Here is a 56,229-nt window from a genome sequence, read left to right as displayed (position 1 = left end):
GGGAGCAGCGGCACGTCGCGTTCAGCCGCCAGCGTCCTTGCGCGAGCTTTGTCGCCGAAGACCTCCAGATGCTCCGCCGACGGACCGACGAAGATAATCCCCGCCGCCGCGCAGGCTCGCGCCAGGGCGGGGTTCTCCGACAGGAAGCCGTAGCCCGGATGCAGGGCGTCGCAGCCCTCGGCCTTGGCCGCCGCCACGATCGCCGCGATGTCGAGATAGGCTTTTGCGCTCGCGCCGGACAGGGCGACCGCGCGGCCCGAGACGTGCGCCGTGTCGCCCTCGGCATGGACCATTACGCTCTCGATCCCGGCCTCCGCCGCCGCGCGGGCGATGCGGACGGCGATCTCGCCACGGTTGGCGATCAGGACGCGGGACAAGGTCATGCAGGGCTCTCTTCATACGGCCGTTTGACGCACCTTCGCCCGAGCCGCTTGACTCTCCAAGCGCGAAAGATCAGAACAAAAGTAGAACAAGGAGTGTGGAATGGCCGGATCGCGCGAGGCGCGTCTTGCGGCCCTCAGAGGCCGGATCGCCGCGATCGAAGCGGGGACTCGGACTCCGACTCCGGTCCTGCCGTTCGGGGATCCGGCCATCGACGGCTGCTTCCCGGGCGGCGGCCTGCCGCTGGGCGGCTGGCACGAGGTGACGGGCGCGGGGCTGGAGGCCGAGACCAGCGCGGCCCCCGCCGCCTTCGTCGGCCTGCTGCTGCGACCGCTGGTCAAGACCGGCGCGATCGTCTGGGTCGCCCGGCGCAGCGACCTGTTCGCGCCCGGCCTGTTCGGCCTCGGCTTCCCGGCCGACCGGCTGATCCAGGTCCGCACCCGCGACGAGGCCGAGACCCTGTCGGTGCTGGAGGACGCGCTCTCCACCCAAGGCGTCGCCGCCGCCGTCGGCGAGGCCGAGGCCCCGGACCTGACCGCCGGCCGGCGCCTGCAGCTGGCCTGCGAGAAGCGCGGCGGCTTCGGGGTGGTGCTGCACCGAAGACCGTACGGCGGCCGAGCGGGGGCGGGGCGGGCAGTGTCCGGCTCGGCCTCGTTCAGCCGCTGGCGGATCGGGCCCACGCCCACCCCGCCGCCGGCCGACGACATCGGCCTCGGCCCGCCGCGCTGGCGGGTCGAACTCGAACGCTGCCGGGGCGGACGCGCCGGCGCCTGGATCTTGGAACAACAGGAGGCCGGCCATGGCCCGCATCCTTTCCGTCTGGTGTCCCAACTGGCCGATCACGACGTGGCGCCGACGGAACCCGGGCTACGACTGGTCGGGTAAGCTCCCGTTCGCCCTGCTGGCCACGGAAGGCGGCACGCGCCGGCTCGTGGCCGTCGACGACACCGCCCGCGCCCAGGGCCTCAACGTCGACCAGAAGGCCGCCGACGCCATGGCCCTGGTCCCGACCCTGGTCACCTTCGACCACGATCCCGCCGCCGATCGCCTGGCGCTGGAGGCCCTGTGCGACTGGTGCGTCCGCTTCTCGCCGGCCGTGGCGATCGACGGCGCCGACGGCCTGTTCCTCGACATCAGCGGGACCGACCACCTATGGGGCGGCGAGGGCGAGATGCTGGTCGATCTCGTCGGCCGCCTGGCCCGCTGGGGCGTGCCGGCCCGCGCCGCGATCGCCGACACGCCCGGCGCGGCCTGGGCTTTAGCCCGCTACGGCGACGACCTGGCCATCGCCGCGCCGGGAGAGCAGCGCGCGGCGATCGAAGCCCTGCCGGTCGCGGCCCTGCGCTTGGAGGACGCCGCCGAGGCCCAGCTGCCGCGCCTCGGCCTGCACCGCGTCGGCCAGCTCTTCGCCCTGCCGCGCGCCCAGCTGGCCAAGCGCTTCGGCCTGGCCACCACCCTGCGCCTCGACCAGGCCTTGGGCATGGCCGCCGAGGCCCTGACCTTCCGCCGTCCGGCCAGTCCGTGGTTCGACCGCCTGGCCTTCTTCGAACCGATCAGCGCGCCCGACGACCTGGCCCGCGTGACCGGCGACGCCCTGGCCCTGATCTGCGCCCGCCTGGAGGCGGAAGGCCGCGGCGCCAAGCGTTTCGAGGTCGTGTTCCACCGCCTGGACGGCCAGGCCTATCCGGTCCGGGCCGGCCTGGCCCGCCTGGGCCGCGACGCCAAGCGGCTGACCAAGCTGATCGTCCCCAAGCTCGACAAGGTCGACCCCGGCTTCGGCATCGAGGTCGTCACTGTCCACGCCTGGGCGGTCGAACCCCTGGCCGCCGCCCAGGATCGCTTGGACGCGGAGGCCGGGACCAGCCTCGACGAGACCCTGGCCCCGCTGGTCGATCGCCTGGTCAACCGCCTGGGCGAGAACCGCGTCTGGCGCGCCGACCCCTATGAGAGCCACGTCCCCGAACGCTCGGTGATCCGCAACGCCCCGCTCGACCCGCCGGCCGCCGCGAAGTGGGACCCCGACCGCCCGCGCCCGGTGCGCCTGTTCAAGCGGCCCGAAGCCATCACCGCCATCGCCGCTGAAGTGCCGGACTATCCCCCTCGCATGTTCACTTGGCGCGGCCGATCCCACCGTGTCCGCCGGGCCGAAGGCCCCGAACGCATCGGCCAGGAATGGTGGCGCGCCGGCGTCGCCGAGGACGACACCGGCCCCGGCAAGATCCGCGACTACTACCGCGTCGAGGACGATGTCGGCGGCCGGTTCTGGATCTACCGCCAGGGCCTGTTCGGTGAAGCGGAAGCCCCGAAATGGTGGATCCATGGCCTGTTCAGCTAGCGCCATGACCCCCGCCTATGCCGAGCTGCAAACCACCACCAACTTCTCCTTCCTGCGCGGCGCCTCGCACGCGGAAGAGCTGGCGATCGCCGCCGAAGCCCTGGGTCTCTCCGCCATCGGCATCACCGATCGCAACAGCCTGGCCGGGATCGTGCGCGGCTGGACGGCGGCCAAGAAGCGCGATGTCCGGGTGCTGAGCGGCTGCCGGCTGGACTTCATGGACGGCACGCCCAGCCTGCTCTGCTATCCGACCGATCGCGAGGCCTTCGGTCGCCTGACGCGGTTGCTGACCGTCGGTCAGCGCCGGGCCGAGAAGGGAGAGTGCCATCTGTCCTGGCAGGATTTCCTGGACCATGCCGACGGCCAGATCGGGTTGATCATCCCGCCGAAGGACCTGGACGAAGCCTTCGAGCGCGACCTGACCCGCATGGCCGGCGACCTGCGCGGCCGGTCCTGGCTGGCGGCCAGCCGGGGCTACGCCGCCCAGGACCTCAAGCGCCTCTCGCGCCTGGACCACCTGGGCCGCGCCGCCGGCGCGCCGATCGTGGCCACGAACGACGTCCTCTATCATGGTCCCGAACGGCGGCCGTTGCAGGACGTCATCACCTGCGTCCGCGAGCACTGCACGATCCGGGAGGCGGGCTTTCACCTGGAGGCTAATGCCGAGCGCCACATCAAGGCCCCGGCCGAGATGGCGCGCCTGTTCGAGCGCTGGCCGCGCGCGGTGGAACGGACGGCCGAGATCGTCGAGCGGATCGGCTTCGATCTCGGCCAGCTCAACGAGGAATATCCGGACGAGCCCGTGCCGCCGGGCAAGACGGCGATGCAGCATCTGAGCGACCTGACTTGGTCCGGCGCGGCCTGGCGCTATCCGGCCGGGGTGCCGCAGAAGGTCGAGGCGCAGCTGAAGGAAGAGCTGCGGCTGATCGCCAAGATGGACTACCCCAACTACTTCATCACCGTGCACGACATCGTGCGCGAGGCCCGCAGCATGGGCATCCTGTGCCAGGGACGCGGGTCGGCGGCCAATTCCTCGGTGTGTTTCTGCCTGGGCGTGACGGCGATCGATCCGACCGAGCACCGGCTGCTGTTCACCCGCTTCATTTCCGAGAACCGCGGCGAGCCGCCGGACATCGATGTCGACTTCGAGCACGAGCGGCGCGAGGAGGTGATGCAATATGTCTATCGCCGCTACGGCCGCGAATACGCCGCCATCTGCGGGACGGTGATCCACTACCGCCCACGCAGCGCCATCCGCGATGTCGGCAAGGCCCTGGGCCTGACCGAGGACGTCACCAATCTGCTGGCCGGCACGGTCTGGGGCAGTTGGGGTGACGGCCTGCCCGAGGAGCACCTGCGCAATGCGGGTCTGGACCCCGAAGCGCCCGAGATCGCCCGCGCCGTGGCCCTGGCGACGGAGCTGATGGGCTTCCCGCGCCACCTGTCGCAGCACGTCGGCGGCTTCGTGCTGACCAAGCGGCGGCTGGACGAGACTGTGCCGATTGGCAATGCGGCGATGGAGGACCGCACCTTCATCGAGTGGGACAAGGACGACATCGACAGCCTCAAGCTGATGAAGGTCGATGTGCTGGCGCTGGGGATGCTGACCGCGATCCAGCGGGCCTTCGGCATGCTGCGGGCGGATCACGGCCAGAAGATCACGGACCTGGCCGACGTCCCCGTGGAGCTGTCCGGCGTCTACGACATGCTGTGCAAGGCCGACAGCGTGGGCGTGTTCCAGGTCGAGAGCCGGGCGCAGATGTCGATGCTGCCGAGGCTGCGGCCGCGTCGGTTCTACGACCTGGTCATCGAGGTGGCGATCGTTCGCCCCGGTCCGATCCAGGGCGACATGGTGCATCCGTATCTGAAGCGGCGGAACGGCATCGAGCCCGTCGAGTGGCCAAAGCCCTCACCGGAACACGGGCCACCGGACGAGCTGTTGGCGATCCTTGGCAACACCTACGGCGTGCCGCTCTTCCAGGAGCAGGCCATGAGCCTGGCCATCGAGGCGGCCAAGTTCACGCCCGACGAGGCCGACGGCCTGCGCAAGGCCATGGCCACCTTTCGCAACCTCGGCACGCCGGACGAATATCGTGACCGGTTCGTCGAGGGCATGACCTCACGCGGCTATCAGCGCGACTTCGCCGAGCGGTGCTTCAAGCAGATCGAGGGCTTCGGCCACTACGGTTTCCCTGAGAGCCACGCGGCCAGTTTCGCCAAGCTGGTCTACGTCTCGGCTTGGATCAAATGGGCGTGGCCGAACGTGTTCTGCGCGGCGCTGATCAATTCGCAGCCGATGGGTTTCTACCAGCCGGCCCAGCTGGTCCGCGACGCGCGCGAGCATGGGGTCGAGGTGCTGGCGCCGGACATCCTGGCCAGCGAGTGGGACTGCACGCTGGAGCCGATGACGGCGGGCTTCCGCGCGCCGCGCATCCGCGAGGACAAGGTCGCGGACTACGGGAACAGTCACCATTGGAAGGCCGTCCGTCTGGGTTTCCGGCAGATCAAAGGACTGAAGAAGGCGGAGATCGAAATCCTGACGATGGCCCGCACCGAAGGCGCTCGCACCCCCGCCGAGTTCGCCCAGGGCGGCGTGCCGCAACGCGCGCTGGAACTCCTCGCCGAGGCCGACGCCTTCGCCTCGGTGGGCCTCACCCGCCGCGAGGCCCTGTGGGCGGTGAAGGGCCTCAAAGGCGAGCACAAGGCCCCGGTGCAGGCGCCGCTGCTGGCCGGCTTGCCGCTGTTCGAGGACAAGGTCGCGCTGCCGGTCATGGGCGATCCGCAGGAGGTGGCCGAGGACTATCGCACCACCAGCCTGTCACTGAAGGCTCATCCCGTCGGCTTCTACCGCGATATGCTGACGCGGCGCGGGGTGATCACGGCCGAGCAGCTGCTGACCGTCCCGGACGGCCGCAAGGTGTCGGTGGCGGGGCTGGTGCTGATCCGCCAGCGGCCGGGCACGGCCAAGGGCGTGGTGTTCGTGACCCTGGAGGACGAGACGGGCGTCGCCAACGCCGTGGTCTGGAAGGACCGCTTCGAGGCCGACCGCAATGTGGTGATGACGGCCTCGTTCCTGGTCGTCCACGGCCGGGTGCAGCGGGCCGAGAACGTCATCCACGTGGTGGCCGAGGGCTTCACCGACCTGTCGGCGCACCTCTCCACCCTGCGCGACGAGCCGGGTGCGCCGGCCCCGCGCGTGCGCCAGAAGGTGTCGGGCCGGCTGCTACGAAGCCGCGACTTCCACTGACGGGCCGCGCCAGATCTGGCGCAGGCCCCAGTACGCCACCCCCGCCGCCACGAAGCTCGGCAGCGTCGCGCCGATCCCCGGGGCCAGGCGGCTCAGCGCCTGGTAGGCGGCGATGCCGATCGCCCAGGCCAGCAGGCCAGGGAGGTTCAGCCCGCCCTGGGCCGTGGCGGCCGCGCGCCGGCGCAGCACGAAGTGGTCGGTCAGCAGCACGCCGAACAGCGGCGCGAACACCGAGCCGATCAGCAGCAGGAAGCCCTCGTACTGGGTGATCGGCGCGAAGAGGGCGATGGTCGTGCACAGGGCGCCGAACAGCAAGGCGAGGTTGGCCGGCGTGGCGCGGACCAGGGTGGCGGTCGAGACGGCGGCCGAGTGGATGTCGGCGAAGGTGTTGTCGGTCTCGTCGATGACGATCAGCAGCAGGGCGATCCCGCCGCCGCTGGCAGCGAGCGCGGTGAGCAGCAGGTTGTCGCCGCCGCCGGCGACGAGGGCGTAGGCCGCGCCCAGAGCCATGAACCAGATGTTGGCCAGCACGTAGCCGGCCGCCGCGCCCTTGAACATGCCGCCGCTGGTGCGGCCGAAGCGCGTGTAGTCGGCGATCAGCGGCAGCCACGACAGCGGCATGGCCACCACCAGGTCGACGCCGGCGCCGAAGCTCATCTCGCCGGTGCCGGCCTTGGCCAGCAGGGCGCCGAGATCGTGCTCGGCCAGCAGTCGCCAGCTCAGCCAGCCCGCGCCGGCCAGCAGCAGCCACAGGCCCCAGGCGCGCAGGAAGCGGCGCACGAACGACACCGGCCCCTGGATGGCCAGGAAGGTGGCCAGTATGCCGAAGGCCAGGGTCCAGATCATCGGGTTGGAGAAGCCGAAGGTCTGTTTGGCCAGGGCGTCGGCGCTGTCGCGCATGGCGATGATCTCGAACGCGCCCCAGCCGGTCAGCTGGATGGCGTTGAGCACGGCGGGCACGGCCGCGCCGCGCGCGCCCAGCGCCAGCCGCAAGGTGCCGACGGCCGAGAGGCCGGTGTCGGCCCCGACCACCCCGGCGGCGGCCAGCAGCAGGGCCCCCAGCACCGAGCCGGTGACGATCGCCGCCAGGGCCATGCCGAGGCTGAGGCCCGGCACCAGGAACGCGCCGGCCTGCAGCACCAGGAGGCCGATGCCCAGGCTGAACCACAGCGAAAAGGCGTCCTGGGCGCGGAAGACCCGGCGCTCCTCGGGCACGGGGGTCAGCGGATCATAGGTGTCGTGGAGCTCGGCCATGGGCCCGGTTTAGCAGGTCGTCTTCCGGACGCGATACCGAAGTCGATCGTCCGTCGTCGGCTAGATCGTCGCAGTCGCCGCCGCGGGCGGCGCGTCCAGGGCCTCTCGCAGGGCGGGCTGGCGCGAGCGGCTGACGGGCAGGGGCGCGCCTTCTCGCAGGTGCAGACGCCAGCGGTCGCCGTCGCGCTCCAGCCGCTGGACCTGGGCCAGGTTGGCGATCACCGAGCGGTGGACGCGCAGGAAGCTCGGGGGCAGCTGGCTGGCCAGTCCGTCCAGGCGCGCGGCGTGCAGCAGGCTGCGGCCGCCGGCCAAGCGCAGCTCGACATAGTCGTCGGCCCCGACCACGGCCAGGATCTCGGCGATCGGGACCAGCTCGACGCCGCGCGCCGAGGCCACCGTCAGGCGGTCGGGCTGGCTGGCGGCGCGGGTCAGGGCGGCCTCGCGGCCCCGGTCGTCGCGACCCAGCCGCACCACCTCGACCATCAGCAGCGGCAGCACCAGCATGGCGGCGAGCAGGAAGTAGGAGAAGTCGGCCAGCCACTCGGGGAAGCCCAGCGCCAGGGCCAGGAACAGCGCCAGATAGGCCAGGGTCAGCCGCGCGCCGGGCAGACGCGCCCGCACCCCGGCCGCCGCCGGCAGGGCGGCCAGCCCAACCCCCAGGATCAGCGCCCAGACCGTCTTGATGTCGAAGCCGGGCAGCAGGACCGTGGCGCCGACCACGCCCAGGGCCAGGCCGATCATCAGGCCGCGCGCCCGGGGCAGGAACCGACTGGTGACATAGGTGACCAGGAGGATCGCGAAGGCGGCCGCCAGCACCCAGATGGCGCTCATCCGCCAGGCGTGCAACGGATAGGGATAGTCGAACAGCGTCCGCAGGCTCTCGACGATGGCCTGAAGGGCCGCGACCCCGGCCATGGCGGCCAGGATCAGGCTGGAGCCGGTGCGGCGCATGGCGTGGATGACGCCGAAGCCGAACGCCGCCGCCAGCAGGGTCCCGGCCGCCACGAAGGTCCCGGCCAGCAGGGCGGTGCGCTGCGGATAGGGATAGGGCAGGATCAGCATGGCGCTCATCGGGGCGTCGAACCGCAGGCCGCCGTGGAAGGACGACAGGCGCAGCACCACGGTGTTCGCGCCGGGACGCCAAAGCGTCTCGCGGATCGGGAAGACGGCCTGGTAGCGACCCGGCGCCTCGTCGCGCGCCGTGGGGCCAGGGCGGCCGTTGACGCCCAGGCGCTGGCCGTTGATCCAGGCCTCGGACGAGGCGACGCCGGCCACATAGAGCGCGCGCGGCCGGGTGTCGGTCGGGGCGGCGAGGGGCGCGCGGATCCACAGCTCTCGGCCCTGGGGATCGACGAACCCCGCGACCGGCCGGCAGTCGGTCAGCACGGGACCGGCCGGACCGATCGCGCCGTGGCAGGCCTCCCACGACAGGTCGGCGGCGCGGGCCAGGGTCGAGAGGCATGTCAGGAGCAGGCTGAGAAGCAGGGTTCGCCACATGGCGCCACTGTAGGGCGCCGCTGGCCGAACCGCGCCGCCATTCACCGATCAAACGGCGCCATTGACCGAAGCGGCGTGGCGGGCGGCCATCGGGACAGCTCAGCTGTCGCCATGACCCACACCTCGTTTCATCGCCGCGCCCTGCTCGCCGCCGCCGGCCTCGCCCTCCCGACCCTGGCCTTCGCCCAGGCCCTCAAGCCGGTACCGGCCCCGCCGCAGGCCGGCCCGTTCCGTTTCAAGGGCTGGCGTGGCCAGGAGGTCGATGCCGAGCGCGGCTTCTTCGAGGTCCCCGAGGATCGCCGCATCCCCGGCGCGCGGAAGATCCGGCTGGGCTATGTCCGGTTCCCCTCGACGGCGGCCAATCCAGGTCCGCCGATCGTCTATTTGGCCGGTGGTCCGGGCGGCGAGGGGACCGGGGCGGCGACCGGGCCGCGCTTCCCGATCTTCATGGCCCTGCGTGCCGTGGCCGACGTCATCGCCTTCGACCAGCGGGGCACGGGCCTGTCCACCTCGATCCCGGAGCGGCCGGCCTCGAAGCGTCCGCCGCCGGTGTTCACCGAGGCGGGGCTGACCTCCTACTTCCGCACGGAATTCCAGGAGGCCTGGGTCGACTGGACCAGGGCCGGCGTGGCCATGACCGGCTACAACACCGAACAGAACGCCGACGATATCGACGACCTGCGCCGCCACCTGGGCGCGGAGAAGATCAGTCTCTGGGGCACCAGCTACGGCTCGCACCTGGCGCTCAGCGTGCTCAAGCGGCACGGCGACAGGGTCAGCCGCGTGGCCCTGTCCAGCCTGGAGGGGCAGGACCAGACGGTGAAGCGGCCGGCGCGGGTCGATGACCTGCTGCGCCAGGTGGACGCCTTGATGGGCGCCGATCCGGCGGCCCGCGCGGCGATCCCCGACCTGCCGGCCCTGATGCGCCGCGTCCATGCCCGGCTGGAGGCGCAGCCGGCCGTGACCAAGGTCAAGGTGAACGGCGCGCCGGGCGAGATCCGCATGGGTGGCTTCGGCGTCCAGATGCTGGCGGGCGGGCTGATCGCCAATCCCAATACGCTGGCCATGCTGCCGGGCCTCTATCTGGCGCTGGACGCCGGCGAGACCGAGGTGCTGGCCCCGTTCCTGGGCGACGTGGCCGACCTGCTGAGCTTCCGCGGCATGCCCGAGGCCATGGACCTGGCGTCCGGGATCTCGCCGCGCAAGCTGGCCGTGGTGCGGCGCGAGGCCAGGACCGCCGTGGTGGGCTCGGCGCTGAACTTCCCGATGCCGCAGCTGCTGGGCGCGATCCCGGGCGTCGATCTGGGCGAGGCCTTCCGGGCGTCGTTCCGCATCCCTCAGCCCGCCTTGCTGGTCGCCGGGACGCTGGACGGCCGCACGCCGATGGCCGAGCAGGACGAGGTGGCGGCCCAGTTCCAGCGCAAGTCGCGGGTGATCGTCGAGAACGCCGGCCACAACGTCTTCGAGGCCCATCCCGAGGTGCAGCCGCTGCTGGTGCGGTTCTTCAAGGGCGAAGCCGTGGCCGATACGCGCCTGACCCTGCCGCCGCCGAAGTTCAAGCTGGGGTGAGCGTTGCCCGCGTGCTCCAGCCGCGGCTGGTCAGCCCGCCCAGACCTGGAAACCAAAGCGGCTGTCTTCCGCCTGGGCCAAGGCCAGCATCTCCATCACCCGGCGTCGGGTTTCAGCGATGAGGTCGGCGCGGGCCAGCAATTCATCCTCTGGATCGAGGCCATAGAGGCTGAGGTCGGGGCGGGCGTACTGGAATACGCCTTGCAGTTCGTAGGTCTCGACGAAGGTGACGGCGCTGTCGCGTTCGCTGGCATAGTCGACCAGTTCCGCCAGTTCGCGGCTGTTGATCAATCGCGAGCCACGGGCCGTGTCGGCTTCGGCATGGACCGTCGCCAAGTCGAAGGGCAGGCGCGCGTAGTGCAACAGGCCTTCGACCGCATCTCCTGCGGTTCCCTCGTGCAAGGCGGGGGAGTCGGCCGGAAACTGGAACCGCCTCACTTGGACGACGCCGGCGTTGGGCCAGTCGATCTGATCGTCGGTGAGCGCCAGGTGGAGGCCGGCATCGTCGCCGAAGCCGACCGCCGAGGGCGCCGCGAGCTGGACCACCATGGGCGCCTGGCTCTCGACCCCCAGGACCGAGACCACGCGAGCCTCGACGTCGGTCGATCGAGGAAACCATGGCGGCGCGCCGTCAATCCAGCGCAACACCACGGGGTCTCGCACCGACACGCACCGCCAGTCCATGCCGGCGTCGTCCGGCGTCACGACGCCCGGATCTTCACCACCTTGGACGGACCCACCTGGCGCAGGTCCTCGACCAGGTCGAACAGGGCGGCGCGGACGGCGGTCTCGTCGCCGTCCTCGGCCATGGCGTCCAGGGCCTCCAGGCGCTCGGGCTCGATGACCGGGGCGTCGGCCAGGCGCAGGGCTTCCATGATGCCGGGGGCCTTGGGGCGGGCGACCTCGTTCACGTCGACCAGGGTCTCGGTCAGCTTCTCGCCGGGACGCAGGCCGGTGATCTGGATCTCGATGTCCTTGCCGGGCGTCAGGCCCTGCAGCTCGATCATCCGGCGGGCCAGGTCGATGATCTTGACCGGCTCGCCCATCTCCAGGGTCAGGACGCCGGCGTCGGGCTCCGAAGCGATGCGCGACAGGGCCACGGCGCGCAGCACCAGCTGCACGGCCTCGGGGATGGTCATGAAGTAGCGCTCGACCGCGGCGTCGGTCAGGGTGATCGGGCCGCCGCGGGCGATCTGGCTCTGGAAGATCGGCACGACCGAACCGGCCGAGCCCAGCACATTGCCGAAGCGGACGATGCTGACGCGCATGTCGCCGCCGCCGCCGTATTGGCGGGCCACGGCCTCGGCCACGCGCTTGGCCGCGCCCATCACGCTGGTCGGAGCCACGGCCTTGTCGGTCGAGATCAAGGCCAGGTGCGCCGCGCCGCAGGCCTTGGCGGCGATGGCGACGTTGCGGGTGCCCAGCACATTGGTGCGCACGCCCTCGCAGGGGTGGTTCTCGACCAGGGTGACGTGCTTGAGGGCGGCGGCGTGGAAGATGATGTCGGGACGCTGCTCGGCGAAGACGCGCTGGACCCGGGCGGCGTCGCGGACGTCGCACAGGAGCTCGCGGCGCGGCATGCTGGGCCAGGTCTGGGCCATCTCGCGGTCGATGTGGAACAGGTTGTATTCCGAGGCGTCGACCATGGTCAGGTGGGCGCAGCCGCTGGCGGCGATCTGGCGGCACAGCTCCGAGCCGATGCTGCCGCCGGCCCCGGTGACCAGCACGCGGCGGCCCGAGACCAGGGCGCGGACGGGCTCGGGGTCGAGGCGCACGGGCGGACGGCTGAGCAGCTCCTCGATGCTGATCTCGCGCAGCGAGGCGGCGGCCGTGGTGTCGGCGCCCATCTCGACCACGCCGTGGCGGCGCAGCAGACGCACGCCCTCGGTCTTCAGCCGGCCCAGGCGCTCGGCGCCGAAGGTGCTCATGGCGCTGTCGGTCAGGAACAGGATGGCGGACGGCGACAGGCCGCTGTCGCGCAGGCGGGCCAGGACGCTGTCGAAGTCGGCGATCGAGCCCAGCACGCAGACGCCGCGCAGCTCGTCGCCCATCTCGCGGTCGTGCGGCGAGACCACGCCGATCGGAGCGTAGCGTTCGCCCAGGCCTGCGGGTGCGCGCAGGAAGGCCTCGGCCTCGTTGGCCGAGCCGATGATCAGCAGGCGGGGCAGGGCGGGCTGCATCGAGGCCGGGCCCAGGCGCAGGACCGAATCGAACAGCTGGCGCTCGTGAAGGCTGCGGCGGATGACGCGCAGGGCCGACAGGAAGGTGGCCTGGATCAGGGCCGCGCCGGCGACCATGCGCAGGCCGCCGTCGATGCCCGGATGGACGAAGCGGGTGATGGCCAGGAAGGTCGCCGCCGTCAGCACGGCCGAGCGGAACAGGCGCAGGTGGTCGCTGGCGGAGACGAAGCGCCACGGCGCGCGCTCGACGCGGAACAGCAGCTCGACGATCAGCGCGCCCAGGCCGTAATAGCCGGCCTGCACCAGCGTATCGAGCGTGAAGGGCATGTCGATGACGAGGTAGCGGCCCACCAGCAGGGCCAGGACGGCCAGCAGGACGTGGGTCGCGATCTTGCCTGCATGCCCCATGAAAGAACCTCTTGGCCTGATCGGGTCCGCACCCGGGAAACGGGTCGGGCTTAGCACGCTAAATTGCCGCCGTCGCGGTTTCAGCCGCGACGCAGGGGCAGAACTTCGACGACGTCGTTCGTCGAGGCGGCGGGCGCACCCGCCCGTCGTCGTAGCAGAGCATCCGCCCGGGCGAAGACGCCGACCAGCGAGGAATCCTGATCGGGGAATGCGCGGGCGACCGTTCGCCCCTCGGGATCGATCGACAGGGCCGCGCGCATCCAGTGCTCGCGCGGGCCGGTGGCGGGCAGGGACTCGGCCAGACGGGCGGGGACGAGGCGAACCTCGGCGTCGTTGCCCGTCAGCGCCGCCAGCAGCGGACGCAGGAACAGCTCGGCGCAGACCAGGGCCGAGGCGGGGTTGCCGGGCAGGCCCAGCACGCGGCGGCCATCCGCGAGGCGTCCGGACCAGGTGGGCTTGCCGGGGCGCAGGGCCACGGTCTCGAGGGAAAGTTCCAAGCCCAAGGTCTTCAGCGCCGGCTTGACCAGGTCGTGGTCGCCGACCGAGGCGCCGCCGATGGTGACGATCAGGTCGGCCTCGACGGGCTCCACGGCCGCTGTGATGGCGGCCGCGTCGTCGGCTGCCGCGGTCAGGCGGACGGCCTCGCCGCCCCAGGCCTGGACCAGGGCGACCAGGCTGAACGAGCCGCTTTCGAAGATCTGGTCCGGGCGGGGGCTGGCGCCGGGCGGGACCAGTTCGTCGCCGGTGGCCAGGATCGCCACGCGCGGGCGGCGGGCGACGGCGACTTGCGCCAGGCCCGCCGAGGCGACCAGGCTGAGGCGCCAGGGATCAATGACGACGCCGGGCTCCAGCAGGACGTCGCCGGCTTGGAAGTCGCCGCCGGCCGCGCGGGTGTTGGATTTGGGGGTCTCGCCGGCCTCGAAGCGGACCGTGTCGCCGTCGCGGACGGCCTCTTCCTGGATGACGACCAGGTCGGCGCCGGCCGGGACGGGGGCGCCAGTGAAGATGCGGACCGCCTGGTCGGCCTCGACCGTGTCGGGATAGGCCTTGCCGGCCGCGCTCTCGCCGGCGATCGCGAAGGCCTTGCCGGGGGCGTAGTCCGCGCGGCGGATCGCCCAGCCATCCATCGCCGAGGCGTCGAACGGCGGCTGCGGACGGGACGCGGCGACGGTCTGGGCCAGGACACGGCCAAGGCTGGCTTCGAGCGAGACGGTTTCGACGCCGAGGCGGGCGGCGGCGTCGAGGATGCGAGCGCGGGCGTCTTCGACGGTGAGGTTCTTGAGGTTGGTCACGCACAGCCCCGACTAGCTTCCAGAACCCAATATACCGCTCATCCCCGCGAAAGCGGGGAACCAAGCTGAATCACAAGGTTGGGCTGGGCATTGATCATCGTCCAAGACCGCTTGGGTCCCCGCTTTCGCGGGGATGAGCGGTTTTTATGGACTACCCCACGAACGCCCGCTCGATCACGAAGTCGCCCGGATCGGCGTTCGAGCCTTCCTTCAGTCCGTGGGCTTCCAGCAGCGCCGCCGTGTCCTTGATCATGGCCATCGAGCCGCAGAGCATGGCGCGGTCGTGCTCGGGATCGAACTTGGTCTGCTCCAGGCCCAGATCGCTGAACAGCTTGCCGCTCTCGATCAGGTCGGTGAAGCGGCCCTGGCGCTCGAACGGCTCGCGGGTCACGGTCGGGTAGTAGGTCAGCTGGGCCTTGGCCTCGTCGCCGACCAGCGGGTCGTCATGGATCTCGGACGTGAACAGGTCGCGATAGGCCAGTTCCTGCACCTCGCGCACGCCGTGGGCGACGATCACGCGCTCGAAGCGGCTATAGGCGTCGGGGTCGCGGGCCACCGACAGCCACGGCGCCAAGCCCGTGCCGGTGCCGAACAGGAACAGGCGCTTGCCCGGGCGGACGGCGTCCAGCACCAGGGTGCCGGTCGGCTTCTTGCCCAGCAGGATGTCGTCGCCCGGCTGGATCAGCTGCAGGCGCGAGGTCAGAGGGCCGTCCGGCACCTTGATCGAGAAGAACTCCAGCTCCTCGGCGAAGTGCGGCGAGGCCACCGAATAGGCGCGCAGGATCGGCTTCTTCTCGCCCAGCTCCTCGCGGGCGGGCAGGCCGATCATCACGAACTCGCCCGAGCGGAAGCGCAAGCTAGCCGGCCGGGTGATGCCGAAGCTGAACAGGCGGTCGGTCCAGTGTTTGACCCACAGCACCTTTTCAACGTGGAACGGGGCTTCCTTCACGGGGGCTGCGGCAGTGGCGGTGGCCGTCATCTGAGCTCTGAAATCCTTGGAATAAACGGGTGTCGCCACGGCCCTGAGGCGACGCCTGTCTCATGTGTGCAAGCCCGTCTTGATGTCAACGCCGGTTGTCTAAAGCCGTCTTCGGAAAAACTTCGCCGCCGCGTGGGGCGCGCGGGCCGCTGTGTCGGCGAGTCGAAAGATCAGACCCAGTATTCGCCCAAGGGCAGAAAGCGGCGTCTCGGTTTGCAAACAAATGTTCAGATGAGAAGAGATGTCATCTGTCAGCGGCATCAGTTTGCGCCGAGCGGGATTCAGTTTCGCGAACCCATGCGCGGCTCGTCCGGTTAAGGACAATCTTTTTCCCAAACCGTCAAAACGCCGAACCGCTTTTTCGAAAGCGTCAAAAATATGATTGCCGGTATTCGAAACGAGGCGCAGACTTCCTTTTGCTTCGTTCGCGGAGCCAACGATACGGAGGAACGTATGCGGGTAAGGTTCATAGAGGCCGCCGCGGCGGCCGGTCTGTTAGCGTTTGGTTTGGCTGGTTGCAGTGACGGCGGCGCGAAGACGAAACTCGCGCAAGCCAATCAAGTTGTTCTGGAAGCGACCCCTGTCACGGTGTCGGGCTGCGTGCGGCCCGTCGAGAAGACCAACTGTCTGGTCGTGAAGGGACGTGGCGGCGGCTACTACGACATCAGCAGCGCCAGCCCGGCGCCGGACCTGTCGAAGGGCGTCGCGGTGTCGCTGCGCGGCAGCGACATGGGCAAGAACACCCAGTGCGGCCGTGAGCTGACGAACGTGAGGTTCACCTATCTGGGCATCCAGTGCGGTCCGACCGCCACGCCGGCCAGCGACACCTCGGCTGACAAGAGCGAGAAGACCAAGCAGGCCAAGGCCGGCTAGGTCACGCCGAAAGCCCCTGGCCCGTCTGGGGGCTGGACGCTCAGCTCTCGCCGGAGCCCGGATCGGTCCGGGTTTTCGGCGAGCGGACGCTGTCGGCCGCGCCGTGAGGCTCGGTCGCCGGGCGCGGGGGCTCGCCTTCGCGCGATGAGGACTTCTGGTTCTCGTTCTCGACCTCCCGATTCGACGGGCGGTCGGACGACGGGGATGGATTGCTGATCGTGGGCATGGCGAAACAACGCGTGCGCGGGGTCTTCGATCCTTCCGGGAAGTCCTCGGGAGTCCCGCAGACCGGGACAAAAACCCCTGTCGGGCGCGCGAAGCCGCTCAATCCTTTGCGCGCCGCTTGCTCGCCGTTCGCGACCCTGCTAAATGGCGCGGCTCTGGCGACAGAACACGGCGCGCCGAGGCTCAAAAGCCTCCCGGCGCGCTGTCTGTCTCCGGATGTCCGTCGGCCCGAAAGGGCGGTCGGTCTGCAGGAGTGTAGCTCAGCTGGTAGAGCGTCGGTCTCCAAAACCGAAAGTCGTGGGTTCGAGTCCCCCCACTCCTGCCACTATATGTGTTCGACGGGTCGCTTTCAGGCCCGGCTATGAAAGTTCGTGAGCCTCTAACGCATGGCCAGGAAACCGGGATCGAACCCGTCCGCGATCAAGAACCGCGCCGCTAAGACGGCCGCGGCGATGGCGCCCGCCGGGGCTGGCGCGGCTGTCGCCGCCGCCCCTGTCGCACCCAAGAAGCGCACCAGCCCGGTGCAGTTCTTCCGTGAAGTGCGCGCTGAAACCCGCAAGATCACGTGGACCAGCCGCAAGGAAACCTGGATCACCTCCGTGATGGTCTTCATCATGGTGGTTCTGGCGTCGTTGTTCTTCCTGGCCGTCGATGGTGGCCTCGGCTTCGTCATCACCCAGCTTCTGAAGCTGGCGACCGCGGGATAAGATAGAGACGATGAGCACCGAAACCGCGTCCAACCCGAACCACAAGTGGTACATCGTCCACGCCTACTCGAACTTCGAGAAGAAGGTGGCCGAGAGCATCCGCGAGCAGGCCAAGAACCAGGGCCTGGAAGAGAATTTCTCGGAAATCCTCGTGCCGACCGAAGAGGTCGTCGAGATCCGTCGTGGCCGTAAGGTCAACGCCGAGCGCAAGTTCTTCCCGGGCTACGTCCTGGTGAAGATGAACCTCTCGGACGAAGCCTACCACCTGATCAAGAACACCCCGAAGGTCACGGGCTTCCTGGGCAGCGGCTCCAAGCCGATGCCGGTCTCCGAAAAGGAAGTCCAGCGCATCGTCGGCGCGATCGAGGAAGGCGTCGAGAAGCCCAAGACCGTCGTCCTGTACGAAGTCGGCGAGAACGTCCGCGTCATCGACGGCCCGTTCGCCAGCTTCAACGGCTCGGTGGAGCAGGTCGACGAGGAAAAGGCCCGCCTGCGGGTCACCGTCTCGATCTTCGGCCGCGCGACCCCGGTCGAGCTGGAATACGCCCAGGTCGAGAAGATCTCGTAAGGCGGTCTTCCACCGAAGCTTTCAAGGCCCCGCGTCGGCAACGGCGCGGGGCCTTTGCTTTTTGGGCTCAGGGCTTTTCAGGCCTCGTCCTTCCGGCGCGGTTCGCTCTTCCAGTAGTCGAGGAAGCCTTCCTTGAAGAGGAAGGGCGTGTCCGGCCGCAGGGCGTTCAGGCGCTCGATCCCCAAGGCCACGACGGCCGGATCGCCCCGGAACCACACCCACAGGCTGGCGGCGACGTTGTAGATCGAGCAGCTGTAGCCCCAGTCGCGGAAGAGCCGGTCCATGGCCGCGTTCGAGAAGAACGCGCTGTGCGGCGGCTGCAGGTAGAACCAGGTCGGATCGCTGGGCACGTGCTCGGCCACCAGGGTGTGGATCGCCAGGGCCCCGCGCGGCGCGACCAGGGCCTCGATCCGGTCCCACTGTTCGCGCCGGGTCAGGTGCTCGAACACCGAGGTGGTGATGACCATGTCGAAGGCGCCGTCCGTCAGATCGGCGGCCGTCAGATAGTCCGCGTCCTGGCCCATATATTCGTCGTGCTTGAGCAGGTTCAGGCCGTGCTCGGCCTTCAGCTGGGCCGACAGGCTGCCGTCGCCGCAACCGAAGTCGAGCCAGCGGCCCTCGGCCTGGAGCAGGCCCGCTCGCGCCAGGTCCGCCAGGGCCTGCGCCTGGGCGGCCAGGCGGGTCTTCCAGCGGGGATCCAGCGCGTTCGCCTCCTGGCCCTGATAGGTCGAGTGGCACAGCTCGTTCATCCGGGCGAAGGCCTCGGGCGACAGCTCGGCGTGGGTGCGCGACAGCACGAAGCCGCAGTCGACGCAGCGCCAGTAGTCCGCCCGCCCCAGGCCGAACGCGTCGAAGGTCTTGGAAAAGTCGTGAACGGCCTCTCCGGAGCAGATTTCGCAGCGCATGGCCGATCCCTTCGAAGAGTCGGTGGAACTATACCACAACGTCGGGGTGAGGGGGCTTGGAGGCCGGGTCCGCCGAACCGCAAGATCGGTCGAGCGCGCCCTGTCTGTCAGCGCCTAAGTGGGGCCGCCACGGAGGAACGATGAAGGCGGCGCTTGAAACCTATAACGCCCGGATGCAGCGGGTGCTGGACCATATCGACCAGCATCTGGACGGCGATCTGGACCTGGAGGCGCTCGCCGGCGTGGCGGCCTTCTCCAAGTTCCATTTCCACCGCCAGTTCATGGCCACCTTCGAGGTGTCCGTGCACCGCTACGTCCAGCTGGCCCGGCTGAAGCGCGCGTCGCATCGGCTGGCCGCGAACGACGCCCAGAGCATCACCCAGATCGCGATGGAGGCCGGCTATGACGCGCCGGACGCCTTCGCGCGGGCCTTTCGCAAGCGATTCAAGCAGTCGCCGTCATCGTTCCGCAGATCGCCCGACTGGGCGCCGTGGCTTGCGGCCTTCGGGCCGTTGAACACCGCCAGGAGCAAGCTGATGCAGATCATCTACGAACCCGCCGACGTCACGATCCTTGAGGCGCCGCCGACCCCGGTGGCGATCCTGGAGCATCGCGGCGACCGAGCGACCCTTCCCGCCTCGATCGAGCGCTTCATCGCCTGGCGCAAGGCCGCCGGCCTGTCGCCGCAGACCAGCGCGACCTTCAACATCTTCCGCTCAGAGCGGACGCCGCAGGACCCCGCCGCCTACGCCATGGACATCTGTGTCGGCACCGACCAGCCGATCGCCCCCGACGACCCGGACATGAAGGCCGGCGTGATCCCCGGCGGCCGCTGCGCCGTGCTGCGCGTCGCCCACAACACCCACAATCTTGAGGCTCCGGCGCTCTATCTCTATCGCGATTGGCTGCCGGCCAGCGGCGAGGAGGCCCGCGACTTCCCGCTCTATTGCCGGCGGCATCTCTCGTTCTTCCCGAATGCCGAGGTGCACGACGTGACGGTCGAGCTGTTCCTGCCGCTGAAGTAGGCCGACGGTCGTCGAGCTGCCACACTTGCGGTTGTAGCTTGGCGCCGGCCCGACTGGGCGGATTCGGAGTGGAGGGAACCTTGGCGCGTATCCGGCAGGCCGTTCTGGCGATCGCCTTCTTCGTCTGCGGCTCGCCCGCCTTGGCGCAGGACGGCTTCGTCAACGTCTACGAGATCCCGTCCAACGTCTCGATCAACGTCATCAGCAACCAGCTGATGCACGAGCGGCTGAACAAGACGATCCATCACTGGGACCAGTATGAGGCTGAGCAGAAGGCCAAGAAGGCCGCCGCCGCCGGGGCCGCGCCGCGCGCTCAGGTCACCGGGCAGGGCGTCTCGCAGCTGGCCGCCGGGTTGCCCAAGGACCAGACCGCCGTCGGTCAGGCCGCCTATCGGCAAGCCTTCGCCTACCACGAGCAGGTCATCCGCAAGTTCGGCCTGCCGTCGGGCGACCTGGGCGTGGGCTTGGCCAGCGCCGTCGCCGGCGCCTGGATGGCCTATAACAACAAGCCCTTCCCGGATCAGTACTACGTGCCGCTGGTCGAGCAGATGCGCCAGCGCGTCGGCGACTTGCAGTCGCTGTCGGCGGCCGATCGCACGGTCACCTACGAGAGCCTGGCGGTGCTGGGCATGCTGCTGGCCAGCAGCCAGATCACCTGGCAGCGCAACCCCCGCGCGCCGGGCGCCGACGCCCTGAAAGCCCAGATGCGCAGCCAGGGCGGCGAGACCCTGACTCGCATGCTGGAGACGCCGCCCGACCGCGTCGGCATCGGCGCGGCGGGCGTCTATCCGCTGCGCTAGTCGCGCGACGCGATCATCCCGACCTTGAGGTCGTTGGCCGTGTAGACGCACTCGCCGTCGACGAACATGCGGCCGTTGGCCAGGCCCAGGGCCAGCTTGCCCCGGCGGACCTGGCGCAGGCTGATCTCGTAGCGGACCAGCTTGGCCTTGGGCGTGACGTCGCCCCGGAACTTGACCTCGCCGACGCCCAGGGCGCGGCCCTTGCCGGGCGAGCCCGACCAGCCCAGCCAGTAGCCGATCACCTGCCACATGGCGTCCAGCCCCAGGCACCCCGGCATGACCGGATCGCCGATGAAGTGGCAGTCGAAGAACCAGAGGTCGGGGGTGATATCCAGCTCGGCGACCACGTGGCCCTTGCCGAACTCGCCGCCGTCCAGGCTGATCTCGACGATGCGGTCCATCATCAGCATCGGCGGCGCGGGCAGCTGGGCGTTGCCGGGTCCGAAATAGCCGCCCAGGCCCGACTTCAGCAGGTCGGCCTTGGTGTAGTGGTCCTGGGGCGTGTGGAAGTCGCGCGGATCGGCCAAGTCTCTCTCCCGTCCCGGGTCCGCGCGGGCGGGATGAATCGCCGCCGCATCCGCCCGAGTTCACTCAAGCTGTGGGTGCGGCGGCGGGATCGTCAAGATTGAGCGGTCAGGCGGTGAAAGTCATGGTGCTCAGCACCTGCTCCAGCACCACCAGCGGCATGGCCCCGCGCAGCAGCACGTCGTGGAAGGCCTTGGGGTCGAACTTGGCGCCCGCCTTGGCCCGGGCGACGTCGCGCAGGCGCTCCCACTCGGTGTGGCCGATCTTGTAGCTGCACGCCTGGCCCGGCCAGATGCAGTAGCGGTCGATCTCACGCTGCACCCGCGAGCGCGGCATGCCGGTGTTGTCGACCATGTAGTCGGTGGCCTGGGCGCGGCTCCAGCGCTTGTGGTGCATGCCGGTGTCGACCACCAGGCGCACGGCGCGGAACTGCAGCGACTGCAGGAAGCCGATCTCGCCCAGCGGGTCGTCCTTGTAGGCGCCCATCTCGGCGGCCAGCTGCTCGGAATAGAGCGCCCAGCCCTCGCTATAGGCGGCGAAGCCCATGCCGGCCCGACGCAGCATCGGGATCTCCTGCGAGCCCAGCGCGATCGAGCCCTGCCAGACGTGGCCGGGCAGGGCCTCGTGATAGGTCAGGGTCGGCAGGCTGAACTTCGGCCACTCGGTGGTGTCCTTGAGGTTGATGTAGAAGCGGCCCGGGCGCGAGCCGTCCAGCGACGGCGGCTGGGCGTAGCCGTTCGGGGCGCCGTCCTCGATCTCGGGCGGCACGCGGACGATCTCGACCGGCGCGGCGGGCAGGGTGCGGAACTGGGTCGGCAGCTGGGCGCGGATGGCCTTGGTCTGGGCGTTGAGGTCGGCCAGCAGCGTGGCGCGGCCGGCGTCGGTGTTGGCGTAGAGCTGGTCGGGACGGGCCGACAGGGCGGTCAGGCGCGCGGCGACCGTGCCGGTGGTCAGGCCCTGCTTCTTCAGCAGCACGTCGATCTGGGCGGTCAGGCTGGCCACCTGCTCCAGGCCCAGCTTGTGGACCTCCTCGGGCGTGCGACGGGTGGTGGTCTGGAAGGCCAGGGCCCCGGCGTAGAACGCCTCACCCATCGGCAGCTTCCAGGCCCCGGCGTCGCCGGTGGCCTTGGGGCGCAGGGCTTCCAGCGCGGCGATCTGGCGATCGAGGGCCGGCTGGACCCTGCCGCCGACGATGGCGCTGGCGCGGGCCGACCAGTCGCCGGCGAGGCCGGCCTTGGCGGCGCGGGTGACCAGCGATTGGACGATGCTGGTCTGCTCAGGGCTCGGCGCGCGCTGGCGCTTCAGCTGGGCCAGGCCCGCGTCGAGGGCGAAGTCTGGGGCCAGCACGCCGGCGGCGGCGTCCAGCTTGAACGACGCGGTGTTGTCGTCGAGGACCTTGGCGTAGGCCTCCAGGCGCGACAGGTAGGCTTCGGCGTCCTCCTTGGTCTTCACCGGGTGGCGCGAGTCCATGAAGTCCGGCACCGACTGGTAGGGACCGGTCAGCTGGCTCAGCACATAGGGCGAATAGGGCGCGTAGCCGAAGCCCGCCGCGCCCTCGCCGTAGGTGAATTTTTCACCGCCCTCGACGCTGCGCTTGTATGTGTAGGTGGTGACCTCGTGGTCGACCTTGGAGGCCTGCGACAGCTGGGCCGGATCGATCTTGGCCAGGGCCGCGACGCGGTCCTTGCGCTGGGCGACCCAGGCGGTGCGGGCGGCGCGCGAGGCGTCGTTCAACTGGGCGCGCTGGCCGGCGCGGGCCCCGACGTCCAGGCCCCGGCTGGTGGCGGTTTCGGGCGAGGCGTCGAGGTCGGCTTCCCAGAACTGGTCCAGCAGCGCCTTGAGCTCGGCGTCTTTCGCGCCTGGAGCCGCGAACGCAGGCGAGACGGCGAGCGGCGTCAGCGCGACGCCCACGAGAAACTGACGACGATCCATGAGAACTCCCCCGCGCCCCCGGCGCTTGTTGGGAGATACGTTATCCGATCAGCGTCGCCGCGCCAGCCAGGATCAGATCGACGCCGGCCAGGAACTGGGCGCGGTCGTCGTGGTCGCGCAGCTGGGCCGCCATCCGGCGCACGAACGGATGCTGGTCGGGATCGAGCGCCGCCCACTGGTCGGCGATGCCGCCGAGAAAGGCCGAGCGGTCGGTGCGGCCGCTCTCGCGCGCCTGGCGGGCGTTGGCGGCGTTCTGGCCGGCGACGCCCAGGATATAGCTGACCAGGGCGGTGGCGGTGTCGAACTGCGCGGCCTCGGGCACGCCCAGCGCGTGCAGCCGGCTGCCGACGCCTTCCAGGATCTGCAGCGCCGCCGGCCGGGCCGGATCGCGGAAGAACTGACCGCCGACCCAGGGGTGGGCGTTGACGGCCTCGAACACGTTGAGCGCGATGGCGCGGATCGCGGCCTTCGGCTCGGCGTCGCTGGGGGTCTGGGCCATCACCTGGGTGACGATGTCGTCGGCCGCGGCGGCCAATAGGTCGTTCTTGTCGGCGACGTGCCAGTAGATCGCGCCGGCCCCGGTCGAGAGTTTCGCGGCGAGCGCGCGGAAGGTCAGGGCCGCCTCGCCGTCGGCGTCGAGGATCGCGATCGCGGCCTCGACGATCTTTGCCTTGGAGAGCGCATCGGCGCGGCGTTCGGTCCGGGGTGCCATGAGGGTGTTCTTGACATGTCTGGAACGATGTTCCAATAGGTGCGAAATGGAACGGCGTTCCAATGTGAAAGGTGTCCCATGGTGACGATCATCGGCGCGGGCCTGGGCGGTCTGGTCCTGGCGCGTGTCCTCTATGTCCACGGCATCGATGCGACGGTCTACGAGGCCGAGGCCTCGGCCGGCGCGCGGACCCAGGGCGGCATGCTCGACATCCACGAGACCGACGGTCAGCTGGCGATGAAGGCGGCGGGGCTGTTCGAGGCGTTCACGGCGCTGATCCACGCGGGCGGCGAGGCCTCGCGGGTGCTCGACAAGCATGGCGTGGTGCTGCTGGACCAGCCCGACGATGGCACGGGCGGCCGGCCCGAGGTCCCGCGCGGCGAGCTGCGGCGCATCCTGCTGGAGTCGCTGCCGGACGGGACGGTGCGGTGGGGCAAGAAGCTGGCCGGCGTGGTTTCGCTTGGCGAGGGCCGCCATCAGCTGACCTTCACCGACGGCGAGACCGTGACCACCGACCTGCTGGTCGGCGCGGACGGCGCCTGGTCGAAGGTCCGGCCGCTGCTGTCGGACGCGAAGCCGCAGTACATCGGCACGACCTTCGTCGAGGCGTGGCTGCACGACGTCGACAAGCGCTTCCCGGAGACCGCCCGGCTGGCCGGCGGCGGCGGACTGTTCGCCATGGCGCCGGGGCAGGGCATCTTCGCCCACCGCGAGCCCGGCGGGGTGCTGCACGCCTATGTCGCTCTGAACCGGCCGCTCGAATGGTTCGACGCGATCGACTTCAGCGAAGACGTGGCCGCCAAGGCCCGGATCGCCGCCGAGTTCGAAGGCTGGGCGCCAGAGCTGACCGCCCTCATCACCCAGACCGACGGCCCGCTGATCCCGCGCGCGCTGCACACCCTGCCCGACGATCACGGCTGGGCCCGCACGCCCGGCGTGACCCTGCTGGGCGACGCCGCCCACCTGGCCCCGCCCGCCGGCGAGGGCGCGAACATGGCCATGCTGGATGGAGCCGAGCTGGCCCTGGCGCTGGTGGCGCATCCGGGTGATGTCGAGGCGGCGCTGGCGGCCTATGAGGCGGCGATGTTCCCGCGCGTCCGCAAAGCGGCGGAGGACTCCCACGCGACCCTGGCGCTGTGCCTGGACGACAACGCCCCGCACAGCCTGGCCGCGTTCCTGGGCGGCGCGGCCTAGGGCTCCGGGAACCCCGGTCCCGCCCGCGCCTCGACCTGCCGGGCGGTCACCGCCTCCCCGCACTCGGAACACACCTGCACCGGGTGGAAATCGCACCCACAGCCCTTGTGCCGCCGCAGCACCGGCGGCCCCGCCCCATCCGCATAGTGGCTGTCGCCAAAGTGCGCGATGGCCATGACCACGGGGTGGAGATCGAGGCCCTTCTCGGTCAGCCGATACTCATGCCGCACCGGGTTGTCCTGATACGCCACCCGCCGCAGCACGCCCTCGTCGACCAGCACCCGCAGGCGGTCGGTGACGATCGTGCGCGAGACGCCCAGCCGGCGCTGGAAAACCTCGAACCGCCGCACGCCCAGGAAGCAGTCACGCAGGATCATCAGGGTCCAGCGGTCGCCGATCACCGCCAGGGCGCGCGAGACCGAGCAGGGCTGGTCGGAGAGCTCTTCCCACTTCATCGCGCCATTCTGCATTTGACTCAGTACAGATTCAATACGAACTTGAATGGAGAACAGCGGAGGAAGCGACAATGAGCAGCTCCAAGGGCGCCTGCCTGGTGGTGGGTGTCGGCGACGGAGTCGGGAGCGCGATCTCCAAGGCGTTCGCGGCTGAGGGCTACACGGTCTGTATGACCCGCCGCCCGCGCCATCTGGACCAGCTGGAGGCCCTGGCCGCCGAGATCGGCGGCGGCGCTCGCGCCTACGGCGTCGACGCCCGCCAGGAGGCCGAGATGATCGCGCTGGTCGACAAGATCGAAGCCGAGGTCGGGCCGCTGGAGATTGTGGTTTTCAACATCGGCGCGAACGTCCGCTTCGGCCTGACCGAGACCACGGCCCAGGTGTTCAGCAAGGTCTGGGAGATGGCCTGTTTCGCCGGCTTCCTCACCGCCCGCGAGGCGGCGCGGGTGATGGTCCCGCGCGGTCGCGGCACGATCCTGTTCACCGGCGCCAGCGCGTCCCTGCGCGGCAAGGACGGCTTTTCCGCCTTCGCCTCGGCCAAGGCCGGCCTTCGCGCCGTGGCCCAGAGCGCGGCGCGGGAGCTGGGACCCAAGGGAATCCACGTCGCGCACATCGTGGTCGATGGGGCGATCGATGGCGTCTTCACCCGCTCGATGCGCGACGACGTCCAGGGCCTGCTGGATCGCGACGAAATCCTCAAGCCCGCCGAGATCGCCGCGAACTATGTCTGGCTGCACGATCAGCCGCGCTCGGCCTGGACCCACGAGATCGACCTGCGCCCTTGGGGAGAAACCTGGTGAGCAAATCCGTCGACTTCATCTTCGACTTCGGCAGCCCCAACGCCTACCTGGCCTGGAAGGTGCTGCCGGCCATGGCCGCCCGCCATGGTGCGAGCGTGACCCTGCTGCCGTGCCTGCTGGGCGGCATCTTCAAGGCCACCGGCAACCAGGCGCCGGGCGTGGCCTTCAGCGGGGTGAAGGGCAAGCTGGACTACGAGATGCTGGAGATGCGCCGCTTCATCGAGGCGCACGGGTTGCAGGCCTTCCGGTTCAACCCGCACTTCCCGGTCAACACCCTGCTGCTGATGCGCGGCCAGATCGCCGCCCAGCGCGCGGGTGTCGGCGAGGCCTATCTCGACGCGATGCTGAAGGGCATGTGGGAAGAGGGCCGCAAGCTCGACGACCCAGAGGTGTTCGTGGCCACGGCCGATGCGGCCGGCCTCGACGGCGCGGCCCTGCTGGCGGCGACCGGCGACCCCGAGGTGAAGGCTCAGCTGATGGCCAACACCGACGCCGCCGTCGCGCGCGGCGTGTTCGGCATCCCGACCTTCTTCGTCGGGAGCGAGATGTTCTTCGGCAAGGAGCGGCTCGGCCAGGTCGAGGCCGAGCTGGCGAAGGCTTAGGCCTTCGCCATCAGGCGCTGCTTCTCCAGCACGCCGAACTCGTGGCCCAGGCGGATCAGGGCTTGCGCCAGGCCGTCCATCTGCGCCTCGCTGTGCGCGGCCGAGATGGCGCAGCGCAGCAGGCTCTCGCCCGACGGCGTGGCCGGCGGCAGGCCGATATTGACGTAGAAGCCGGCCTCCAGCAGCGCGCGCCACATGGCCATGGTGATCTCGTCCGACGGCAGGCACACCGCGACGATCGGGCTGGGCGTCGAGCCCAGCTCGAAGCCGGCGGCGTTGAGCGCGCTGTAGAGGCGGTTGACGTTGGCCCACAGCTTGGCGCGCAGGTGCGGACGCTCCTTCACGGCCTTCAGCGAGGCGCGCACCGAGGCGACGGTGGCCGGCGGCAGCGAGGCGGTGAACATGTAGGGGCGGCAAGCGATGCGCAGGATGTCGAACTGCTCGTGGTTGGACACGCAGTAGCCGCCGACGGCGCCCAGGCTCTTGGAGAAGGTGCCGACCACGAAGTCGACCTGGTCCAGCAGGCCTTCCTGCTCGGCCAGGCCGCAGCCGTTGTCGCCCAGCACGCCCATCGAGTGGGCCTCGTCCACCAGGATATAGGCGCCATGGCGCTTGGCGACCTCGACGATGGCCTTCAGCGGGGCCATGTCGCCCAGCATCGAATAGATACCCTCGACCACGACCAGCTTGTTGCCCGGCTCGCCGGCCAGGCGGCGCAGGCGCTTGTCCAGGTCGGCGGCGTCGTTGTGCTTGAAGCGGATGGCGCTGGCTTGGGTCTGCTTGCAGGCGTCGTAGATCGAGGCGTGGCTGTCGGCGTCCAGCAGCAGGAAGTCGCCGGCGCCCACCAGAGTCGAGATGATCCCGAGATTGGCCTGATAGCCGGTCGAGAACACCATCGAATGGCGCATGCCGTGCAGGTCGGCCAGTTCACGCTCCAGCGCGACGTGGTCCGAGAACGAGCCGTTGGCGATCCGCGAGCCGCAGGTGCCGGTGCCTTCGCGACGGACGGCTTCGACCGCGGCCTCGATGCTGGCCTCGTCGAAGGCCAGGCCCAGATAGTTGTGCGTCCCAACCGTCACGGTCTTGCGGCCGTTGATGATCGCCTCGCTGGCCGAGAGGAGCTGGTCCATCACCACGCCGGTCGGCATCTGGCCGGAAGCACGCGCGGCCTCGTAGCGGGCGGCCAGGGCGGAGTGCGAGTCGAAGAGTGCCAAGTGCTTGCTTTCTGAATCCGGCCCTTTGCGTCGGCCGCATGGTTCCGCTTGTTCGGAAAATGGAATACAGTCTAAAAATAGACGCATCAATGAAAATGGATTCAGCTCCAAACTCTGGCATGGCCCTGCGGGAACTGGGCAAGGCGCGCCGATACGCCGAGATCGTCGGCGCGGCCGCCGTTCTGTGGCGTGAGCACGAGTTCGACAAGGTCTCCCTGAGTCAAATCGCCGCAACCGCCCAGGTCTCGCCCCAGACCATCTACAACCTGATCGGCGGGCTGGACGCGATCGCCCTGGCGGTCATCAACGTGGCCATGAACCGGGTCGAGTCGCAGCTGAACCGTTCGGCGGCCAGGGGCGTGGCGTTCGCGCTGGAGGCCGCGCGGGTCTCGGCCCAGCACTATATCGACGACGCCCACCTCTATCGGCAGGTGCTGGTGCGGATCCCGCGGGTGCTGTTCGAAGGCACGCACCTGGGCCGCGACGTCGCCCAGATCGTCATCCAGGCGATGATCCAGGCCCAGGCCAGCGGCGAGATCGCCCCGCATATCGATCCCGACCGCCTGGGGCGGATGATCTACGCCAACTATCTGGGCGCGATCTATGACTGGGCGTGCGGCGACGCCAGCGACGCGGTGTTCCTGGAGACCAGCCAGGCGGCCGTCCTGGCCCCGGCGGCGGCCTGCGCCACCGACGCGGCGCGATCCGAGCTGACGTCGCAGTTCTACACGATGCTGCGCTGCTGCCCGAACGCGGCCTAGCAGGCTTTGACTCTCTAGCGCACGCCTGCTAAACGCCGCGCCTCGCTCCCGGACCCTGGTCCTGGGGCGTGCTTGTCGTTTTGGCGACAGGTCAAATCCGTGGGAGGGCCGCCAAGCCCGGACCACGGCTCACAAGTGAGGATATTATGGCTAAGAAGATCCTGGGCTACATCAAGCTCCAGGTGAAGGCTGGCTCGGCCACGCCTTCGCCCCCCATCGGCCCGGCTCTGGGTCAGCGCGGCGTCAACATCATGGGCTTCTGTAAGGAGTTCAACGCGCGCACCGAGAACGTCGAAAAGGGCACGCCCCTGCCGACCGTGATCACTGTCTACCAAGACAAGTCGTTCACCTTCATCACCAAGACGCCCCCGGCGACGCACTACCTGAAGCAGATCACCGGTCTGAAGTCGGGTGCGAAGCTGACCGGTCGTGAGACCGTCGGTGAAGTCACGCGCACGCAACTGCGCGAGATCGCCGAAAAGAAGATGAAGGACCTGAACGCCAACGACATCGAGGCCGCGGCCAAGATCATCGAAGGCTCCGCCAAGGCCATGGGCCTGAAGATCGTGGAGGCCTAATCACATGGCTAAGCAACCCAAGCGCATCCAAGCCTGGACCGGCGACCGCGAAGCGGCCCACACGGTCGAAGCCGCCATCGCCCTGGTCAAGGCCAACGCCAAGGCCAAGTTCGACGAGTCGATCGAAATCTCGGTCAACCTCGGCGTCGATCCGCGTCACGCCGACCAACAGGTCCGTGGCGTCGTGAACCTGCCGTCGGGCACCGGCCGTGACGTCCGCGTCGCCGTCTTCGCTAAGGACGCCAAGGCCGCTGAAGCGACCGCGGCGGGCGCCGAGCACGTCGGCGCCGAAGACCTGTACGAAAAGATCGCCGGCGGCTTCATGGACTTCGACCGCGTCATCGCGTCGCCGGACATGATGGCCCTGGTCGGTCGCCTCGGTAAGGTGCTGGGCCCGCGCGGCCTGATGCCGAACCCGAAGGTCGGCACCGTGACCCCGAACGTCGGTCAAGCCGTTAAGGACGCCAAGGGCGGCGCCGTCGAGTTCCGCGTCGAGAAGGCGGGCATCGTCCACGCCGGCATCGGCAAGGCCTCGTTCACCGACGAAGCCCTGGTCATCAACGTCAAGGCGCTCATCGACGCCCTGAACAAGGCCAAGCCGTCGGGCGCCAAGGGCATCTACGTGAAGCGTATCGGCCTGTCGTCGACGATGGGTCCGGGCTTCAAGGTGGACACCGCCTCGGTCGGCTAATCGCCTTCTGAAGCTTAAGTTACCTGGACGGGCGCTGGAGCAATCCAGCGCCCGTCTTGCGTTTGGGGCGGGTTTGGTGGTTCGGCTAGCCGATGCTATCTTTCGTCTAGACGGAGATGCCTGATGCCCTTCCATGTCCGAGACGCCGAAGCTGACGCCATGTTGCGCCAATATGCCGAGGACAACCGCGTGGGGATCACGGACGCCATCAAGTTGGCGGTCCGGCGCGCTCGCGAAGCCGATGAAAAAGGGCGAGCCGAGAAGTTGGCGCGCATGCGCAGCGTAAGCGATCGGATCGCTGCGTTGCCAGACACGGGCATGAAGGTCGACAAGGCGTTCTTCGACGAGATGTCCGGCGACTAGATGTTCGTCGACGCCTCCGCATTCTGCGCCATCCTGTTGGGCGAAGCTGACCGAGACCGCTTTGAAGAGCGTCTTGCCAGCGCGGTCGGCGCCGTGACGTCGGGTATAGCGGTCTGGGAGACCGTCCGCAGTCTTGTGCGCGGTAAGGGGCTGACTGTCGCCGAAGCCGAGGCCGAGATGCTGCGCTACCTGGGCTTGGCCGAGATCGTGACCGTGGACATTGGTCTTCGGGAGGCGACCATGGCGCTCGATGCCTTTTCGCGTTTCGGCAAGGGTGTGCATCCGGCCAAGCTCAACATGGGCGACTGCTTCGCCTATGCCTGCGCGAAGATTCACGGCGTGCCGCTTCTCTACAAGGGCGACGACTTTTCCCAGACCGATATCGAGGCCGCGTGAGTCAGGACCAGACCTTCGACGTCGCCGTGATCGGTGGTGGGCCGGCTGGGCTGATGGCGGCCGAGACCGTGGCGCGCGCCGGGAAGTCCGTGGCGGTGTTCGAGAAGATGCCGACGTTTGGGCGCAAGTTCCTGATGGCTGGGCGAGGCGGGCTCAATCTTACGCATTCCGAGGAGTTCGAGCGGTTCTCGCAGCGTTACGGCGCGCGGTCGGCGGCGCTGGCGCCGATGCTGGAGGCGTTCGCGCCGAAGGATCTCGTCGCCTGGGCCGAGGGACTGGGGCAGGCGACCTTCGTCGGGGCCAGTGGTCGGGTGTTTCCGAAGGCGATGAAGGCCTCGCCGCTGTTGCGGGCCTGGCTGGCGCGGCTGGAGGGGCTGGGCGTGCAGTTGCGGACGCGGGCCGAGTGGACCGGCTGGAGCGCGGATGGCGGCCTGCTGATCAATGGCGAGGTCGTGCGGGCCAAGGCGGTGGTCCTGGCGCTGGGCGGGGCCAGCTGGGCCAAGCTTGGCTCGGACGCGGCCTGGGTTCCGGCGCTTGAAGGGCTTGCCGAGGTCGCGCCGTTCCGCGCCGCCAATTGCGGGTTCGATGTCGCCTGGAGCGAGGTGTTCCGCGAGCGCTTCGCCGGCGAGCCGCTGAAGAACATCGGCCTGCGCCACGGCGAAGCGCACGCGCGGGGTGACGCCATGGTCGCCGGCTACGGCCTGGAAGGCGGGGCGGTCTATGCGCTGGCCGCTAGCCTTCGCGATGCGGTCGAGGCCGAGGGCAAGGCGGTGCTGACCATCGACCTGCGGCCAGACATCCCCGTCGAGACCCTGGAGCGCCGGCTGCGCGCGCCGCGTGGCGGCCAGAGCCTGGCCAATTTCCTGCGCAAGGCGGTCAAGCTGTCGCCGGTCGAGGTCAATCTGCTGCGCGAGGCGCACGGCCTGGACCTGCCGGCCGAGCCTGCGGTTCTCGCTCAGGCCATCAAGGCCGCGCCGATCGTGCTGACCGCCGTCCAGCCGCTGGACCGCGCCATCTCGGCGGCCGGCGGCGTGACGTTCGAGAGCTTGGACGGCCTGGCGCTGCGCGATCGACCGAACATCATCCTGGCCGGCGAGATGCTGGACTGGGAGGCCCCGACCGGCGGCTACCTGCTTCAGGCCTGCTTCGCCACCGGCGTGGCGGCGGGCAAGCAGGCGCTGGCCCGGCTCTAGGGTTTCATCGCCGCCTTGATCTTGGCGGCCATCGCCTCGAGGTCCTTCGGATCGGCCGGCGCGTTCTCGGCCAGGTAGACCGGCTTGCCGGCGATGCGCGGGATCACGTGGACATGCAGGTGCGGCACGCTCTGGCCGACGCCGTTGTTCTGGATAAGCATGAAGCCTTCCAGCCCCAAGGCGTCGACCTCGGCCTGGCCGACCTTCTGGGCGACGGCCATGACCTTGGCGAGGTCCTTGGGGGCGATGTCCAGCAGGGTGCGGGCCTTGGCGGTCTTGGAGATCACCAGCACATGGCCGGACTCCAGCGGGGCGCGATCCATGAAGGCCAGGACATCGGCGTCCTCATAGACCTTGTAGGCCGGCAGCTCGCCCCGGATGATCCTGGCGAAGACGTTGTTCGGATCATAGGCGGCCTTCAGCGGAATCCGCGGCCCGGTCGGCGCGATCGTCGGATCGAACCGGGCCAGCCAGCGGATCACCTCGCTCTCCAGCGCGATGCGCGCGTCCGAGAAGCTGTGGTCGGTGGCCATGTAGGTTTCGGTCAGCGCCTTTGCGCCCGCGCCGCGCGCGGCGGCGGCCAGCTTGCGCGTGCCCGGCGCGCCGGCGAACTCGGCGCCGATCAGCAGCAGCGGGCGGTCGGAGATCTGGGCGGTGAGCTTCTCCAGGTCCAGCTTGTCGGCGTCGCGCTCGATCTCGGCGACCAGGGCCTCGGGCGTCGTGGCCAGGGGGGCGGTGTCGGGGCGCATGCCCTCGATCACGGCCTTGCGGGCTTCGGGCGAGGTGATCCGCTCGCTGCGCGAGCCGATGTCCCAGGAGTCGATCAGCACCGCCCCGGCCACGCGCGGCTCGGCGGCGACCGCGTCGGCGGCCATGAAGCCGCCCATGCTGTGGCCGGCCACGACGATGCGCGCAGGATCGATATGGTATTTGGCGGCATTGGCGGGATCCAGCAGCCAGGCCACGGCCGCCTCGCCGTCGGCGCGGGCATTGGCGAAGCTGAACGTGCCCTGGCTGCCCCACGAGCCGCGATAGTTGATGCGCATGGCGTTCCAGCCGGCGCGGCGCACGGCCTGCAGCAGATCGATATTGGTCTCGTTGCCCGGGAAGCCGTGCAGGAACAGCAGGGTCGGATGCGGCTGGTCGCCCGAGGCCGTGTAGAGGATGGCGTTGACCTTCGAGCCCGCGATGTCGACCTGGAAGGCGGCCATGTCGGCCGGGTGATCCTTGTCGCGTACAGGATCGGTGACCACGGCCCTGGGTGTCGGTGGGGCCTTGAGCTCGGCGAAAGCCGGACTGGCGACAGCGAGCAGAAGCGCGGTCAGCGCGGCGATGGTGCGATGCATGGTGGGCCCCTCGGTGCGCGACCATAAAGCATGGTCCGGTCGCGCTTGGGGAGCCGTCACTTGGCCGGCGATTCCTTGGTCAGCTGACCGGTGGCGATCTTCCACTCGCCCTTCTCGGACGTCGCCACCAGGACCATGGCCCGCTGCAGGCCGGGCACGGGCTGGCCGTTCATCAGGAAGTCCATGTGGAAGAAGATCGTCGCCACGTCGGGGCGCAGCATGTGCACCTCGGGAACGTCCTTCTTGGTGATCGTGGTCTTGGCCGCCCAGCCGCCGACATGGACCTTGGCGAATTCCGACACGATGGCCTCGCGGCCGTGGGTCCGCTCTTCGGCGACAGGCACCCAGATGGCGTCGGGCGTGTAGAGCGCCTCGAAGGCCTTCGGATCGTGGGTGTTCCAGGCGGCGATGAAGCGGTCCGGAAGCGCTTCAGGCCCAGCCGCGTGGGCCAGGGCCGGGACCGATAGCAGAGCGGCGGTCAGGATGGCGGCGGTGCGGCGCATGGAGATCTCCCTCGGCGGCGAGGAGTAGGCCACGACTTTGACAATCCTCCTATCGCTCGCCTGTTGATATCCGCCGTCAGTTCGTCTATACGGCCCGCCTCTTCGCTGGACTCCGGTCCGACGGAGAACCTGTTTGAGAACTACGGGGCGTGGGGTCACCAACGCCATAATCGAGGAAGAGCCCTTCCTCGCCGTCGGGAGACAGGGATAGAGACGCCAAGTCTTCCTGCTCGTGACCTAATCGGTCCGAGACCGGAACGCGGCCGACTTTCCTTGAAACAGGCATATGCGACTCGCAAGCGGGAGCAATTCCGCATGGGACCGCATCTGGCTGCCGGAATGGTCCGGCCGCTGTTATTGAGTAGGAGACCGCAATGGACCGCGCTCAAAAGCAGGAATCGATCGAGTCGCTGAAAAGCGTCTTCGCCGATGCCGGCGCTGTCGTCGTGACCCACTACATGGGTCTGACCGTTGCGGAAATGACCGACCTTCGTCTTCGCCTCCGCAAGGAAGGCGCCGCGATCAAGGTTGTGAAGAACACCCTGGCCCTCAAGGCTCTGGACGGCAAGCTTGGTGACACGGGCTCCGCCCTGTTCACCGGCCCGGTCGCCATCGCCTACGGCCCGGACGCTGTCTCGGCCGCCAAGGTCGCGGTGCAGTTCGCCAAAGAAAACGACAAGCTCAAGATTGTCGGTGGCGTTCTGGACCAGACCAACGTGCTGGACGAAGCTGGCGTGCGTGCTCTGGCGACGCTGCCGTCGCTGGACGAACTGCGTGGCAAGCTTATCGGCCTCATCCAGGCTCCGGCGACCAAGATCGCTGGCGTCCTGCAGGCCCCGGCTGCCCAGCTGGCTCGCGTTTTCAACGCCTACGCGACCAAAGACGCCGCGTAACGGTCATCCCCGCATATCTATCCCAATCTCTCTAAGGAACTGACACATGTCGAAGCTCGAAAAGCTGGTCGAAGAACTGTCCACCCTGTCGGTGCTGGAAGCCGCTGAACTGTCGAAGCTGCTGGAAGAAAAGTGGGGCGTCTCGGCCGCCGCTCCGGTCGCCGTCGCCGCTGCCGGTGGCGCTGCCGCCCCGGTTGAAGCTGCTGAAGAGCAAACCGAGTTCACCGTTGTCCTGGTCGACGGCGGCGACAAGAAGATCAACGTGATCAAGGAAGTCCGCGGCGTCCGTCCGGACCTCGGCCTGAAGGAAGCCAAGGACCTGGTCGAAGGCGCTCCGCAGAACGTCGTCGAAAACGTCTCGAAGCAACAAGCCGACGAAGTCGCCAAGAAGCTGACGGAAGCCGGCGCCAAGATCCAAATCAAGTAATCTGGCCCCAGCTTTCGCTGGGATCGGGTTCCTTTTGGAACTGCTGGAACGGTCTCGGAGGGAAACCTCCGGGGCCGTTTTCTTTTGCGCGCTCGCCCGGCGGATGAAGCCGCTCGCCCGGAGGATGAGCCCCGATGCGGTCACGACCTGGGTTCGCGTAGGGGTGATGCGTGGGCGGGGGATCCTGGATGTCGCAGCGCTATTGGGGCTATGCCGGCCCGCAGGGGGAAGCCGGTCCCGTCTCGACGGACGAGCTGGCCCTGTTCCTGCGCGAGCGGCTGATCACCATCGACACGCCCGTCTGTCCGGTCGAGGGCATGCAGTGGGCGCCGCTGTCGCAATGGTTGCCGGAACTGGCCCCGTTCGGCGTGCGCTCGGCCGCGCCAGTTCCCTTGCCGGCTCCGAGACCCGCGCCCGCCCTGCCGGCGCCCGCGCCTTCGCCTTCACCTTGGGACGCGCCGTTCGCCGCGCCGGCGCCGCGCGCGTTTCCCGAGGACTCCGCGCCCTTCGTCCTGACGCCGGCGCCGGCCGCGCCTGTCAGCGGCTGGACCGACCGCAAGCCGCACGCCTGGCGGCGCTACTGGGCGCGGATGTTGGACATCGTGGTGACGGGCGGCCTGACCTGGGGGGTGATCGGTTTCGTCGGCGGATTCGTCGCGCCCGAGCCGACCACGGCCTTCTTCAAGTTCCTGACGACGACGGCGATGGGCAAGCTGGCCGATGTCCTGCTGACCTTGGTGGTGGCGATACCGGGCAACGCCATCCTGCTGGGCATGACCGGCGGGACGCTGGGCAAGTGGCTGTTCGGGATCAAGATCGTGCGGCCCGACGGGCGGCCGATCGGGGTGTTCGCCGCGCTGTGGCGGGAGATCCGCGTGTGGTTCCAGGGCATGGCCATGGGCATCCCGCTGATCTCGCTGTTCACGCAGTTCGCCGGCTTCTCCTGGCTGAAGGACGACGGCCACGCGCCGTGGGACAAGCCGAGCCGGCGCGTGGCGCTGCATCGGCCGGGCGGCGCGGGGCAGGTGTTCCTGACCCTGCTGGGCCTGGTCCTGCTGGTCGGCGCGCGGATCGCGCTGACGATGCTGAGCAAGGCGTCCTGACAGAGGCCTTGAACCAGGACGCCGACGCTTCCTAAGCTGACGGTTCGTCGAAAGGCCGTCGTCATGATCCACACCCCCTCGCGCCGCGACCTGATCGTCGGCGCCGCCGCCCTGGCCGCCACGCCGGCCTTCGCTCAGGACGGCCTCGCCGAGGGTGTGGGCGGCATCCGCATGCCGGCTTCGGTGGTGGACAGCGAGCTGCGCGGCCTCTCGCCGACCGGGGGCAAGAGCTACTGGGCGTCCGGCTCGAAGGGCTGGCTGGTGCGGGGGCATGACGAGCGGCAGGACGGGATGCGGATCGTCGGGGCCGAGACGCTCGACTTCCGCGGCCTGCACGCCTTCGACGACAACCACGTCCTGGCCATGAGCGCCGGGCCGGCCGAGGCCTCGCAGCTGTGGCGCACCAGGGACGGCGGCAAGACCTGGAAGCGGATCGCCGCCAACCAGGACCGGGACGGCTTCTGGGACTCGATCGCCTTCGTCGACAAGAAGCGCGGCTTCATCCTGGGCGATCCGACGCAAGGGCGGTTCACGGTGCTCTACACCGCCGACGGCGGCGAGACCTGGGCGCGCCTGAAGGACGAGGGCGTGCCGCCGGCCGCGCCGAACGAGGGGGCCTTCGCGGCCAGCAACGGCTGCGTGGCGATCGGCCCGCGCGGCCAGGTCGCCTTCTGCACCGGCGGTGCGGGCAAGGCGCGGGTCTATGTCTCGCGCGGCGGGGGCGGGGTGTTTGTCGCCACCGACACGCCGATCCTGGGCGATGCGGCGTCGAAGGGCGCCTTCGCCGTGGCCTATGACAAGCACGGCGTGCTGTGGGTCTGCGGCGGCGACTACCAGAAGCCACGGGCCGAGGGCGTGAACCTGGCGCGGCTGGACCCGGGCCGGGTCAGCTTCGAGCCGGTCGCCGCGCCGGCGGGCTATCTGTCGGGGATCTCGGTCAAGGGCTCGACCGTCATCGCCACGGGCCTGGCCGGCACGATCGTCAGCCGCAAGGGCGCGCCGTTCCAGCGGGTCTCGGCCGCGCCAATGAACACCGTGCGCCTCAGCTCGGAAAAATCCGCCGTGCTGTGCGGGCCCAAGGGCGCCATCGGTCTCTGGCGGGCCTGACAAAGCTCAAGCTTTTCAACGCCGCTCGCGTGGCGTGTTTCTTGCAACCTCCGGGCGTGGTCGCTGCGGAGGGCTGCAATGTCGGTCTCGAGCTACGGGAATGGGAACTGGGCGGTCTTTGCCGCCGCCAGCGCCGATCGTACGCGCGGCACGGCGACCGCCCGCGCCGACACGGCGTCCAACAGCGACATCGACACCGTCCGCGAGAAGGGCCTGACCGCCTTCGCCAAGCAGGCCAAGGCCGAGGCCTGGGCCGAGAAGATCCGGCGCTGGAAGGAAGAGGCCATGAAGGCGATGGGCCTGACCGAGGAGAAGCTCGCGGCCATGTCGCCGGAGGACCGGGCCAAGGCCATGGAGAAGATCGACGAGTTCGTGCGGCGCAAGATCGAAGAGGCCATGGAGTCGGCCCGCGAGGAGGCCAAGCGCAAGGGCGACAAGCTGGGCGGGACCGCCGTTCCCCAATTCGTGGACTTCCAGGCCTGAGGCAGGGAACGCCAAGCCAAGCTGTGCGCTAACGGCGGGTCAGCCTCAGGGAAGCTTTGCCATGCTCAAGGTCGCCGGTGTCCTGCTCGTCCTGATGATCCTGTTCGGGGTCCTGGGCTTCGTCGCCAATGTGGCCGGGGCCATCACCAAGGTCGCGTTCTTCGTCTGCCTGATCGCCCTGGGCGTCTCGCTGGTGATGAAGATGCTGAACAAGCAGGCTTAGGCCGAACCTGGTTCGTTGAAAGCCTGACCGTACAAGGCGAACGGAATTCGCAAGGCCTATTTACGCCTCTTTACGAATCCCCCTTTCCTTCCCCGCTCGGTTCCCCTATATCCCCGCGTTCACGATTACATCGGCGGAGCGTATCCACGCGTCCGTATTACGCCCCGAGGCGCGATCAACAGCCCTCCGATCGCGCGAAGGGGCGCCCTCAGGCTTCCGGTCCCGGTCGCCTGACAGGGGAATTCCAGCGTCCGCAGCTCCCTCCAGCAGGCGAGCGGCGAGGGTGGACGCTACGGACATTCGAATTCACGCGCGGATTCCGTCCGCGCCGCAGGGAAACAACATGGCGCAATCCTTCACCGGCAAGAAGCGGATCCGGAAGTCGTTCGGTCGCATCCCCGAAGCTGTGCAGATGCCGAACCTGATCGAGGTTCAGCGCTCCTCCTACGAACAGTTCCTGCAGCGCGAGGTCCGTCCGGGCCAGCGTCGCGACGAAGGTGTCGAAGCGGTCTTCAAGTCGGTGTTCCCGATCAAGGACTTCAACGAACGCGCCGTCCTGGAATATGTTTCGTACGAGTTCGAAGAGCCCAAGTACGACGTTGAGGAATGCATCCAGCGCGACATGACCTTCGCGGCGCCGCTGAAGGTCAAGCTGCGCCTGATCGTGTTCGAAACGGAAGAAGAAACCGGCGCCCGCTCGGTCAAGGACATCAAGGAGCAGGACGTCTACATGGGCGATATCCCGCTCATGACGGACAAGGGCACCTTCATCGTCAACGGCACCGAGCGCGTCATCGTCTCGCAGATGCACCGCTCGCCGGGCGTGTTCTTCGACCACGACAAGGGCAAGACCCACGCCTCGGGCAAGCTGCTGTTCGCCGCCCGCGTGATCCCGTACCGCGGCTCGTGGCTGGACTTCGAGTTCGACGCCAAGGACATCGTCTACGTCCGTATCGACCGTCGCCGTAAGCTGCCGGCCACGACCTTCCTCTATGCCCTGGGCATGGACGGCGAAGAGATCCTGACCACGTTCTACGACGTCGTCCCGTTCGAAAAGCGCGCGGGCGGCTGGGCCACCCCGTACAAGCCCGAGCGCTGGCGCGGCGTGAAGCCGGAGTTCCCGCTGGTCGACGCCGACACGGGCGAGGAAGTCGCTCCGGCCGGCACCAAGATCACGGCTCGCCAGGCCAAGAAGTTCGCCGACGGCGGCCTCAAGACCCTGCTGCTGGCTCCGGAAGCCCTGACGGGCCGCTATCTGGCGCGCGACGCGGTCAACTTCTCGACCGGTGAAATCTACGCCGAAGCCGGCGACGAGCTGGACGTCACCTCGATCCAGGCCCTGGCCGATCAAGGCTTCGACACCATCGACGTGCTGGACATCGACCACGTCACGGTCGGCGCCTACATGCGCAACACCCTGCGCGTGGACAAGAACGCCGTCCGTGAAGACGCGCTGTTCGACATCTATCGCGTCATGCGTCCGGGCGAGCCGCCGACCGTTGAAGCGGCCGAAGCGATGTTCAAGTCGCTGTTCTTCGACGCCGAGCGCTACGACCTGTCGTCGGTGGGCCGCGTGAAGATGAACATGCGCCTGGAGCAGGACGTGTCGGACGAAGTCCGCATCCTGCGCAAGGACGACGTCCTGGCCGTGCTGAAGGTCCTGGTGGGCCTGCGCGACGGTCGCGGCGAAATCGACGACATCGACAACCTGGGCAACCGTCGCGTCCGCTCGGTCGGTGAGCTGCTGGAAAACCAGTACCGCGTCGGCCTGCTGCGCATGGAACGCGCCATCAAGGAACGCATGTCGTCCGTCGACATCGACACCGTGATGCCGCACGACCTGATCAACGCCAAGCCGGCCGCCGCCGCCGTCCGCGAATTCTTCGGCTCCTCGCAGCTGTCGCAGTTCATGGACCAGACGAACCCGCTGTCGGAAATCACCCACAAGCGTCGTCTCTCGGCCCTCGGCCCGGGCGGTCTGACCCGTGAGCGCGCCGGCTTCGAAGTCCGCGACGTCCACCCGACCCACTACGGCCGCATCTGCCCGATTGAAACGCCGGAAGGCCCGAACATCGGTCTGATCAACTCGCTGGCCACCCACGCGCGCGTCAACAAGTACGGCTTCATCGAGAGCCCGTACCGTCGCGTGAAGGACGGCAAGCCGCAGGACGAAGTCGTCTACATGTCGGCGATGGAGGAATCCAAGCACGTCATCGCCCAGTCGAACATCGCGGTGTTCGAAGGCGAGATCGTCGACGACCTGGTCCCGGGCCGCATCAACGGCGAACCGACGCTCCTGCAAAAGGAGACGGTCGACCTGATGGACGTGTCGCCGCGCCAAGTCGTGTCGGTGGCCGCCGCCCTGATCCCGTTCCTCGAAAACGATGACGCCAACCGCGCGCTCATGGGTTCGAACATGCAACGTCAGGCCGTGCCGCTGGTGCAGTCGGACGCCCCGCTGGTCGGCACCGGCATGGAAGCCGTCGTCGCCCGTGACTCGGGCGCCGTCGTCATCGCCAAGCGCACCGGCGTCGTGGAACAGATCGACGGCACCCGCGTCGTCATCCGCGCCACGGAAGAAACCGACGCGGCCCGTTCGGGCGTCGACATCTACCGGATGTCGAAGTTCCAGCGTTCGAACCAGTCGACCTGCATCAACCAGCGTCCGCTGGTGAAGGTGGGCGACCGGATCGTCGCCGGCGACATCATCGCCGACGGCCCGTCGACCGAGCTGGGCGAACTGGCCCTGGGCCGCAACGCGCTCGTCGCGTTCATGCCCTGGAACGGCTACAACTTCGAAGACTCGATCCTGATCTCCGAACGCATCGTCCGTGACGACGTCTTCACCTCGATCCACATCGAGGAATTCGAAGTCATGGCCCGCGACACGAAGCTCGGCCCGGAAGAAATCACCCGCGACATCCCGAACGTCGGCGAGGAAGCCCTGCGCAACCTCGACGAAGCCGGCATCGTGGCGATCGGCGCCGAAGTCCAGCCGGGCGACATCCTGGTCGGCAAGGTCACGCCGAAGGGCGAAAGCCCGATGACGCCGGAAGAAAAGCTCCTGCGCGCCATCTTCGGTGAAAAGGCCTCGGACGTCCGCGACACCAGCCTGCGCCTGCCCCCGGGCGTCGCCGGCACGATCGTCGACGTTCGCGTCTTCAACCGTCACGGCGTCGACAAGGACGAACGCGCCCTGGCCATCGAACGCGCCGAGATCGACCGTCTGGGCAAGGACCGCGACGACGAGTTCGCGATCCTGAACCGCAACATCTCGGGCCGTCTGCGCGAGCTGCTGGTCGGCAAGGTCGCTCTGTCTGGTCCCAAGGGCCTGTCGCGCGGCGAGATCACCTCGGAAGGCCTGGCGCAGATCGCCTCGGGTCTGTGGTGGCAGATCGCTCTCGAAGACGAGAAGGCGATGGGCGAACTGGAAAGCCTGCGCCGTCTGTTCGACGAGAACCGCAAGCGCCTCGACCGTCGTTTCGAAGACAAGGTCGACAAGCTGCAGCGCGGCGACGAACTGCCCCCGGGCGTCATGAAGATGGTCAAGGTCTTCGTGGCCGTGAAGCGCAAGCTTCAGCCGGGCGACAAGATGGCCGGCCGTCACGGCAACAAGGGCGTCATCTCGCGCATCCTGCCGATCGAGGACATGCCGTTCCTCGCCGACGGTACGCACGTCGACGTCGTCCTGAACCCGCTGGGCGTGCCTTCGCGCATGAACGTCGGTCAGATCTTCGAGACCCACCTCGGCTGGGCCTGCGCCAACCTCGGCAAGCAGATCACCAACCTGCTGGAAGACTGGCAGCACGGCGGTCAGAAGCAGGCCCTGATCGATCGCCTGCGTGACATCTACGGCCCGGACGAAGAACTGCCGGACACCGAAGAGGGTCTGGTCGAGCTGGCCAAGAACCTGGGCAAGGGCGTTCCGATCGCCACCCCCGTGTTCGACGGCGCGCGCATGGACGACATCGAGGGTCACCTCGAAATGGCCGGCGTCAACAAGTCGGGTCAGTCGATCCTGTTCGACGGCCTGACCGGCGAGCAGTTCAAGCGTCCGGTCACGGTCGGCTACATCTACATGCTGAAGCTGCACCACCTGGTCGACGACAAGATCCACGCCCGTTCGATCGGTCCGTACTCGCTCGTCACGCAACAGCCGCTGGGTGGTAAGGCCCAGTTCGGCGGTCAGCGCTTCGGGGAAATGGAAGTGTGGGCTCTGGAAGCCTACGGCGCGGCCTACACCCTGCAGGAAATGCTGACGGTGAAGTCCGACGACGTGGCCGGCCGGACCAAGGTCTACGAGTCGATCGTCCGTGGCGACGACACGTTCGAAGCCGGTATCCCGGAAAGCTTCAACGTGCTGGTCAAGGAAATGCGCTCGCTCGGCCTGAACGTCGAGCTGGAGAACAGCTGATCCGGATCTCCCTCCCTGGTCGGATGACCGGGGAGGGGCCTCCCGTCAGCCCTCTCCAACTTTGAATTTTCGCGGGTGATCCCGCAGAAGGAACCAAGATGAACCAGGAAGTCCTGAACATCTTCAATCCGGTCCAGGCCGCTCCGACCTTCGACCAGATCCGCATCTCGCTGGCCTCGCCGGAAAAGATCCGCTCGTGGTCGTTCGGCGAGATCAAGAAGCCGGAAACCATCAACTACCGCACGTTCAAGCCCGAGCGTGACGGCCTGTTCTGCGCCCGTATCTTTGGCCCGACCAAGGACTACGAATGCCTGTGCGGCAAGTACAAGCGCATGAAGTACAAGGGCATCATCTGCGAAAAGTGCGGTGTTGAAGTCACCCTGGCCCGCGTCCGCCGCGAGCGCATGGGCCACATCGAACTGGCCTCGCCGGTCGCCCACATCTGGTTCCTGAAGTCGCTGCCGTCGCGTATCGCCATGATGCTCGACATGCCGCTGAAGGACATCGAGCGCGTCCTGTACTTCGAATACTACATCGTCACCGAGCCGGGCCTGACCCCGCTGAAGCAGCACCAGCTGCTGTCGGAAGACGACTACATGCGTGCTCAGGAAGAGTACGGCGACGACAGCTTCACCGCCGAGATCGGCGCCGAGGCCGTCCAGAACCTGCTGAAGGCCATCGACCTCGAGAAAGAGGCCGAGCGTCTGCGCGAGGAACTGGCCGGCACCGTGTCGGACATGAAGCAGAAGAAGTACAGCAAGCGCCTGAAGATCCTGGAAGCCTTCCAGGAGTCGGGCAACCGTCCCGAGTGGATGGTGCTGACGGTCGTCCCGGTCATCCCGCCGGAACTGCGTCCGCTGGTGCCGCTGGACGGCGGCCGCTTCGCGACCTCGGACCTGAACGACCTGTATCGCCGGGTCATCAACCGTAACAACCGCCTGAAGCGCCTGATCGAGCTGCGCGCACCCGACATCATCATCCGCAACGAAAAGCGGATGCTGCAGGAGTCGGTCGACGCCCTGTTCGACAACGGCCGTCGCGGTCGCGTCATCACGGGCGCCAACAAGCGTCCGCTGAAGTCGCTGGCCGACATGCTGAAGGGCAAGCAAGGTCGCTTCCGTCAGAACCTGCTGGGCAAGCGCGTCGACTATTCGGGCCGTTCGGTCATCGTGGTCGGTCCCGAGCTGAAGCTGCACGAGTGCGGCCTGCCCAAGAAGATGGCTCTGGAGCTGTTCAAGCCGTTCATCTACGCGCGTCTGGACGCCAAGGGCCTGTCGGGCACCGTCAAGCAGTCCAAGCGCATGGTCGAGCGCGAGCAGCCGCAGGTGTGGGACATCCTCGAAGAGGTGATCCGCGAACACCCGGTCATGCTGAACCGCGCCCCGACGCTTCACCGTCTGGGCATCCAGGCGTTCGAACCGAAGCTGATCGAGGGCAAGGCCATCCAGCTGCACCCGCTGGTCTGCGCCGCGTTCAACGCCGACTTCGACGGCGACCAGATGGCCGTGCACGTCCCGCTGAGCCTGGAAGCTCAGCTGGAAGCGCGCGTCCTGATGATGTCGACCAACAACATCCTGTCGCCCGCCAACGGTCGCCCGATCATCGTGCCGTCGCAGGACATCGTCCTGGGCCTGTACTACCTGTCGGTCGCCCGCGAGGGTGAGCCGGGCGAAGGCAAGATCTTCGCCGACCTGGGTGAAATCGAAGCCGCCATGGACGCCGGCGTCATCTCGCTGCACGCCAAGATCAAGGCGCGCCACACCGAGATGACTCCGGAAGGCGTCCTGCTGCGCAAGGTGATCGACACCACGCCGGGCCGGATGAAGATCGCCGCCCTGCTGCCGCACCACCCGCAGATTGGCCACCGCCTGATCGAAAAGGCGCTGACCAAGAAGGAAATCGGCAATCTGATCGACATCGTCTACCGCCACTGCGGTCAGAAGGCGACGGTCATCTTCGCCGACAAGGTCATGGGTCTGGGCTTCAAGGAAGCCGCCAAGGCCGGCATCTCCTTCGGCAAGGACGACATCATCATCCCGAAGCGGAAGGAGGCGATCGTCGCCGAAACCCGCTCGCTGGCCGAAGAGTACGAGCAACAATACGCCGACGGCCTGATCACCAAGGGTGAGAAGTACAACAAGGTCGTTGACGCCTGGGCCAAGGCCACCGATCGCGTCGCCGACGAGATGATGGCCGAGCTTCAGATGAAGCATAAGGACGAGAACGGCCGCGAGAAGGAAATCAACGCCATCTACATGATGGCCCACTCCGGCGCCCGTGGTTCGCAAGCCCAGATGAAGCAGCTGGGCGGCATGCGCGGCCTGATGGCCAAGCCGTCCGGTGAAATCATCGAGACCCCGATCGTCTCGAACTTCAAGGAAGGCCTGACCGTTCAGGAGTACTTCAACTCGACCCACGGCGCTCGTAAGGGCCTCGCGGACACCGCGCTGAAGACCGCCAACTCGGGCTACCTGACCCGTCGTCTGGTCGACGTCGCGCAGGACTGCATCATCGTCGAGGAAGACTGCGGCACCACGAAGGGCATCACCCTGCGCGCCGTCGTCGAAGGCGGCGACGTGCTGGTCTCGCTGGGCACCCGCGTCCTGGGCCGCTTCACGGCCGAGGACGTCAAGGATCCGGGCACCGGCGAGCTGGTCGTTCCGGCCGACACCTATATCGACGAGAACATCGCCGACGCCATCGAGGCCGCGGTCGTCCAGTCGGTGAAGGTCCGCTCGGTCCTGACCTGCGAAGCCAAGGTCGGCGTCTGCGGCGCCTGCTATGGCCGCGACCTGGCCCGCGGCACCCCGGTGAACATCGGCGAAGCGGTCGGCGTCATCGCCGCCCAATCGATCGGTGAGCCCGGCACGCAGCTGACCATGCGTACGTTCCACATCGGCGGCACCGCCCAGGTGGCCGAGCAGTCGTTCTTCGAAGCCTCCAACGAGGGTACGGTCCGCGTGATCGGCCCGACCGTTATTGGCGCCGACGGCGCGCTGGTCATCATGAGCCGCAACACCTCGGTCAGCGTGCTGGTCGACGGCAAGGAGCGCGAAACCTACAAGCCGCCGTACGGCGCCCGCCTGCGGGTCAAGGACGGCGACCTGGTCAAGCGCGGTCAGCGCCTCGGCGATTGGGACCCCTACACCACCCCGATCATCACCGAAGTGGCCGGCAAGATCCGCGCCGAAGACCTGGTGGATGGCCTGTCCATCCGCGAGGAAGTCGACGAAGCGACCGGCATCGCCCAGCGCGTCATCGCCGACTGGCGTACGTCGGCTCGTGGTTCGGACCTGCGTCCGGCCATGGGCGTGCTGTCGGACGACGGCTCGTACAAGCGCCTGTCGAACGGCGGCGAGGCTCGTTACCTCCTGTCGGCCGGCGCCATTCTCTCCGTCGCCGATGGCGACGAAGTGAAGCCGGGTGAAGTCATCGCGCGTATCCCGACCGAAGGCGCCAAGACCCGGGACATCACCGGTGGTCTGCCGCGCGTCGCCGAACTCTTCGAAGCCCGCCGTCCGAAGGACTGCGCGGTCATCGCGGAAATGGACGGCCGTGTCGAATTCGGCAAGGATTACAAGAACAAGCGCCGGATCAAGATCACGCCGGACGTCGACGCCGATGGCAACCAAGCCGAAGCGGTCGAGTTCCTGATCCCGAAGGGCAAGCACATCGCCGTCCACGACGGGGACTTCATCTCCAAGGGCGAGTACATCATCGACGGCAACCCGGATCCGCACGATATCCTGCGCATCCTGGGCGTCGAGGCCCTGGCGAACTTCCTCGTCGACGAGATCCAGGAGGTCTATCGACTGCAGGGCGTGCCGATCAACGACAAGCACATCGAGACGATCGTTCGTCAGATGCTGCAGAAGGTCGAGATCCTCGAGCCCGGCGACACCGGCCTGATCAAGGGTGACCACCTTGATAAGCCGGAGTTCGACAAGGAACAGGACAAGGCTGTTGCTCGCGGCGGTCGTCCGGCTGTGACCCAGCCGGTGCTGCTGGGCATCACCAAGGCCTCGCTGCAGACCAAGAGCTTCATCTCGGCCGCGTCGTTCCAGGAAACGACCCGCGTCCTGACCGAAGCCTCGGTGCACGGCAAGACCGACACCCTGGAAGGCCTGAAGGAAAACGTCATCGTGGGTCGTCTGATCCCCGCCGGTACGGGTTCCTATCTGCGCAGCCTGCAGCGCGTCGCCGCCAAGCGCGACGAGCAGCTGGCCCAGCAGCGCGAAGAAGCGATGGAGCCGCTGCCGGCCGAAATCGCGCTCGCGGACGCCGAGTAAGCCTTCTGGCTTGAATGACTACGGAAAGGCCCGGGAGCGATCCCGGGCCTTTTTCGTTGGTCTGGGGCAGCCGCGAGGTCCCCATGTCCGACTACGAGCTCTACTACTGGTCCGCGCCGTTCCGGGGGCAGTTTGTCCGCGCCGTGCTAGCCCACGCAGGCAAGACCTGGACCGAAGGCGGCGACGACGCGATCGGCAAGCTGATGGGCGGGGCGGTGAAGGACATGCCGGTCCCGTTCATGGGCCCGCCGATGCTGGTCGACAAAAAGGCCAAGGTTGCCATCGCCCAGATGCCGGCGGTGATCCTCTATCTGGGCGAGACGCTGGACCTGCTGCCGGCGACGCCGGAGCTGCGCGCCCTGACCCTGAAGATCGTCTGCGACGCCAACGACGTCATCGACGAGCTGACCAACGACGGCGGCCGCGAGATGTGGACCGACAAGCGCTGGGCCGAGTTCGTCCCGCGCCTGCAGAAGTGGATGTCTTTCTGGGAGGAGACCGGCCGCCGCCACGGCCTGAAGGCCGACAGCGGCTTCCTGCTGGGCGGCGAGGCGCCGGGCATCGCCGACGTCGTCACCGCCACCCTGTGGTCGACGATCACTGACCGCTTCGAGCCGATCGGCGCGATCCTCGACGAGACCGCGCCGATGACCGCCACCCTGTTCCGCCGCGTCGCCGACCTGCCGCCGCTGCGCGCGCTAGCCGACAAGGCCCGCGAGGACTACGGCGACACCTGGAGCGGCGGCCAGATCGAGGCGTCGCTGCGGAAGGTGCTGAAAGCCTAGCGCGGTTCGCGCACGTAGATGGTCTTGGTCGAGCGGCCGCGCAGCAGCAGGCCCAGCACGACGCCGATACCCACCGCGACGCCCAGGGCGCGAGCCGGCTTCTGGTGCACCCAGGCCTCCAGGTCGCCGTAGCGGGTCTGGATCTCGTCGCCGGCCTGGGCGGCGATGTCCTTGACGCGGGCGCGGGTCTCACCGACCACGTCCGAGGCGACGTCCTTGAGGCTGTCATAGGCGTCGTGGGCCGTGCTGGCGACGGCCTTGAGCTTGGGCTCGACCTTGGCGCGGACGCCCGAGGCGGCTTTGGTGGTCTGGGCGGTCAGGCTGTCGGCATAGTCGGTCATGATCGAACCTCGAGGGGGAAGGGGACGCGGCTCGCCGCGAGACGCTTGCACAACCCCGGGCGTCGAGGAGCGTTCCTGCCGTCCAGGCTCAACAAGGGCGACTTCGAAGCGGCGTGCGCGACCCCAAGCTGCAGGTCCCCGCGACCGAACGTCGCGGACCGCCACGGTGACGGTTCCATAACGTTGATATTCATCAAGATTTTAAACCATGCGGGCGATGCAGGCTTTTGATCCGCCTCAAATTCCCAGAGCCCATGCGCGCCAGCATCTCCACCAAGGTCAGCCTGACCATCGCCGCCGCCTTCCTTGTCCTGACCGTCGCGGTCCTGGGGATCGTGGCGCACAGCTCCCTCGACTTCGCGCGCCGCCAGGCGACGCAGGCGCAGGAAGCCAGCATGCGGGTGGCGTGGGACGTGGTCGGCGAGCGCGGCAAGACGTTCAGCCGCCAGGGCGACAGGCTGCTGGTCGGCGACCACGCCCTGAACGGCGACTTCGACGGCGTCGATCGCGTCAAGACCCTGGTCGGCGGCACCGCCACCGTCTTCATGGGCGACAAGCGGATCACCACCAATGTCACCAAGGACGACGGCTCGCGCGCCGTCGGCACCAGCCTGGCCAAGGGCCCCGTCTATGACGCGGTGCTGGGCAAGGGCGAGCCCTATCGCGGCGAGGCCAAGATCCTGGGCAAGCCGTTCTTCGTCGCCTACGACCCGATCAAGGACGCCAGCGGCCAGGTGATCGGCGTGCTCTATGTCGGCGTGCCGCAGGCCGACTACTTCCAGCCCGTCTATCACCAGCTGACCCTGCTGGCGGCCGCGTGCCTGCTGCTGGGCCTGGCTGGGGGCGGGGCCTCGGTGCTGATGACCCGTCGCCAGCTGTCGCCGCTGTCGACCCTGCGCGACGCCATGAGCCGGCTGATGGGCGGGGACCTCTCCGTCACCCTGCCGTTCGCCGGCCGCCAGGACGACATCGGCCTGATGGCCGACGCCGTGCACCAGTTCCGTGACGGGGCCCTGGAGAAGAACCGCATCGCCGCCGAGGCCGCCGCCCATCGCGAAGCCTCGGAAGCCGAGCGCGACGCCGCCGGGGCCGACAGCGCCCGCCGCTCGGCCGAGCAGGCCCAGGTTGTCCGTCGTCTGGCCGAGAGCCTGCACCGCCTGTCGGACGGCGACCTGACCGTTCGCCTGTCCGAGCCTTTCGCCCACGACTACGAGGGCCTGCGCGCCGACTTCAACCGCGCCGTCGAGGGCCTGGAAGGCGCGATGGCCGCCGTGGTCTCGGCCGTGTCGGGGCTGAACGCCGGGGCCGGCGGCATCGCCACGGCCGCCGACGACCTGTCACGCCGCAGCGAGGCCCAGGCCGCCAGCCTGGAAGAGACCGCCGCCGCGCTGGACGAGATCACCGCCACCGTCCGCAGGACGGCCGACGGCGCCAAGGAAGCCCACCGCGCCGTCAGCGACGCTCAGACCGAAGCCGGCCGTTCGCGCGAAGTCGTCGCCTCGGCCGTCGAGGCGATCGGCGGCATCGAGGCCTCGTCCCGCCAGGTGGCCCAAATCATCGGCGTCATCGACGAGATCGCCTTCCAGACCAACCTGCTGGCGCTGAACGCCGGCGTCGAGGCGGCCCGCGCGGGCGAGGCCGGTCGTGGTTTCGCTGTCGTGGCGCAGGAAGTGCGGGCGCTCGCCCAGCGCTCGGCCGACGCGGCCAAGGAGATCAAGATCCACATCGGCGACTCGGCGCGCCAGGTGGAGTCGGGCGTGTCGCTGGTCGGCGCGGCGGGCGAGACCCTGCAGCGCATCGCCAACCAAGTCGGCGCGATCAGCGCGGTGATCACCGAGATCGCCGCCTCGGCCCAGGAGCAGTCGGCGGGCCTGTCGCAGGTCAACACCGCCGTGAACCAGATGGACCAGGGCACGCAGCATACAACGGCCATGGCCAGCCGCTCGGCGGCGTCGAGCCAGTCGCTGTTGGACGAGGTCAACGGCCTGGCGGCCCTCGTCCAACGCTTCAAGGTCGGCGGCGCGGCGTCGATGCGACGCGCCGCCTAACCAGCCTTACTTCCGGCCCACCACCGGCAGCTCGATATACGACTCCTCGCCGGCCGCGTGGTGCACGGCGTTGTTCGCCACCACGAACTTCGTCTCCTTCTCGTTGGCGCCGCCGGTGTTCAGGTTGCGGACGAACTTCGGGAAGTTGGACGAGGTGACCTCCACCCGGATGCGGTGGCCGCGCAGGAAGGTGTTGGACGTCGTGATCGGCGTTGGCTTGACCGTGTAGGTCTGGCCGGCCGTCATCATCGCGGGCTTCTCGTAGCTGTCGCGATAGCGGGCGCGTATGATGGTGTCGCCCAGGATATAGGCCGTGCCGTCCGGCGCGACGTCGACCAGCTTGACGGCGAAGTCGGTGTCCTTGGCGTCCGACGACACCTTCAGGAAAGCCCGCACGAAGCCCGAGACCTCCAGCGGCTCGGTCAGCGGCTCGCTGGTGTAGACGAGCACGTCGTCGCGGGCCTCGACCCCGCGCTGGTCGAAGGCCCCGGCCGTGACCAGGCCGCCGTTGCAGCAGTCGCCGCCGCCGACGGTCTGCACCGGATTGGCCGGATCATAGGCGTAGCGGTCGGCCTGCTCGCCGGCGGCGGGGGCCGCGGCGCTCAGCTTGCCGTCGCCGGCCAGGCTGTTGGCGCGGCCGCCCGAGCGCAGATAGAGCCGCATCGGGGCCGAGCCTTCCGGCGGCCACTGGGCCGAATGCTTCCAGGTATTCTCACCCATCGCGTAGTAGCGCACCGCCGGGGTGGTCTTCGGGAAGGCGTTGACGTCGCCCTTCAGCCAGCGGTCGAAGAAGGCGTAGACCTCCTTCTCGCTGTCGAAGTTGGGGTTGCCCAGGTCGCGGTCGCCCGACTTGAACGGAGCCATCAGCGTCCGCGCGCCAAAGCCGCAGTGGTTGTTGGGCGCGACGATGGCGTACTGGTTGGCGCTGGCTTCCTTGTCCGAGTTCACGGTGCGGGCGTGGTTGAACAGGGCCAGGTTCGGGCCGATCGACACGTCGTACCAGGAATTGAACCACAGGGCCGGCACGCCCCAGCCCTCGCTGTCGTGATAGAGGCCGCCCTTGCGCCAGGCCGGATCGGCCGGGCCGTCGCGGTTGATCAGCTCCTCGAACGTGCCCTTGGGCTCGCCCAGGTCCTTGAGCATCTCATTGACCGGCAAGTGGCGGATCTGGCTGGGCCACTTCACGTCGGGCTTCTTGGCTTCCAGGTCGTTGTACTTGGCCAGGCGGGCGATGGTCTGGGAGTCCAGGCCTTTGGGCGGCTGGGCGCGCAGCGGGTTGTCGACGTCGTACAGCCACACGAAGAACAGGTTGCGCGGCACGCCGCCGGTGTACCAGTTGCCCTGCTCCTGGAACTCGCCGACCTTGCCGATGCCCGCGCCCGAGGCCTGTGGGACCATGGCCGTGTGGTTCGGATGGTTCTGGCCGGCCAGGGCCAGCTGCCACTCGGCCGAGGACGAGCAGCCGCGCGTGCCGATCTTGCCGTTCGACCAGCTCTGCTTGGCGATCCAGGTCAGGGTGTCGTAGCCGTCCGTCTGCGGATGGCCGAGGATCTCCCACTCGCCCTCGGAGTAGTAGCGGCCGCGCTCGTTCTGCAGCACCAGGGCGTAGCCGTGCTTGATGGCGTCCAGCGCGTTGCGGGTGCTGCCGGCCTTGTACGGAAGCTCGTTGTACGGTGTCTTGATGAAGATGGTCGGCAGTGGTCCGGTCGCGCCCTTGGGGCGGTAGACATTGGTCGACAGCCGCACGCCGTCGCGCATCGGCACCATGACGTACATCTGCACGTCGGCCTTGGCCGCCAGTTCCTTGTCGAGCGCGGCGTCCGAAAACTGCGAATAGTCCTGGGCCAGCACGGCCGACGGCGCGGTCGCCGTCGCCAGGATCAGCGCGGCGCACAATGAAGCCGAAAAACGCATAACGTCCCCTCACAACCACGGCGCGCTTCTTGAGCCCGCGCGCCTACCTGAGGGGGAGGGTATTCGGCGGGCACACGGATGAAAGCCCTTTTTAGCGCCCCACTCTCAACGTTGATCGTTGTCGCGCGAGCGCTGCTTGGCGCGGACATCGGCCTTGCGGTAGTCGTCGATCTGCTTGAGGCGCTGCTGCTGGGCGTTGAGCGGGTTGCCCAGGGCGTCCTGCCCGGCCCCGAGCACGAAGGGGATCTCCTTCATCGTGCCGGGCTGGTCCTTGCTGCGATGGTCGACGCCCACGCCCATCGGGGCCGCCTTCGCCTTGCGGGCCAAGTCCTGCATGATGGCCTGGGCCTCGAACTCGCGGGCCTTGGCGGCGTTCATCGGGCCGACATAGGTCCCGCGCGCCTGGGCCGCGCCGAAGCGCTCGTCGCACTTGTCGCGCTCCTGGCGGTTCAGGCCGACGGCGTCGGCGCTGACGCAACCTGTGGCGCTGCCGCGCAGGGCCGAGCGCAGGTCGCCGCCGCTGGCGCCCGGCAGCGGGGCCGGATGGTAGGCTGTCCCGGGCTTGGCGATGCCGGCGGCGGGAACGGACAGGGTCGGGACGCCGGCCGGCGCGGCGCGGGTCGGCGCGCGCACCTGGAACGGCAGCACGGGGGAGGGGGGCACCGTCGCCGAGGCCGGCGCGGGGCGCGGCTCCGGCAGTTCCTGAGGGACCGGCCGCTGCAGGTCCAGGGTCATCACCGACAGGTCCTCGGCGACCATGTCTTCCAGCATCGGCCGCGCGGGAATCGCCAGCCAGGCCAGCAACGCCACGTGCAGCAGCAGCGAACCGGCGAGAATCGTCGCCCGTCGCCTGTTGTCCCTGCTGCTCCTGACGCTGACGCTCACCCGGCCTCCGACACTTGCCCGCGCTCTTCCCACGTGGTGTGGAAGACCGGCAAGGCAAGACGCTCCATCCCGGCGGGAAAGTGCACAGCCTGCGGTGGCGAAAACTTGACCGTGCGCGAGCCCTTAAGGCGGCGTTAACCGGCGCAGGAACAGGCGGTTGACGTTCGGCGGCTTCGCGAGTACATACCGCGCTCTTTTTCGAGGCGTGCGTTCGCGTGCGTTCCGATGAGCTTCTGTTCCTCGTGGGCGGAGAACCCGCCGGTGTGCATCCGCGCCCCGGCGAGTTTCGTGTTTATCGGGTCTCCAAGCGGAGCCTTGAACCAAGAACAACAAAGACAAGGACCTGAAGCGCCCCGGCCGAAAGGCACACGCTTCCATCAGAGCAGAGACTTAATGCCTACCATTAACCAGCTCATCCGTAAGCCGCGCTCCCCGAAGCCGGTCCGGAACAAGGTGCCGGCCCTGAAGGGCTGCCCCCAACGTCGCGGCGTTTGCACGCGCGTCTACACCACGACCCCGAAGAAGCCGAACTCGGCTCTCCGTAAGGTCGCCAAGGTCCGTCTGACCACCGGCATCGAAGCCGTGTGCTACATCCCGGGCGAAGGCCACAACCTGCAGGAGCACTCGGTGGTGCTCATCCGCGGCGGCCGCGTCAAGGATTTGCCCGGCGTCCGTTATCACATCCTGCGCGGCGTCCTCGACACCCAAGGTGTCAAGGATCGTAAGCAGCGTCGTTCGCTCTACGGCGCCAAGCGTCCGAAGTAAGGAAAAAGAAGAATGTCCCGCCGCCGTCGCGCCGAGAAACGCCAAGTCCTGCCGGATCCCAAGTTTGGGGACCTGATTGTCACGAAGTTCATGAACTACGTGATGTACGAGGGCAAAAAAGCCGTCGCCGAAAACATCATCTATGGTGCTTTCGACATCCTGGAAAACAAGCGCAAGGACCAAGGTCCGCTTGAGACCTTCCACTCCGCCCTGGACAACGTCGCCCCGGCGATCGAAGTCCGGTCGCGCCGCGTCGGCGGCGCCACCTATCAGGTGCCGGTTGAAGTCCGTCCGGACCGTCGCCGCGCCCTGGCCATCCGTTGGCTGGTGACCGCCGCGCGCAAGCGTGGTGAGAACACCATGACCGAAAAGCTGGCCGGTGAGCTGCTCGACGCCTCGAACAACCGCGGCACCGCCGTGAAGAAGCGCGAAGACACCCACAAGATGGCTGAAGCCAACCGGGCGTTCTCGCACTACCGCTGGTAAGCTTTTCGCTATCAGCACTCTTTCAGGCGCGGGCGGTTTGCGATAAACCGCCCGCGCCGCACGTTTAAATGTCCCTGCCTCACCCGCAGCGCTACGCAGAGCTCCATCATGGCCCGCCAGCATAACATCGAAGATTACCGTAACTTCGGCATCATGGCGCACATTGACGCCGGGAAGACCACGACGACCGAGCGGATCCTGTATTACACGGGTAAGTCGCACAAGATCGGCGAAGTCCACGATGGCGCGGCCACCATGGACTGGATGGAGCAGGAGCAGGAACGCGGCATCACGATCACGTCGGCCGCGACGACCGCTTTCTGGAACGGCAAGCGCCTGAACATTATCGACACCCCCGGGCACGTCGACTTCACCATCGAAGTCGAACGCTCGCTGCGCGTCCTCGACGGCGCCGTGACGGTGCTGGACGGCAACGCCGGTGTTGAGCCGCAGACGGAAACCGTCTGGCGCCAGGCCGACAAGTACAAGGTTCCGCGCATCGTCTTCGTCAACAAGATGGACAAGATCGGCGCCGATTTCGACAAGTCGGTGGAATCGATCCGCGACCGTCTGGGCGCCAAGGCCGTGCCGATCCAATTCCCGATCGGTTCGGAAACGAACCTGAAGGGCCTCGTGGACCTGGTCCGCATGAAGGCCGTGGTCTGGGACAACGACGCCCTGGGCGCCAACTTCCGCGACGAGGAAATCCCCGCTGACCTGATGGCCAAGGCCGTCGAGGCCCGCGCCTACCTGGTCGAGAACGCCGTCGAACTCGACGACGAAGCCATGGAAGCCTATCTGGGCGGCGAAGAGCCCTCGGAAGCCACCATCAAGAAGTGCCTGCGTAAGGCCGTTCTGACCGGCGCCTTCTATCCGATCCTCTGCGGCTCGGCCTTCAAGAACAAGGGCGTGCAGACGCTCCTGGACGCCGTCGTCGACTACCTGCCGTCGCCGCTGGACATCCCGCCGACCAAGGGCATCGACTTCAAGACCGAAGAAGAAGTCGTGCGTCACGCCTCGGACGAAGAGCCGCTGTCGGTTCTGGCGTTCAAGATCATGGACGACCCCTTCGTCGGTTCGCTGACCTTCTGCCGCATCTACTCGGGCAAGCTGGAAACCGGCATGTCGCTGCTGAACGCCACGCGCGACAAGCGCGAGCGCGTCGGCCGCATGCTGCTCATGCACTCGAACAACCGCGAAGACATCAAGGAAGCCTATGCCGGCGACATCGTCGCCCTGGCCGGCCTGAAGGAAACCCGCACGGGTGACACCCTGTGCGATCCGCTGAAGTCGCCGGTCATCCTGGAGCGCATGGAATTCCCGGCTCCGGTCATCGAGATCGCCGTCGAACCCAAGTCGAAGGCCGACCAGGAGAAGCTGGGCGTCGCCCTGCAGAAGCTGGCCGCCGAAGATCCGTCCTTCACCGTCTCGACCGACCACGAGTCGGGCCAGACGATCCTGAAGGGCATGGGCGAGCTGCACCTCGACATCAAGATCGACATCCTGAAGCGCACCTACAAGGTCGAAGCCAACATCGGCGCGCCGCAGGTCGCCTATCGTGAATCGCTCGGCCGCAAGGTCGACATCGACTACACGCACAAGAAGCAGACCGGTGGTACGGGCCAGTTCGCCCGCGTCATGATCACCTTCGAACCGGGCGAGCCGGGTTCGGGCTTCGTGTTCGAGAACGCGATCGTCGGCGGCGCCGTGCCGAAGGAATACATCCCGGGCGTCCAAAAGGGCCTGGAATCGGTCAAGGACAACGGCCTACTGGCCGGCTTCCCGCTGATCGACTTCAAGGCGACCCTGACGGACGGCAAGTTCCACGACGTCGACTCGTCGGTCCTGGCCTTCGAAATCGCCTCGCGCGCCGCCTTCAAGGAGCTGCGCGAAAAGGGCGCTCCGAAGCTGCTCGAGCCGATCATGAAGGTCGAAGTCGTGACGCCGGAAGAATACCTGGGCTCGGTCATCGGCGATCTGAACAGCCGCCGTGGCATGATCCAGGGTCAAGACATGCGCGGCAACGCGACTGTCGTGAACGCCTATGTGCCGCTGGCCAACATGTTCGGTTACGTGAACACCCTGCGGGGTATGTCGCAAGGCCGCGCTCAGTTCAGCATGGTCTACGACCACTACGACCCGGTGCCGCAACACGTCGCCGACGAAGTGATCAAGAAGTACGCCTAAGCCTTTCCTCGCGGAAAAGCCTAGACGACGGATTGGGAAGGGGCTCTATGGGCCCCTTCCGACCCCACCCCAGACGTCCAACCTGTTTTGATAAAGGCCCCTCTGGGGTCCTGGAGCTAAGAAGATGGCCAAGGAAAAGTTCGAACGTAATAAGCCGCACTGCAACATCGGCACCATCGGTCACGTTGACCATGGCAAGACGACGCTGACGGCCGCGATCACGATCACGCTGGCGAAGTCGGGCGGCGCGACCGCCAAGAACTACGCCGACATCGACGCCGCGCCGGAAGAAAAGGCCCGCGGCATCACGATCAACACGGCTCACGTCGAGTACGAGACGGCCAACCGTCACTACGCGCACGTCGACTG

Annotated in this window: 48 protein-coding genes, 1 tRNA gene and 3 pseudogenes (1 of these 52 only partly in view); 33 read left to right on the top strand and 19 right to left on the bottom strand. The window is 68.1% G+C overall.

From position 1 onward, the window contains the following. Positions 1-383 carry the 5' end (the start) of an acetyl-CoA carboxylase family protein gene (locus AC07NI_RS09910; protein WP_494618466.1) on the bottom strand. 2,782 nt of this gene lie to the left of the window's left edge, so only the first 383 of its 3,165 coding nucleotides appear in the window; its start codon is at positions 381-383; the stop codon falls past the left edge of the window. Positions 384-483: 100 nt separating this feature from the next. Here AC07NI_RS09910 and AC07NI_RS09905 point away from each other — a divergent pair, with 100 nt between their 5' ends. From AC07NI_RS09905 to AC07NI_RS09895, 3 genes are read left to right on the top strand one after another with little or no spacing between them, the layout of a single operon-like run. Continuing rightward, positions 484-1,266 (top strand): ImuA family protein, encoded by a 783-nt coding sequence (locus AC07NI_RS09905; RefSeq protein WP_494618464.1) that lies wholly within the window; start codon positions 484-486, stop codon positions 1,264-1,266. Then, positions 1,181-2,716, top strand: coding sequence for a Y-family DNA polymerase (locus AC07NI_RS09900; RefSeq protein ID WP_494618462.1), 1,536 nt, complete (start codon positions 1,181-1,183; stop codon positions 2,714-2,716). Before AC07NI_RS09905 ends, AC07NI_RS09900 begins: the two co-directional genes overlap by 86 nt. A gap of 4 nt (positions 2,717-2,720) precedes the next feature. Next, positions 2,721-5,963 carry an error-prone DNA polymerase gene (locus AC07NI_RS09895; RefSeq protein WP_494620488.1) on the top strand — a complete coding sequence of 1,081 codons (3,243 nt, stop codon included), beginning with the start codon at positions 2,721-2,723 and terminating at the stop codon, positions 5,961-5,963. Here AC07NI_RS09895 and cytX read toward each other — a convergent pair. Together cytX and AC07NI_RS09885 are read right to left on the bottom strand one after the other, a co-directional pair. Then, a complete protein-coding gene (cytX, locus tag AC07NI_RS09890) occupies positions 5,940-7,217 on the bottom strand; it encodes a putative hydroxymethylpyrimidine transporter CytX (RefSeq protein WP_494618461.1) in 1,278 nt (425 codons plus the stop codon). The genes AC07NI_RS09895 and cytX overlap by 24 nt on opposite strands. Positions 7,218-7,277: 60 nt before the next feature. Then, entirely contained in the window at positions 7,278-8,714 is a 1,437-nt protein-coding gene (locus tag AC07NI_RS09885; protein ID WP_494618460.1) for a LytR/AlgR family response regulator transcription factor, read from the bottom strand. A gap of 111 nt (positions 8,715-8,825) precedes the next feature. Here AC07NI_RS09885 and AC07NI_RS09880 point away from each other — a divergent pair, with 111 nt between their 5' ends. Next, positions 8,826-10,283, top strand: coding sequence for an alpha/beta hydrolase (locus AC07NI_RS09880; protein ID WP_494618458.1), 1,458 nt, complete (start codon positions 8,826-8,828; stop codon positions 10,281-10,283). A gap of 30 nt (positions 10,284-10,313) precedes the next feature. On the opposite strand, the gene AC07NI_RS09875 is transcribed toward AC07NI_RS09880, so the two are convergent. The 4 genes from AC07NI_RS09875 to AC07NI_RS09860 all read right to left on the bottom strand — a co-directional run bounded on the left by AC07NI_RS09875 (position 10,314) and on the right by AC07NI_RS09860 (position 15,142). Further along, a complete protein-coding gene (locus tag AC07NI_RS09875) occupies positions 10,314-10,988 on the bottom strand; it encodes a hypothetical protein (protein ID WP_494618456.1) in 675 nt (224 codons plus the stop codon). Beyond that, positions 10,985-12,871 carry a polysaccharide biosynthesis protein gene (locus AC07NI_RS09870; RefSeq protein WP_494618454.1) on the bottom strand — a complete coding sequence of 629 codons (1,887 nt, stop codon included), beginning with the start codon at positions 12,869-12,871 and terminating at the stop codon, positions 10,985-10,987. Before AC07NI_RS09870 ends, AC07NI_RS09875 begins: the two co-directional genes overlap by 4 nt. An 80-nt stretch (positions 12,872-12,951) precedes the next feature. Beyond that, positions 12,952-14,163 (bottom strand): molybdopterin molybdotransferase MoeA, encoded by a 1,212-nt coding sequence (locus AC07NI_RS09865; RefSeq protein WP_494618453.1) that lies wholly within the window; start codon positions 14,161-14,163, stop codon positions 12,952-12,954. Positions 14,164-14,314: 151 nt separating this feature from the next. After that, complete coding sequence (locus tag AC07NI_RS09860; RefSeq protein WP_494618451.1) at positions 14,315-15,142, bottom strand: ferredoxin--NADP reductase; 828 nt, start codon at positions 15,140-15,142, stop codon at positions 14,315-14,317. 453 nt (positions 15,143-15,595) lie between these two features. On the opposite strand from AC07NI_RS09860, the gene AC07NI_RS09855 reads away from it, so the two are divergent. From AC07NI_RS09855 to nusG, 4 genes are all read left to right on the top strand, one after another. Further along, positions 15,596-16,015 (top strand): hypothetical protein, encoded by a 420-nt coding sequence (locus AC07NI_RS09855; RefSeq protein WP_494618450.1) that lies wholly within the window; start codon positions 15,596-15,598, stop codon positions 16,013-16,015. Positions 16,016-16,489: 474 nt separating this feature from the next. Next, a tRNA-Trp gene (locus AC07NI_RS09850) sits at positions 16,490-16,565 on the top strand. Positions 16,566-16,626: 61 nt separating this feature from the next. Continuing rightward, on the top strand, positions 16,627-16,947 hold the full coding sequence (secE, locus tag AC07NI_RS09845) for a preprotein translocase subunit SecE (RefSeq protein ID WP_494618449.1): 321 nt from the start codon (positions 16,627-16,629) through the stop codon (positions 16,945-16,947). A 10-nt stretch (positions 16,948-16,957) separates the two neighbouring features. Further along, positions 16,958-17,515, top strand: coding sequence for a transcription termination/antitermination protein NusG (gene nusG, locus AC07NI_RS09840; RefSeq protein ID WP_099581184.1), 558 nt, complete (start codon positions 16,958-16,960; stop codon positions 17,513-17,515). Between the two features lie 77 nt (positions 17,516-17,592). On the opposite strand, the gene AC07NI_RS09835 is transcribed toward nusG, so the two are convergent. Then, positions 17,593-18,420 carry a class I SAM-dependent methyltransferase gene (locus AC07NI_RS09835; protein ID WP_494618446.1) on the bottom strand — a complete coding sequence of 276 codons (828 nt, stop codon included), beginning with the start codon at positions 18,418-18,420 and terminating at the stop codon, positions 17,593-17,595. A 140-nt stretch (positions 18,421-18,560) separates the two neighbouring features. On the opposite strand from AC07NI_RS09835, the gene AC07NI_RS09830 reads away from it, so the two are divergent. Continuing rightward, positions 18,561-19,445: an AraC family transcriptional regulator gene (locus tag AC07NI_RS09830; RefSeq protein ID WP_494618444.1), complete on the top strand. Its 885-nt coding sequence runs from the start codon at positions 18,561-18,563 to the stop codon at positions 19,443-19,445. Between the two features lie 80 nt (positions 19,446-19,525). Beyond that, positions 19,526-20,245: a DUF6683 family protein gene (locus AC07NI_RS09825; RefSeq protein WP_494618442.1), complete on the top strand. Its 720-nt coding sequence runs from the start codon at positions 19,526-19,528 to the stop codon at positions 20,243-20,245. Here the strand turns inward: AC07NI_RS09825 and fabA are convergent. From fabA to AC07NI_RS09810, 3 genes are all read right to left on the bottom strand, one after another. Beyond that, positions 20,242-20,772 carry a bifunctional 3-hydroxydecanoyl-ACP dehydratase/trans-2-decenoyl-ACP isomerase gene (gene fabA / locus AC07NI_RS09820; RefSeq protein WP_494618440.1) on the bottom strand — a complete coding sequence of 177 codons (531 nt, stop codon included), beginning with the start codon at positions 20,770-20,772 and terminating at the stop codon, positions 20,242-20,244. The genes AC07NI_RS09825 and fabA overlap by 4 nt on opposite strands. 106 nt (positions 20,773-20,878) lie before the next feature. Next, positions 20,879-22,702 carry a DUF885 domain-containing protein gene (locus AC07NI_RS09815; protein WP_494618438.1) on the bottom strand — a complete coding sequence of 608 codons (1,824 nt, stop codon included), beginning with the start codon at positions 22,700-22,702 and terminating at the stop codon, positions 20,879-20,881. 40 nt (positions 22,703-22,742) lie between these two features. Then, a complete protein-coding gene (locus AC07NI_RS09810) occupies positions 22,743-23,414 on the bottom strand; it encodes a TetR/AcrR family transcriptional regulator (protein WP_494618436.1) in 672 nt (223 codons plus the stop codon). A 78-nt stretch (positions 23,415-23,492) separates the two neighbouring features. Between AC07NI_RS09810 and AC07NI_RS09805 the strand changes: the two genes are divergently transcribed. Continuing rightward, the gene (locus tag AC07NI_RS09805; protein ID WP_494618432.1) at positions 23,493-24,608 is read left to right on the top strand and encodes an FAD-dependent oxidoreductase; all 1,116 of its coding nucleotides are present in this window, start codon (positions 23,493-23,495) and stop codon (positions 24,606-24,608) included. Here AC07NI_RS09805 and AC07NI_RS09800 read toward each other — a convergent pair. Continuing rightward, positions 24,605-25,063, bottom strand: coding sequence for a winged helix-turn-helix transcriptional regulator (locus tag AC07NI_RS09800; RefSeq protein WP_494618427.1), 459 nt, complete (start codon positions 25,061-25,063; stop codon positions 24,605-24,607). The genes AC07NI_RS09805 and AC07NI_RS09800 overlap by 4 nt on opposite strands. Before the next feature lie 71 nt (positions 25,064-25,134). Between AC07NI_RS09800 and AC07NI_RS09795 the strand changes: the two genes are divergently transcribed. Together AC07NI_RS09795 and AC07NI_RS09790 are read left to right on the top strand one after the other, a co-directional pair. Then, on the top strand, positions 25,135-25,863 hold the full coding sequence (locus AC07NI_RS09795) for an SDR family oxidoreductase (protein WP_494618425.1): 729 nt from the start codon (positions 25,135-25,137) through the stop codon (positions 25,861-25,863). After that, positions 25,845-26,465 carry a 2-hydroxychromene-2-carboxylate isomerase gene (locus AC07NI_RS09790; protein ID WP_494618423.1) on the top strand — a complete coding sequence of 207 codons (621 nt, stop codon included), beginning with the start codon at positions 25,845-25,847 and terminating at the stop codon, positions 26,463-26,465. The genes AC07NI_RS09795 and AC07NI_RS09790 overlap by 19 nt, the downstream gene beginning before the upstream one ends. Here AC07NI_RS09790 and spt read toward each other — a convergent pair. After that, positions 26,462-27,679, bottom strand: coding sequence for a serine palmitoyltransferase (spt, locus tag AC07NI_RS09785; protein WP_494618421.1), 1,218 nt, complete (start codon positions 27,677-27,679; stop codon positions 26,462-26,464). The two genes, AC07NI_RS09790 and spt, sit on opposite strands and share 4 nt — an antisense overlap. A gap of 119 nt (positions 27,680-27,798) precedes the next feature. Here spt and AC07NI_RS09780 point away from each other — a divergent pair, with 119 nt between their 5' ends. From AC07NI_RS09780 to AC07NI_RS09755, 6 genes and pseudogenes are all read left to right on the top strand, one after another. Further along, on the top strand, positions 27,799-28,440 hold the full coding sequence (locus AC07NI_RS09780; RefSeq protein ID WP_494618418.1) for a TetR/AcrR family transcriptional regulator: 642 nt from the start codon (positions 27,799-27,801) through the stop codon (positions 28,438-28,440). A 146-nt stretch (positions 28,441-28,586) separates the two neighbouring features. Next, entirely contained in the window at positions 28,587-29,018 is a 432-nt protein-coding gene (rplK, locus tag AC07NI_RS09775) for a 50S ribosomal protein L11 (protein WP_058346464.1), read from the top strand. A 4-nt stretch (positions 29,019-29,022) separates the two neighbouring features. Further along, the gene (gene rplA, locus AC07NI_RS09770) at positions 29,023-29,709 is read left to right on the top strand and encodes a 50S ribosomal protein L1 (RefSeq protein ID WP_494618414.1); all 687 of its coding nucleotides are present in this window, start codon (positions 29,023-29,025) and stop codon (positions 29,707-29,709) included. 123 nt (positions 29,710-29,832) lie between these two features. Further along, positions 29,833-30,072 carry a type II toxin-antitoxin system VapB family antitoxin gene (locus AC07NI_RS09765; protein WP_494618412.1) on the top strand — a complete coding sequence of 80 codons (240 nt, stop codon included), beginning with the start codon at positions 29,833-29,835 and terminating at the stop codon, positions 30,070-30,072. After that, a pseudogene (locus AC07NI_RS09760) lies at positions 30,073-30,393 on the top strand (type II toxin-antitoxin system VapC family toxin); the annotation flags it as partial. Continuing rightward, positions 30,389-31,661, top strand: a pseudogene (locus tag AC07NI_RS09755) (BaiN/RdsA family NAD(P)/FAD-dependent oxidoreductase). The pseudogenes AC07NI_RS09760 and AC07NI_RS09755, both read left to right, overlap by 5 nt. On the opposite strand, the gene AC07NI_RS09750 reads toward AC07NI_RS09755, so the two are convergent. Further along, positions 31,658-33,007, bottom strand: a complete 1,350-nt coding sequence (locus AC07NI_RS09750) for an alpha/beta fold hydrolase (RefSeq protein WP_494618410.1) — start codon at positions 33,005-33,007, stop codon at positions 31,658-31,660. The pseudogene AC07NI_RS09755 and the gene AC07NI_RS09750 sit on opposite strands and share 4 nt — an antisense overlap. 56 nt (positions 33,008-33,063) lie before the next feature. Beyond that, on the bottom strand, positions 33,064-33,510 hold the full coding sequence (locus AC07NI_RS09745; protein ID WP_494618408.1) for an SgcJ/EcaC family oxidoreductase: 447 nt from the start codon (positions 33,508-33,510) through the stop codon (positions 33,064-33,066). A gap of 374 nt (positions 33,511-33,884) precedes the next feature. On the opposite strand from AC07NI_RS09745, the gene rplJ reads away from it, so the two are divergent. The 9 genes from rplJ (at position 33,885) to gst (ending at position 47,234) form a co-directional block, all read left to right on the top strand. After that, on the top strand, positions 33,885-34,403 hold the full coding sequence (gene rplJ, locus AC07NI_RS09740) for a 50S ribosomal protein L10 (protein ID WP_494618406.1): 519 nt from the start codon (positions 33,885-33,887) through the stop codon (positions 34,401-34,403). A gap of 46 nt (positions 34,404-34,449) precedes the next feature. Then, positions 34,450-34,830, top strand: coding sequence for a 50S ribosomal protein L7/L12 (rplL, locus tag AC07NI_RS09735; RefSeq protein ID WP_492924812.1), 381 nt, complete (start codon positions 34,450-34,452; stop codon positions 34,828-34,830). A 188-nt stretch (positions 34,831-35,018) separates the two neighbouring features. Next, positions 35,019-35,933 (top strand): RDD family protein, encoded by a 915-nt coding sequence (locus AC07NI_RS09730; protein WP_494618403.1) that lies wholly within the window; start codon positions 35,019-35,021, stop codon positions 35,931-35,933. A gap of 63 nt (positions 35,934-35,996) precedes the next feature. Then, positions 35,997-37,040 carry a WD40/YVTN/BNR-like repeat-containing protein gene (locus AC07NI_RS09725; RefSeq protein WP_494618398.1) on the top strand — a complete coding sequence of 348 codons (1,044 nt, stop codon included), beginning with the start codon at positions 35,997-35,999 and terminating at the stop codon, positions 37,038-37,040. A 78-nt stretch (positions 37,041-37,118) separates the two neighbouring features. Beyond that, positions 37,119-37,523, top strand: a complete 405-nt coding sequence (locus AC07NI_RS09720; protein WP_494618395.1) for a hypothetical protein — start codon at positions 37,119-37,121, stop codon at positions 37,521-37,523. Positions 37,524-37,584: 61 nt separating this feature from the next. Beyond that, the gene (locus AC07NI_RS09715) at positions 37,585-37,746 is read left to right on the top strand and encodes a hypothetical protein (RefSeq protein ID WP_494618392.1); all 162 of its coding nucleotides are present in this window, start codon (positions 37,585-37,587) and stop codon (positions 37,744-37,746) included. A gap of 343 nt (positions 37,747-38,089) precedes the next feature. Beyond that, entirely contained in the window at positions 38,090-42,160 is a 4,071-nt protein-coding gene (gene rpoB / locus AC07NI_RS09710; RefSeq protein ID WP_494618390.1) for a DNA-directed RNA polymerase subunit beta, read from the top strand. Positions 42,161-42,258: 98 nt separating this feature from the next. After that, positions 42,259-46,449 carry a DNA-directed RNA polymerase subunit beta' gene (gene rpoC, locus AC07NI_RS09705; protein ID WP_494618386.1) on the top strand — a complete coding sequence of 1,397 codons (4,191 nt, stop codon included), beginning with the start codon at positions 42,259-42,261 and terminating at the stop codon, positions 46,447-46,449. A gap of 83 nt (positions 46,450-46,532) precedes the next feature. Further along, positions 46,533-47,234, top strand: a complete 702-nt coding sequence (gene gst / locus AC07NI_RS09700; RefSeq protein WP_494618384.1) for a glutathione transferase, Atu5508 family — start codon at positions 46,533-46,535, stop codon at positions 47,232-47,234. Here the strand turns inward: gst and AC07NI_RS09695 are convergent. Next, positions 47,231-47,575: an ElaB/YgaM/YqjD family protein gene (locus tag AC07NI_RS09695; protein WP_494618382.1), complete on the bottom strand. Its 345-nt coding sequence runs from the start codon at positions 47,573-47,575 to the stop codon at positions 47,231-47,233. The two genes, gst and AC07NI_RS09695, sit on opposite strands and share 4 nt — an antisense overlap. A 254-nt stretch (positions 47,576-47,829) precedes the next feature. On the opposite strand from AC07NI_RS09695, the gene AC07NI_RS09690 reads away from it, so the two are divergent. Beyond that, positions 47,830-49,623, top strand: coding sequence for a methyl-accepting chemotaxis protein (locus tag AC07NI_RS09690; protein ID WP_494618380.1), 1,794 nt, complete (start codon positions 47,830-47,832; stop codon positions 49,621-49,623). A 6-nt stretch (positions 49,624-49,629) separates the two neighbouring features. On the opposite strand, the gene AC07NI_RS09685 is transcribed toward AC07NI_RS09690, so the two are convergent. The 3 genes and pseudogenes from AC07NI_RS09685 to AC07NI_RS09675 all read right to left on the bottom strand — a co-directional run bounded on the left by AC07NI_RS09685 (position 49,630) and on the right by AC07NI_RS09675 (position 52,792). Further along, positions 49,630-51,537, bottom strand: a complete 1,908-nt coding sequence (locus AC07NI_RS09685; RefSeq protein ID WP_494618378.1) for a CocE/NonD family hydrolase — start codon at positions 51,535-51,537, stop codon at positions 49,630-49,632. 105 nt (positions 51,538-51,642) lie between these two features. Further along, the gene (locus tag AC07NI_RS09680) at positions 51,643-52,422 is read right to left on the bottom strand and encodes a hypothetical protein (protein WP_494618375.1); all 780 of its coding nucleotides are present in this window, start codon (positions 52,420-52,422) and stop codon (positions 51,643-51,645) included. A 123-nt stretch (positions 52,423-52,545) separates the two neighbouring features. Further along, a pseudogene (locus AC07NI_RS09675) lies at positions 52,546-52,792 on the bottom strand (hypothetical protein). A gap of 23 nt (positions 52,793-52,815) precedes the next feature. On the opposite strand from AC07NI_RS09675, the gene rpsL reads away from it, so the two are divergent. The 4 genes from rpsL to AC07NI_RS09655 form a co-directional block, all read left to right on the top strand. Further along, on the top strand, positions 52,816-53,187 hold the full coding sequence (gene rpsL / locus AC07NI_RS09670) for a 30S ribosomal protein S12 (protein WP_004624021.1): 372 nt from the start codon (positions 52,816-52,818) through the stop codon (positions 53,185-53,187). A 12-nt stretch (positions 53,188-53,199) separates the two neighbouring features. Continuing rightward, positions 53,200-53,673 carry a 30S ribosomal protein S7 gene (gene rpsG, locus AC07NI_RS09665; protein WP_007661568.1) on the top strand — a complete coding sequence of 158 codons (474 nt, stop codon included), beginning with the start codon at positions 53,200-53,202 and terminating at the stop codon, positions 53,671-53,673. Between the two features lie 108 nt (positions 53,674-53,781). Then, a complete protein-coding gene (fusA, locus tag AC07NI_RS09660) occupies positions 53,782-55,860 on the top strand; it encodes an elongation factor G (RefSeq protein WP_494618370.1) in 2,079 nt (692 codons plus the stop codon). 124 nt (positions 55,861-55,984) lie between these two features. After that, the coding region (locus AC07NI_RS09655) for a GTP-binding protein (RefSeq protein WP_494618364.1) at positions 55,985-56,229 on the top strand (245 nt) is incomplete at its 3' end.

The organism is Caulobacter sp. GW821-FHT10E02 (genome assembly GCF_059415225.1).
The sequence above is the reverse complement of the archived record's forward strand: the minus strand, read 5'-3'. Positions and strand labels throughout refer to the sequence as shown.

Excerpts from the sequence above, each read along its gene's own strand:
- AC07NI_RS09905 (WP_494618464.1), top strand. The coding sequence starts at position 484 with ATGGCCGGATCGCGCGAGGCGCGTCTTGCGGCCCTCAGAGGCCGGATC.
- AC07NI_RS09900 (WP_494618462.1), top strand. The coding sequence starts at position 1,181 with ATGGCCCGCATCCTTTCCGTCTGGTGTCCCAACTGGCCGATCACGACG.
- AC07NI_RS09895 (WP_494620488.1), top strand. The coding sequence starts at position 2,721 with ATGACCCCCGCCTATGCCGAGCTGCAAACCACCACCAACTTCTCCTTC.
- cytX (WP_494618461.1), bottom strand. The coding sequence starts at position 7,217 with ATGGCCGAGCTCCACGACACCTATGATCCGCTGACCCCCGTGCCCGAG.
- AC07NI_RS09885 (WP_494618460.1), bottom strand. The coding sequence starts at position 8,714 with ATGTGGCGAACCCTGCTTCTCAGCCTGCTCCTGACATGCCTCTCGACC.
- AC07NI_RS09880 (WP_494618458.1), top strand. The coding sequence starts at position 8,826 with ATGACCCACACCTCGTTTCATCGCCGCGCCCTGCTCGCCGCCGCCGGC.
- AC07NI_RS09870 (WP_494618454.1), bottom strand. The coding sequence starts at position 12,871 with ATGGGGCATGCAGGCAAGATCGCGACCCACGTCCTGCTGGCCGTCCTG.
- AC07NI_RS09860 (WP_494618451.1), bottom strand. The coding sequence starts at position 15,142 with ATGACGGCCACCGCCACTGCCGCAGCCCCCGTGAAGGAAGCCCCGTTC.
- AC07NI_RS09855 (WP_494618450.1), top strand. The coding sequence starts at position 15,596 with ATGCGGGTAAGGTTCATAGAGGCCGCCGCGGCGGCCGGTCTGTTAGCG.
- secE (WP_494618449.1), top strand. The coding sequence starts at position 16,627 with ATGGCCAGGAAACCGGGATCGAACCCGTCCGCGATCAAGAACCGCGCC.
- nusG (WP_099581184.1), top strand. The coding sequence starts at position 16,958 with ATGAGCACCGAAACCGCGTCCAACCCGAACCACAAGTGGTACATCGTC.
- AC07NI_RS09835 (WP_494618446.1), bottom strand. The coding sequence starts at position 18,420 with ATGCGCTGCGAAATCTGCTCCGGAGAGGCCGTTCACGACTTTTCCAAG.
- AC07NI_RS09830 (WP_494618444.1), top strand. The coding sequence starts at position 18,561 with ATGAAGGCGGCGCTTGAAACCTATAACGCCCGGATGCAGCGGGTGCTG.
- AC07NI_RS09815 (WP_494618438.1), bottom strand. The coding sequence starts at position 22,702 with ATGGATCGTCGTCAGTTTCTCGTGGGCGTCGCGCTGACGCCGCTCGCC.
- AC07NI_RS09810 (WP_494618436.1), bottom strand. The coding sequence starts at position 23,414 with ATGGCACCCCGGACCGAACGCCGCGCCGATGCGCTCTCCAAGGCAAAG.
- AC07NI_RS09805 (WP_494618432.1), top strand. The coding sequence starts at position 23,493 with ATGGTGACGATCATCGGCGCGGGCCTGGGCGGTCTGGTCCTGGCGCGT.
- AC07NI_RS09800 (WP_494618427.1), bottom strand. The coding sequence starts at position 25,063 with ATGAAGTGGGAAGAGCTCTCCGACCAGCCCTGCTCGGTCTCGCGCGCC.
- AC07NI_RS09795 (WP_494618425.1), top strand. The coding sequence starts at position 25,135 with ATGAGCAGCTCCAAGGGCGCCTGCCTGGTGGTGGGTGTCGGCGACGGA.
- AC07NI_RS09780 (WP_494618418.1), top strand. The coding sequence starts at position 27,799 with ATGGCCCTGCGGGAACTGGGCAAGGCGCGCCGATACGCCGAGATCGTC.
- rplK (WP_058346464.1), top strand. The coding sequence starts at position 28,587 with ATGGCTAAGAAGATCCTGGGCTACATCAAGCTCCAGGTGAAGGCTGGC.
- rplA (WP_494618414.1), top strand. The coding sequence starts at position 29,023 with ATGGCTAAGCAACCCAAGCGCATCCAAGCCTGGACCGGCGACCGCGAA.
- AC07NI_RS09765 (WP_494618412.1), top strand. The coding sequence starts at position 29,833 with ATGCCCTTCCATGTCCGAGACGCCGAAGCTGACGCCATGTTGCGCCAA.
- AC07NI_RS09750 (WP_494618410.1), bottom strand. The coding sequence starts at position 33,007 with ATGCATCGCACCATCGCCGCGCTGACCGCGCTTCTGCTCGCTGTCGCC.
- AC07NI_RS09745 (WP_494618408.1), bottom strand. The coding sequence starts at position 33,510 with ATGCGCCGCACCGCCGCCATCCTGACCGCCGCTCTGCTATCGGTCCCG.
- rplJ (WP_494618406.1), top strand. The coding sequence starts at position 33,885 with ATGGACCGCGCTCAAAAGCAGGAATCGATCGAGTCGCTGAAAAGCGTC.
- rplL (WP_492924812.1), top strand. The coding sequence starts at position 34,450 with ATGTCGAAGCTCGAAAAGCTGGTCGAAGAACTGTCCACCCTGTCGGTG.
- AC07NI_RS09730 (WP_494618403.1), top strand. The coding sequence starts at position 35,019 with ATGTCGCAGCGCTATTGGGGCTATGCCGGCCCGCAGGGGGAAGCCGGT.
- AC07NI_RS09725 (WP_494618398.1), top strand. The coding sequence starts at position 35,997 with ATGATCCACACCCCCTCGCGCCGCGACCTGATCGTCGGCGCCGCCGCC.
- AC07NI_RS09720 (WP_494618395.1), top strand. The coding sequence starts at position 37,119 with ATGTCGGTCTCGAGCTACGGGAATGGGAACTGGGCGGTCTTTGCCGCC.
- AC07NI_RS09715 (WP_494618392.1), top strand. The coding sequence starts at position 37,585 with ATGCTCAAGGTCGCCGGTGTCCTGCTCGTCCTGATGATCCTGTTCGGG.
- rpoB (WP_494618390.1), top strand. The coding sequence starts at position 38,090 with ATGGCGCAATCCTTCACCGGCAAGAAGCGGATCCGGAAGTCGTTCGGT.
- rpoC (WP_494618386.1), top strand. The coding sequence starts at position 42,259 with ATGAACCAGGAAGTCCTGAACATCTTCAATCCGGTCCAGGCCGCTCCG.
- gst (WP_494618384.1), top strand. The coding sequence starts at position 46,533 with ATGTCCGACTACGAGCTCTACTACTGGTCCGCGCCGTTCCGGGGGCAG.
- AC07NI_RS09695 (WP_494618382.1), bottom strand. The coding sequence starts at position 47,575 with ATGACCGACTATGCCGACAGCCTGACCGCCCAGACCACCAAAGCCGCC.
- AC07NI_RS09690 (WP_494618380.1), top strand. The coding sequence starts at position 47,830 with ATGCGCGCCAGCATCTCCACCAAGGTCAGCCTGACCATCGCCGCCGCC.
- AC07NI_RS09685 (WP_494618378.1), bottom strand. The coding sequence starts at position 51,537 with ATGCGTTTTTCGGCTTCATTGTGCGCCGCGCTGATCCTGGCGACGGCG.
- rpsL (WP_004624021.1), top strand. The coding sequence starts at position 52,816 with ATGCCTACCATTAACCAGCTCATCCGTAAGCCGCGCTCCCCGAAGCCG.
- rpsG (WP_007661568.1), top strand. The coding sequence starts at position 53,200 with ATGTCCCGCCGCCGTCGCGCCGAGAAACGCCAAGTCCTGCCGGATCCC.
- fusA (WP_494618370.1), top strand. The coding sequence starts at position 53,782 with ATGGCCCGCCAGCATAACATCGAAGATTACCGTAACTTCGGCATCATG.